Genomic DNA, 57,671 nt, shown 5'->3' with positions numbered 1-57,671 from the left:
TGTTGAGAAAAATGACCCGAACCGGCATTTAGCCTCCCGTATGGCGGCGGAAAAAGCCACACTGATATTAAAAGATCTTGGCTGGAGCGAAGAAGATATTGCTGCGGTCAGCCATGCGATTGAGACGCATAGTTTCTCTGCCGGATTGACGCCGGAGACACTGGAAGCTCAAATTGTACAGGATGCTGATCGCCTCGATTCCATAGGCATGATGGGGGTTGCCCGTTGTTTTTATACAGCAGGGCGTATGCGTTCAGGTTTATATAATGCTAATGATCCTTTGGCAAAGCAGCGTGAATATGATGATCGCGCTTATGCAGTTGATCATTTCTATACCAAGCTATTCAAAATAGAAGCGGGTTTTCAAACGGAAACGGGTAAACAGATGGCCCGGGAAAGAACGCAGCGCATGGAACAATTCCTGAATGAGTTCTTTGATGAAATTCAGGCTGAATAAATCCGTGTTAATGACATAAATGTATAATTAACAGGATATAACCAGCAAGAGAATATGTAGTGACAGAAATATATAGTGATGAATACTGGATGCGTCAGGCCATGGATTTGGCAATGCAGGCACAGGCAAAAGGGGAGATCCCTGTAGGAGCACTGCTGGTCGCAGATAATAAAATTATTGCTGAAGGTTATAACCACCCCATAACAGATCATGATCCAACCGCCCATGCAGAAATTATTGCATTACGGCGAGGAGGCACTCAATTACAAAATTATCGCCTGCTGGAGACAACACTGTATGTCACTCTAGAGCCATGTGTCATGTGCGCGGGAGCGATGATCCACAGCCGTATACAGCGGTTGGTTTACGGTGCAAGTGATATGAAAACGGGGGCAGCCGGATCTTTAATTGATATTCTGCGTCATCCCGGAATGAACCACCGGATCGAAATTACTGGCGGTGTACTGGCGCAGGAGTGCTCCGCTATGTTGAGTGCATTTTTCAAACAACGTAGGGAGCAGCATAAGGAATTAAAACGGCTGAAAAAACAACAGCTAGAAGGGTGATAAACGTTTATTGTATCACCTGAGAGGACGTGGGAACTTCTGCTGGAGTATGAGCACTGCTGGCAGTTGCCGGCTCATTCTGCGTGTCAGGAGTTTCTGTCTTGTCACGGTTGTTTCTGGCTCTCAGATATCCTTCCAGACTTTGGTAATAACGACGAATATTTCCGACGTAGCGATAGGCTTCATAGCCACGTGCATAGCCATATGTGGTATTGGCATAGTATTGTTTCTTACTTAGCAGTGGAATTCGCAATTTAACATCCATCCAGCTGTTCGGATCTCCTTTTTGCGTGGCTGTTAATTTGCGAGCGTCAAGAATATGACCATATCCCATATTATAAGCTGCTAATGCGAACCAAATTCTCTCATCTTCGGGAATGGTATCCGGCAAACGTGCCATCAGGTAATGCAAATATTCCATTCCTCCTTTTACACTTTCTTCCGGGTCAAGGCGGTCTTTGATTCCTGCCCACTCTGCTGTCGGACGGGTCAGCATCATCATGCCGCGAACACCTGTAGGTGAGGTTGCCAGTGGATCCCAGTGTGATTCCTGCCATGCGATAGCTGCAACTAACCGCCAGTCCAGAGAACCTGCGTATTTTTCAAAAATAGGCTGATATGTTGGCAGTAGTTTGTTGATTGCACGAATATATGAAATAGTATCGAAGTAATCGAATGAACCAATATGGCTGAAGTATTTATCTTCCAACCGTGAGGTTATACCGTTTTCGGTCAGCATGTTGAAAAAATCGAGCATGGCTGAATAGAGGCTATAGTCATCATTACGTTTTAAATACCACGTCAACGGCTTGTCTTCACTGACATCGAAAGCGATCGCCAGATTAGGGTGGATCCGCTGTTGCAGGGCAAGGCTGATAGAATCACTGATGGTATAATCAATTCTCCCCTCAGAAACCTGCTCAAGTAGCTCTTGAGTATTACTGTGCGATGATTCTTCCCAGCTTAAGTCGGGATAAGATTTTTCTTTTAATTGTTTCAGCTCACTGACATGGGCTGAGCCTGCGCTCACAACCAGTGAGCCAGCCAGATCTGTAAATGAGCGCGGACGTACCGTACCTTTACGATAAACCAACTGTTGAGATACAGAGTAATAGGCCGGGCCAGTTCGCGTCTGATTAAGTCTTTCTTTATTGTAGATAAGACCTGCGGCTAAAAAATCAGCGTTGTCATTATCTAAGTCGTCAAAAAGCTGGTTAATGTTAGAACGAAACTTGATGCTTAGCTTGACACCCAGATAATCTGCAAATCGTTTGGCTAAATCATAATCAAATCCTACCGGTTCATTTTTATCATTAAGTGAAATCAGAGGGGAACTGATGGTACTTACCCTAAGTTCGCCCCGCGCCAAGATCCTGTTTATCTGCTCCTGCTGTTTATTAGGCCAACTGATGTTGAGACCAATAATTGTGGCAGAGAGGAGTGCGATAATGACGATGACAAAATAATTTATCTTGATATTGCTCAAATAGTTATCTCTCGTCAGTACGGTTAGGCTCAGTATGAAATGTCAGATAATAGCATGGTTAAATTTCCAGTACTTAGGAATTTTGCACAACAAAATTGAAGTCTTCAACTTTATTGGAGCCGTTTTAAAAGTCCAGTATATGTGTTGATAGATGAATTAACGCTCACGCAAACGGTTTCGTCGAGGAAAACATTCCTCTATAATGTCGGAGTTTCCCCTAAGGCATCAGTCAGGCTTTGCTTCTAAGATGAGAGAACCTATTACTATGGAAATTCTGCGTGGCTCGCCCGCTTTATCAGCGTTTCGTATTACTAAGCTCCATTCCCAGTGCCAGGCTCAACAGCTTCCCGTGACAGAAATTTATGCGGAGTATGTCCATTTCGCGGAAATAAATTCGCCTCTTACGGCAGAAGAACAGGAAAAATTAAACAGGCTATTAAAATATGGTCCTTCTTTAGCTGAACATGAACCCAAAGGTCAACTATTTTTAGTCACTCCCCGGCCAGGTACGATATCACCGTGGTCTTCAAAAGCGACAGAGATAGTTCATAACTGTGGGCTGAAACAAATTGCCCGTCTGGAAAGAGGGATTGCCTATTATATTCAATGCGATGAAATGAATGATATGCAGTGGCAGGCGCTGTCGACGTTACTGCACGATCGTATGATGGAACGCGTGTTTACTCAGTTTGAACAGGCGGAAGTGTTGTTTTCTCACCAACAGCCTGCACCATTGAAGCTGGTTGATATTCTGCAATCAGGACGTGCAGCATTGGAGGCTGCCAATACTGAATTGGGTCTGGCATTGGCGGCGGATGAAATTGATTATCTGCTTCGTGCTTTCCAGAAATTAGAGCGTAACCCGACTGATGTTGAGCTCTACATGTTCGCACAGGCAAATTCTGAACATTGCCGCCATAAAATTTTCAATGCGGATTGGGTGATTGATGGTCAGGAACAGGAAAAATCTCTGTTTAAGATGATTAAAAATACGTTTGAACAGACGCCGGACCATGTTTTTTCTGCTTATAAAGACAACGCTGCTGTGATGGAAGGTTCTCAGGCAGGGCGTTTTTTCCCTCATCCTGAAAATGGCGTGTATGATTATCATCAGGAACCCGCCCATATATTGATGAAAGTTGAAACACATAATCATCCAACCGCTATTTCTCCGTGGCCGGGAGCGGCAACAGGTTCAGGCGGCGAAATCCGTGATGAAGGTGCTACAGGCCGGGGAGCCAAACCCAAAGCCGGATTAGTTGGTTTCTCTGTCTCTAACCTGAAAATTCCCGGGTTTGAACAACCGTGGGAAGAAGAATTCGGTAAGCCTGAGCGAATTGTCAGTGCGCTGAATATTATGCTGGAAGGCCCCTTGGGAGGCGCTGCATTCAATAATGAATTCGGTCGTCCGGCGTTATTAGGGTATTTCAGAACGTATGAAGAAGAAGTGACATCTCATAACGGCACTGAATTACGTGGCTATCATAAACCGATCATGCTGGCCGGGGGTATCGGTAATATTCGTGAAGAGCACATCCAGAAAGGGGAGATCACTGTTGGTGCCAAACTGATTGTGCTGGGTGGCCCAAGCATGAATATCGGCCTTGGTGGTGGAGCGGCTTCTTCAATGACATCCGGTCAGTCTGATGCAGAACTGGATTTTGCCTCCGTGCAGCGTGATAACGCAGAAATGGAGCGCCGTTGTCAGGAAGTGATTGATCGCTGCTGGCAGCTTGGCAGTGATAACCCGATTTTGTTCATCCACGATGTTGGTGCCGGCGGGCTGTCAAATGCGATGCCAGAATTAGTCAGTGACGGCGGGCGAGGAGGCCATTTTGAACTGCGTAATATCCTCAATGATGAACCGGGGATGAGTCCATTACAGGTATGGTGCAATGAGTCTCAGGAACGTTATGTATTAGCTGTGGCACCGGAGCAGCTTGCTCTGTTCGAAGATATTTGCCAGCGGGAACGTGCGCCGTATGCTGTGATTGGTGAGGCGACAGAAGAGCGTCATCTGTTGTTGAATGACAGCCATTTCGATAATCATCCAATTGATATGCCATTGGATGTGCTTCTCGGTAAGACACCAAAGATGCTGAAGAATGTGAATTCACTGAAAGCAAAAGGAAAAGGGCTTGAGCGTCAGGGTATTGATTTGGCAGAGGCAGTTAAACGTGTTCTGCATTTACCCGCAGTAGCAGAGAAAACTTTTCTGATCACCATTGGTGACCGCTCAATAACCGGTATGGTAGCGAGAGATCAGATGGTCGGCCCTTGGCAGATCCCGGTTGCGGACTGCGCGGTGACGACAGCGAGTCTGGATAGCTATTATGGTGAAGCCATGTCGATGGGAGAGCGTGCCCCAGTTGCTCTGCTGGATTTTTCCGCTTCGGCCCGTATGGCTGTCGGAGAAGCACTGACAAATATCGCCTCAGCTTATGTACAGGACTTGAAGCGAGTGAAACTGTCCGCTAACTGGATGTCAGCCTCAGGTCACGCAGGGGAAGATGCCGGATTATATGAAGCAGTGAAAGCAGTTGGTGAAGAATTATGCCCGGCATTGGGCCTGACTATCCCTGTCGGCAAAGATTCTATGTCGATGAAAACCCGTTGGACACAAGAGGGTGAAGAGCGTGAGATGACATCTCCACTCTCACTAGTCATTACTGCATTTGCACGGGTAGAAGACGTGCGTTATACCGTTACGCCCGCATTATCAACCGATGATGATAACGCCTTGATTCTGATCGATCTGGGATTGGGACAAAATGCATTGGGGGGAACGGCATTGGCTCAGGTCTATCGTCAACTTGGCGATAAGACTGCGGATATTCGCAGTACTGAACAACTTGCCGGCTTCTTTAACGCTATTCAGCAACTGATTTCGGAACGTAAATTGCTGGCTTATCACGATCGCTCTGACGGTGGTCTGTTGGTAACATTGGCAGAAATGGCATTTGCCGGTCATTGCGGATTATATGCCAATATCAGTGCTTTTGATGAAGATATTCTGGCTGCTTTATTCAGCGAAGAACTGGGGGCGGTGATTCAGGTTCGTGAAACTGACAGGGAACAAGTTGAAAATCTATTGGCTGATTATGGGCTAAGCGATTGCGTACACTATTTAGGTAAAGCCAAAGCGGGAGATGATTTTGTCATCTCCAGTCATAATATGGAAGTTTATCGCCAGAACCGGAGCACTTTGCGTTTATGGTGGGCAGAAACAACCTGGCAGATGCAGCGCCTTCGTGATAACCCCGAATGTGCTGATCAGGAACATCAATCAAAACAGGATTTGAGTGATCCGGGCCTGAATGTGAAATTAACCTTTGATCCGGCAGAAGACATTGCCGCCTGTTACATATCAAAACAGATACGCCCACGTGTAGCTGTGTTGCGTGAACAGGGAGTGAATTCTCACGTCGAAATGGCAGCAGCATTCCATCGCGCTGGTTTTGAAGCTGTGGATGTCCATATGAGCGATTTGCTGAGCGGGCGAGTGACTTTGGAACAGTTCCAGACGTTGGTTGCCTGCGGTGGCTTCTCATATGGTGATGTTCTTGGTGCTGGTGAAGGCTGGGCTAAATCCATTCTGTTTAATTCACGGGTACGTGATGATTTTGCCAACTTCTTTTCCCGCCCGGATACCCTATCTCTTGGGGTATGTAATGGCTGCCAGATGATCTCGAATCTACATGAATTGATCCCAGGTACAGAATATTGGCCTCGTTTTGTCCGCAATTACTCCGAACGTTATGAAGCCCGTTTTAGTCTGGTTGAAGTGACAGAAAGTCCATCCTTGTTCCTACAAGGAATGGCGGGTTCTCGCCTGCCAATTGCTGTGGCTCACGGTGAAGGTCAGGTGGAATTCAGAAATAGCCAAAGTCTGGCTGAATTGGAAAAACACCAGCAAATTGCCCTGCGATTTGTAGATAACTATGGCCAGCCGACAGAAAATTACCCAGCTAACCCTAATGGTTCTGTTGGTGGGATTACCTCTGTCACCAGCCGTGATGGCCGAGTTACAGCAATGATGCCGCACCCTGAGAGGGTATTCCGTACAGTCAGTAACTCCTGGCACCCCGAAGAGTGGGGAGAAGATGGCCCATGGATGCGTATCTTCCGTAATGCCCGCAAGCAGTTAGGCTAATAGTTCAATTATCTAATTTTCACTTTTAATTATAAGGCTCTGAATATGTATCAGAGCCTTTATTTTTCACTCCGTTATCACAGATAATGTTTTTTCTACATGTGGTTTTTATCTTTTTGATTTATCGTTTTATTTGCGATTTCTTACTCTAACTGTCAAGGCATATCTCTATGACTAAAAAAACGATAAATCCTGACACTGTATTTAATTCTGTTCAATATGGTTTCAGTCAGGCAGTCATTAAAACAGGAACCCGACATCTGTTTTTGTCTGGTCAGGTCGGGGTTAATAAAGATGAGGAAACCATTTCGGGAGGATTACCTGCTCAAACTAAACTTGCGTTAGAAAATCTGCATTCAGTGATCCGAGAGGCTGGTGGCGAATTACGCGATATTACAATGCTGCGTATCTACATCAAGCAGGGATCTGAATCGCATGAAAACCAGTTGGTCATATCATCTTTATTACAGCAGTATTTCCCTTCAGAGCCTCCCGCTTCTTCTTGGGTCATTGTGACGGGGTTATCTTTACCTGAATGGCTAATAGAAATTGAAGCTGAAGCCATTTTAGATTAATGCAAAGATTTTCCATAACACACGAAGTGTTGTGTAAATGTTTTTATTTGGTTAACTTACGTTGTTTTATGAGTTAATTAAATTAATCGTTTTAAAATGGTGTCTCTAAAGAGCGACAATGGTCATTTTTATTGTCTCAAAATGGAGACACTTAATATTATGATTTAATTGAATAAATAAATTTAAATCATTAAGTGTCATAAATTAGCGACAAAAATACATGCTCTGCATCAAAAGCACATATAACAAAGTATAAACATTAAAGTATTTTTTATTTTTATTTAATAAAATCAAATGATTAATAAATAACTTTAAAAGTTGGCACACAATGTGCATTCAAGGTAGGCAGTTGCTCATTCAATTTTTTATGTCGGCCCACAGTATAGGGTGGAAACATGCCACATAAGCCCGGAATGACGCCAAAGTTAAGGTGCCTACCGTCCAATTTATGATATTCGCTTTCGGGCCTTATCAAGCAAGGGGCGACACGTGGAGTGAGGCACCACCTATATTCTTATAGGTTCCTCGCTGGCGGGATAGTAGAAAAAATACTATCCCGCCGTCATTATTGCAGATTCATTTTGCCCATCGTGTTGATATCTCCGCCTGCATTATTCTTGTTCTTGCCAGCCCATTTGTTATAACCCATTATTGAGACTATTTTTTTCTAAAACTATTTTTTCTGAAAAACGACGATAAAATTCATCATCTGGCAGGCTTTCTACCACCTTATATCGGTTAGCATCAACGTAATTGCAGGTTTTAAGATGATTTCTCTGAAAAAAAGGCGTTTATTTCCCCGATCATTGCGTCAATTAGTGGTAATGGCTTTCTGGTTGGTGTTATTACCGCTATTAGTTCTGGCATATCAGGCATATCAAAGCCTAGACCAACTTAGTACTCAGGCGGCAGAAATTAACCGCACAACTCTATCTGATGCCCGGCGCAGTGAAGCTATGATTGGTGTCGCTCTCGAGATGGAACGCAGTTATCGCCAGTATTGTGTTTTGGGGGATGCCCGGCTGGAAAAACTCTATCAACGCCAATATCAGCAGTACACAAGTATGCTGAACAATCAGATGGCGATGCTGGCTAATAAAGAGTATAAGGATAAATTTAACCAGATCCTGTCAGGGCTGACTAACATCACTTGTCGCAACAGTGTGCCAGAGGCTGCCGCAGCTAAATTACTTGAACAATTCTCAAACGCCAATAATCAGTTAGTACAGGAAACTCGCAATATTATTTTTATCCGTGGTGAGCAATTACAAGAAGAAATTGCGGATAAGGGGCGATTTTTTGGCTGGCAAAGTTTAATTTTATTTTTATTAAGCGCGTTTTTGATTGCCCTGTTTACACGAATGATTATTGGGCCAGTCAAAGGTATTGAACGCATGATTAATCGGTTAGGTGCAGGGCAGGCACTGGAAAACAAGATTGAATCCTTCAAAGGCCCCAGAGAGTTACGTTCACTGGCACTGCGCATTATTTGGCTAAGCGAACGCCTGTCTTGGCTTGAATCGCAGCGTCATGAGTTTTTGCGCCATATCTCCCATGAACTGAAAACACCTCTCGCCAGTATGCGCGAAGGAACGGAATTATTGGCGGATGAAATTGCCGGGCCATTAACTACAGATCAAAAAGAAGTGGTCACTATTCTGGATAGTAGCAGTAAGCATTTACAGCAACTTATTGAACAATTACTCGAATATAATCGTAAAATTGTCGATGCGCCTACGGAACAACAAGTCGTGTCGTTAAAAGAGATCATTGATAGTGTTGTCCTGTCACATCAATTACCTGCGCGGACAAAAAATATTCATACTGAAATTCAGTTGGATACTGATGATTGTTGGGCTGAACCTAAATTATTAATGAGAGTTATTGATAATCTCTACTCCAATGCAGTGCACTATGGCGCTGAATCCGGTAACATTTGGATTGCCGGTCGGCAAGTGGATAAAAATATCCAGATCGATATTGCTAATACGGGAACACCTATCCCTGAGTTAGAGAAGAGCATGATTTTCGAACCATTTTATCAAGGAAAACTTCAGCGCAAAGGTGCGGTCAAAGGAAGTGGTCTTGGTTTGAGTATTGCGCAGGATTGTATTAAACGGATGGGGGGAGAACTTCATCTGATAGAATCCGGCTTTGCTGATGTATGTTTCCGTATTGAACTGCCGTTAACCGCAGAAAATGACTAAATAATATGCACAACAGGTTTACTCACCACTTTATGATGAAGACGGAGCAGCAGAATATTGTGACTCGGACAGTGAAAAAAAAAGCGGTAATGCAACATTTATCTGAACGGGCGGTGTCCCGGTGTTTCCGTACTATGATGTTACTGTTTGTTCCTTATTTACTGGCAGGGTGTGTTTCAAATTCGGCTTCTGGTGAGTTGACAGAAATTTCTGAAGCCATTATGCCGGAGCAGCGTGTCATCGATTATCACTCCAAAGGCTGTGATGTGATATGGAATATCGCAAAAACAACCGCAATGGAAAATAGTCTTTACTGGCTAAGGTTGATCGACTGCACGGAGAAGCTTTCTCCAACGGAAGCCCGTGATAGGGTCAAACAGTTCATGGCAGATAATTGGCCACAGGTTTTCAAACAGAGTATTCTTATCAACCACTCGACACCTTCAGTTGCTGAACGGCGCAGTATCATAGAAAATCTGAATCGATATAGCATACAATTCCCGCCTTCTTTGCAGCCATTATTACAATTATGGCTTGACCAACAATACTTAAAAATTAGTCTGGTAGAGCAAAAGTCAAAATATCAGCGATTACAATCTGATAGTGAGACCAAAATTGATCGACTGAAAGATGCGCGAACCCGGCTGGAATATGAATTACTTTCAATATCCCGTAAGTTAGAAAATCTGACTGACATTGAGCGTCAGCTTTCATCCCGCAAGCAAAGTCAGAATAGCTCTTCGGCGTCAGTTGAAACAGAACATTCTGTTGATGAAAGTGGTAATAAAATCGATGGTTCCCACTCGGAAAGCCATTCGAAACGACTTCCGGAAAGAAAGTCGGAAACGAAAACAGAAGATAATTTTTCAGAAGAAAAAGGAGCTGAAGTACAATGACCGCACGCAATCCTGCTCATCTCCTTCTGGTTGATGATGATCCAAGCTTACTGAAATTGTTAGGAATGCGTCTGATCAGTGAGGGATTTCGTGTCACGACAGTGGAAAGCGGGCATGAAGCATTACGCACCTTATTAAAAGAAAAAGTAGATTTGGTCATCAGTGACTTACGCATGGATGAGATGGATGGCATGGCCTTATTTGCTGAAATTCAAAAACAGCATCCGGGTATGCCGGTGATTATTCTCACTGCTCATGGCTCTATTCCTGATGCGGTTGCCGCAACACAGCAGGGTGTATTTAGTTTTCTGACTAAGCCTGTTGATCGTGATGCACTTTACAAAGCCATTGATGATGCTCTGGAATTATCAACACCTGCCATAGATGGCAAATGGAGTGAGCAAATCGTCACTCGTAGCCCTCTGATGCTACGTTTGCTGGAACAGGCAAGAATGGTGGCACAGTCTGATGTCAGTGTTTTGATTAACGGGCAAAGTGGAACAGGTAAAGAAGTGCTGGCTCAGGCTATCCATCGCGCGAGTCCTCGGGCGAAGAAACCCTTTATTGCAATTAACTGTGGCGCTTTACCTGAGCAGCTATTGGAATCTGAATTGTTCGGCCATGCGAAAGGTGCATTTACCGGTGCTGTCAGTAGTCGGGAAGGGCTTTTTCTGGCAGCTCAGGGAGGAACGCTGTTTCTTGATGAAATCGGCGATATGCCATTGGCGCTTCAGGTTAAGCTATTGAGGGTATTACAGGAACGTAAGATCCGTCCTCTGGGAAGTAATCGTGATTTAGATATTGATGTCAGAATTCTTTCGGCAACTCACCGGGATTTGCCGAAGGCGATGCAGCGCAACGAATTTCGGGAAGATCTTTATTATCGATTGAATGTAGTCAACCTGAAAATCCCGACCCTGAATGAACGGGCAGAAGATATTCCTTTGTTGGCAAACCATTTGTTGCGGGAATCGGCAAAACGTCATAAGCCTTTTGTCCGTAGTTTCTCCACCAATGCGATGAAATGTCTGATGGCAGCAAGCTGGCCGGGGAATGTTCGTCAGTTGGTTAATGTTATCGAACAATGCGTAGCGCTGACGACGGCTCCTGTGATCAGTGATGCCTTAGTCATGCAGGCATTGGAAGGTGAAAACACGGCATTACCGACATTTGTGGAGGCGCGTAGCCAGTTTGAACTGAATTATTTACGTAAATTGCTGCAAATGACCAAAGGTAATGTGACCCATGCAGCCCGTGTGGCAGGGCGTAACCGGACAGAATTTTATAAATTATTGGCTCGCCATGAACTGGATGCTAATGATTTTAAGGAATAACCTTCCTGTAATTTAAATTCCATAAATAATTGAAACGTTTTTAAAGCCGTATTGAACTGTCTGAATCAGGCAGCGAAGTGAATAATGGCCCAGGAGAGCCGCATTCTATGAGTCGTACTCTTAATATTGCCCTTGCCCAATTAAACTGGCTGGTAGGGGATATCGAAGGCAACAGCGAGCGTATGTTGCATACAGTGCAGGAACAGCAGGAAAAAGGCGCTGATCTCGTCATGTTCTCTGAGTTATCACTGTCGGGTTATTTCCCAGAGGATCTACTGTTCCGTTCTGATTTCCATCAGCGTTGTCGAGAACAGTTAGTACGCTTACAAGAGGCAAGCTCTCAGGTTGGTATCTTAGTTGGTCATCCGTGGCAACAGGACGGAAAAATATATAACGCACTTTCGCTGTTCTGGAAAGGTGAAACTGTTGCCCGTTACTTCAAGCAACAACTGCCTAATTATGGCGTTTTTGATGAAGAACGCTATTTCGAGGCGGGCGATCGAACTTGTGTTATACCCTTTAAAGGTTACAACTTGGGTTTGCTGATTTGTGAAGACCTATGGTTTGATGCTCCGGTTGATGCTTTGAAACAGGCTGGAGCCGATATTATCCTGTCAATGAATGCTTCTCCTTATAATCACGAAAAACCGAATATCCGCAGTACGCTCATCAAATCACACTGCCAGCGTATTCATTTGCCAATCATCTATCTGAATCAGGTTGGTGGACAGGATCAGCTGATTTTTGATGGTTGTTCAAAAGTTTTTGATATGAAGGGTGAAATCACACACCGTATGGCCGCTTTTGAAGAGCAGGTCGAACTGTGTCGTTTGAGTGATATGGCAATCGAACCGATGGCAAACCCGATCCCTCCATTGCCACCATTGGGGCAAATTTATAAAGCCTTAGTGCTTTCTGTGCGGGATTATGTACAAAAAAATGGTTTTAAAGGTGCGTTACTTGGGTTATCCGGAGGGATTGATTCTGGTCTGACACTGGCGATTGCGGTGGATGCTTTGGGTAAAGAGCATGTACAGGCGGTGATGATGCCATTCCGTTATACCTCTGAAATGAGTATTCATGACGCCAGAGAACAGGCTGAATTACTCGGTGTTGAATTTGATATTGTCTCTATCGAACCTATGTTTGACGCATTTATGGCTCAGTTGGAGCCGATGTTTGCGGGTACAGAAAAAGACACAACAGAAGAAAACTTACAGGCTCGCTGCCGGGCTGTCATTTTGATGGCAATGTCAAACAAGCGCCGTCGTCTGGTACTGACGACCAGTAACAAAAGTGAATCAGCGGTAGGCTATTCCACTTTATATGGTGATATGGCTGGTGGCTTCAATGCTTTGAAAGATGTACCAAAAACAATGGTATTTGCATTGTCTACATATCGTAATACATTATCTCCTGCTATTCCTCAGCGTGTTATCGATCGTCCTCCCTCTGCGGAACTGGCTCCCGATCAGCTCGATCAGGACAGCCTGCCTCCGTATGACATGCTGGATGCTATCCTTGAGGGATATGTAGAAAAAGATAAATCTGTGGTTGATCTGGTAGCAGAAGGTTTTGACGAAGCGATTGTCCGTAAGGTGATCCGGTTAGTGGACATCAATGAGTATAAACGTCGTCAGGCTCCGATTGGCCCGCGTATTACACAGCGTGATTTTGGTAAAGACAGGCGCTATCCGATTACGTCTGGTTTCGGGCGTAAGAACTGGTAATAACAGGAATACTTCATGAAAAAGATTGATGCAATTATCAAACCTTTCAAGCTCGATGATGTGCGTGAAGCGCTGGCTGAAGTCGGTATTACAGGTATGACAGTGACAGAGGTGAAGGGATTCGGCCGCCAGAAAGGACACACCGAACTGTATCGTGGCGCAGAATATATGGTGGATTTTCTGCCTAAAGTCAAAATAGAGATTATCGTACCGGATGATATTGTTGATACCTGTGTCGATACGATTATGCAGACTGCCCAAACCGGTAAGATTGGTGATGGCAAGATTTTTGTGTTTGATGTTGCCCGTGTTGTTCGTATTCGTACGGGTGAGCAGGACGAAGAAGCCATTTAATCTCTAAGAGCCTCATTCCCCGCCATGGCGGCGGGGTTATAAATGACGATGCCGAGTTAAATAACTTTATGCGGGCCAAAACATTCATAATGGATATGTTGCTCATCAATGCCCATCTTCAGAAGTTGAGCAGCGATATATTGCATAAAAGCGACCGGCCCACAGAGATAAAACTGCATTCCTTCTACATTTATTTCATCTTTTACTGAAGTCAGTTCCATCAACCCTGTCTGTTGGTAATCTACGCCGTAATCATCTTCATTTCTGGGTTCGCGATACCAGACCTGATAATTCATATTAGGCATGGATTGAGCAATTGCCTTTACTTTGTCTGAGAAGGCATGACAACCGCCATGTTCTGCTGCGTGGAGCCAATTGATGGCACCAGAATGTTGTTGTTTATGCAGATATTGCAGCATGCTCATCATCGGGGTCAGGCCGACACCAGCAGAGATAAGCGTAACAGGGGTATCAGGTTGGATATCAAGGAAAAAATCACCTCGCGGAGCGGACAGTAATACGATATCCCCTTCCTGTACTTTATCGTGCATATAACCGGATACCTTGCCATGAGATTCTCGTTTAATGGCGATTTGATAGTGAGTGCCATTGGGTACAGCAGTTAACGAATACTGGCGAATTTCACGATGTTCAAAGGCCGGATCTTCCAGATAAATACTCAGGTATTGCCCCGGTTTATAATCTGAGACTTTACCGCCATCGACAGGCACAAATTCAAAACTGGTAATAACATCGCTTTGCCGCTGTTTCCGGCTGACACGGAACCGACGCAGGCCACGCCATCCTCCTGCCGAAAGTTCCCCATCCTGATAAATTTCTTCTTCCCGATTGATAAAAACACCGGCTAATACGTTGTAGGCTTTTCCCCAGGCATCGAGCACTTCTTCTGCCGGATGAAACATTTCATCAATTGTTGCTAATAGATGAGTTCCCACAATCTGGTAGTGTTCCGGCTGAATATTCAGGCTTGCATGTTTGTGAGCGATCTTTTCCACCGCCGGTAACAGAACAGATAAGTTATCGATATTAGCTGCATAAGCACAAAGGGCATTGAAAAGAGCCTGACGCTGATCACCGTTACTCTGATGGCTCATGTTAAAGATATTTTGCAATTCAGGGTTATGACTGAACATGCGTTCATAAAAATGAGCAGTCAATTTTGGCCCGGTAGAAACAATCAACGGAATAGTGGATTTTATAGTTGCGATAGTTTGACTGTCTAACATCATGATCTCCTGAATTTTTAAATCATGCTCAATTGATAAGTTGCATTTTAAATGCATCTTATTGTTCTGGGGAAGAGCTTAAAGTAAAAATAGGAAATTATTTTGATTTAAATCAAAATCACAGGATTTGTGAAACAACAATATTTGACAGGAATCACAAAGATCAATGATAAATCCTAGACTAATAAAAAACATGATGGGCTACAGGGCGGTAGGTCTTGAAGCAATCGTTTGCGTAAAATGTCCTGTCAAGACTATCTCATTTGATAAAAAGAGTTTACACTGTGTCACATTCTGGCCCTCAGGGGTATTTTTTAAAGATGTAGCTGAGTCAGGAGAACCAAATGCTAAAGCGTGAAATGAATATTGCGAATTATGATCCCGAACTGTGGCAGGCGATGGAGCAGGAGGTTCATCGTCAGGAAGAACACATTGAACTGATTGCTTCTGAAAACTATACCAGTCCAAGAGTTATGCAGGCTCAAGGCTCTCAGCTGACTAACAAGTATGCGGAAGGTTATCCGGGTAAACGCTACTATGGTGGCTGTGAGTACGTTGATATAGTTGAACAACTGGCAATTGACAGAGCAAAAGAGTTGTTTGGCGCAGATTATGCTAATGTCCAGCCGCATTCAGGTTCTCAGGCGAATATGGCGGTATATATGACGCTGTTGCAACCCGGTGACACTGTTTTAGGGATGAATCTGGCACACGGTGGGCACCTGACTCACGGTTCTCCGGTCAACTTCTCTGGTAAACTTTATAATGTTGTTCCTTATGGCATTGATGAAAATGGCAAAATTGATTACGACGATATCCGTAATCAGGCACTGAAGCATCAGCCTAAAATGATCATTGGTGGCTTCTCGGCATACTCAGGTGTGGTTGACTGGGCAAAAATGCGTGAAATTGCTGATGAAGTCGGTGCATACCTTTTTGTTGATATGGCTCACGTTGCCGGCCTGATCGCCGCAGGCGTTTATCCAAATCCGGTTCCTCATGCTCACGTTGTGACAACGACAACCCACAAAACACTGGCAGGCCCACGCGGTGGTCTGATTCTGGCGAAAGGCGGGGATGAAGAGCTGTACAAAAAACTGAACTCAGCTGTTTTCCCTGGTGGTCAGGGTGGCCCGTTGATGCATGTTATCGCAGGTAAAGCGGTTGCACTGAAAGAAGCCATGGAACCAGAGTTCAAAACGTATCAGCAGCAGGTTGCTAAGAATGCGAAAGTCATGGTAGATGTGTTTTTGCAGCGTGGTTACAAAATCGTTTCCGGCAGCACTGAAAACCATTTGTTCCTGCTGGATCTGGTGGATAAAGATATTACGGGTAAAGAAGCTGATGCAGCATTAGGTCGTGCCAACATTACCGTCAATAAAAACAGCGTGCCTAATGATCCTCGTAGTCCATTTGTCACTTCTGGTATTCGTATTGGCACACCGGCAATTACCCGCCGTGGTTTCAAAGAAGAAGAAACCCGTGAACTGGCGGGTTGGATATGTGATGTGCTGGATAACATCAATGATGAAACGGTAATTGAAAGCGTTAAACAGAAAGTATTGGCAATCTGCGCAAAATATCCGGTCTACGCATAATTTAGAATAATTATTGAGTATAAATACTGAATAAATAGTAATAAGCCCGTCTCATTAGTTTTGAGCGGGTTTTTTTGCATTAAACTTTTGCATTAAACACGGGGGCAAAGGATGGTTGTTCCATCAACATTTTGGCTGGGGTTAGGCTATTTCACCTATTTTTTCTCTTTTGGGATCTTTTTACCATTCTGGTCAGTCTGGTTGCAGGGAGAAGGCATTACTCCTTCCATGATCGGCATAATATTAGGCATTGGTTTGGTTTCCCGCTTTGTTGGCAGTCTCATTATTTCTCCTACCGTTAAAGACCCTGCCAAATTAATTACAGCGCTAAGAATATTATCTTTTCTGGCTTTGATCTTTACGGTCAGCTTTTCTTTTGGCAGCCACTGGGCATGGATTTGCCTTGTGATGATCGGTTTTAACCTGTTTTTTTCGCCGTTAGTCCCTTTATCAGATGCTTTGGCGGGGACATGGCAAAAGCAGTTTACTTTTGATTATGGCAAAGTGCGTGTGTGGGGGTCGATTGCCTTTATTATCAGTTCTTCTTTAACCGGGATATTACTTTCTTCCTCCGGTATTGAGTTTGGATCAAGTGTCAGTATTTCCTTTGATAAACTCAATGACTGGGTTGGTGGCAATTTATTCGGTCATCACCAGATTATCCTTGCTTCTCTGATTATCAGTGTTGCCATTATGCTGTCAGGTATGATGCTGAAACCGTCTATTATGCCTGCGGGTAAAATCAAGGTAGAAAACGCTAATACGGTATCATTCAGGGAGTTATTATCTGAAAAATCAGTGTGGCAATTTTTATTATGTGTCACGTTATTACAGGCAGCTCATGCCGGTTATTACAGCTTTGGTTCCATTTATTGGGAAAAAGCCGGTTATTCTTCATCAACTATTGGTTATCTCTGGTCACTGGGTGTGGTAGCGGAAGTTGTGATTTTCACCTTCAGCAAACAGCTATTCCGTCGCTGGAGCGCTCGCAGTCTCCTGCTGCTTTCTGCTATTTGTGGCGTTATTCGCTGGGGATTAATGGGCGCATTCACAGAACTGCCTGTGCTGATTATTATTCAAATTCTGCATTGCGGGACTTTCACTGTTTGCCATTTAGCGGCGATGCGTTTTATCGGTGCCAGAAAAGAAAATGAAGTGATTCGATTACAGTCAGTCTACTCTGCATTAGCAATGGGAGGCGGCATCGCTGTTATGAGTGCAGTAGGTGGTTTCCTGTATGAACATATGGGGGGCGGTATTTACTGGGTGATGGCACTGGTCGCATTACCTGCGATTTTCTTACGGCCTAAAGCTGAAGGCCAAATTCATTCAGTATGAAATGAAACTATAAATAAGAAACACTAAGTGAATAAACGCTAAGTAAAAAGGGCACCTATCGTTTTTGGTGCCCTGTGACTAACACTGTTCAGATAATTATTTTTAAATTAACGTTTCAGTGCTTCAGTCAATTCTTCACGCATTTCAGACAGCATATCTTTAACAATACGTGGGCTGCCTGCAACGATATTACCGGAACTAATGTAGTTGTGGCCACCAACAAAGTCAGTCACGATACAGCCGGATTCACGAACCAGCAGTTCACCACCCATGAAATCCCATGGTTTCAGGCCAATCTCGAAATAACCATCAACACGGCCGGCAGCAACATAAGCCATATCCAGTGCTGCGGAACCGGTGCGACGGAAATCTGCGCAGCGTTCAAATAATTTACCCAATACGTTCATGTAAGGGACAGCGTGTTGTTTAGCTTTGAATGGGAAACCGGTAGCAATGATAGTGCCATCCAAATCACGGGCGTTAGCACCACGTAGGCGATAGCCATTCAGCTGTGCGCCCTGACCGCGGGTAGCGGTGAACAGTTCGTTACGCATTGGATCGTAAACCACAGCAACTTCAGTGCGGCCTTTGATGCGCACGGCAATGGAAACAGCGAAGTGAGGGAGACGTTTAATAAAGTTGGTAGTGCCATCCAGTGGATCGATTACCCATTGGATATCGCTATCTTCACCTAAATGTTCACCGGTTTCTTCAGTGATAATAGTGTGCTTAGGATAAGACTTGCGGATAATGTCAATGATCATGCTTTCTGCTTCACGATCAACATTAGTGACAAAATCGTTACTGCCTTTTTGGCTTGCTTCAACAGCATCAGGAGTTTCATAGCTTTTGGCAATGTGGTTGCCGGCCTTACGAGCAGCGCGTATAGCGATATTTAGCATCGGATGCATGGGGTATCTTCCACCAGAATTTTAAAGAACGGGAAACAAATCGGCGCGCAGTATAGCAGTAGTTCGTCAAAATGACTAATGCTGTGTTAAGATATTCGGCTCTTATACTGAAATTAAAAGCCGTCATGTTAGAGAACATCCGCATTATCTTGGTAGAAACTTCCCACACAGGCAACATGGGTTCAACTGCCAGAGCTATGAAAACCATGGGGTTAACCAATCTGTATCTGGTCAATCCGCTTGTTTTGCCTGATTCTCATGCAATCGCACTTTCAGCAGGCGCCAGTGATGTCCTTGGTAATGCCACGATTGTGGATTCGCTGGATGAAGCACTGTCCGGGTGTGAATTGGTTATCGGGACCAGTGCCCGTTCCCGTACACTTTCCTGGCCAATGGTTGAACCGCGGGAATGTGGTGAACGCTGTGTCAACGCTGTTCAGAACTCACCGGTAGCTATTGTGTTCGGTCGTGAACGTGTGGGGCTGACTAACGAAGAACTCCAGAAGTGTCACTACCATCTTTATATTCCGACTAACCCGGAATATGGCTCGCTGAATCTGGCTATGGCTGTTCAGTTGGTCAGTTATGAGATTCGAATGGCATATCTTGCTGCTCAGGAAAAACAGGAAAAAGCGGATGCGACAGAGCATGAAGCGGAATACCCGCCTGTTGAAGATATGGAGCGTTTTTACCTGCATCTTGAGCAGGTATTGAGTCACTCCGGCTTTATTCGTAAAGCGCATCCGGGGCAGATAATGAACAGATTGAGGCGTCTTTATACCCGCGCCCGTCCGGAGACTCAGGAATTGAATATCCTGCGTGGCATTCTGACTTCTATGGAAAAATGGGCCAATAAATCATCTGAATCTGGTCAGGAATAGGATCAGAAATAGGCACTTGTGAGCGGTAACAGGATGAAAGACAACTAAATAATAGTTGAGTAAATTACTAGGTTAAATAGTTGACTAAAACGCTCAGGAATGCCACAATTTGACCCATATTTCACCATGGAGTTTTTGTTATGAGACTGACATCAAAAGGACGTTATGCGGTAACTGCCATGTTAGATGTGGCATTGCATTCACAAGAAGGGCCGGTGCCACTAGCTGACATATCTGAACGTCAGGGAATTTCCCTTTCCTATCTTGAGCAGTTGTTTTCTCGCCTACGTAAGAATGGTCTGGTTTCTAGCGTCCGTGGTCCGGGTGGCGGTTATCTGCTGGGCAGAGATGCCGGTAAGATTTTCGTTGCCGAAGTGATTTCTGCTGTTGATGAATCCGTAGATGCAACTCGCTGTCAGGGCAGGGAAGGCTGTCAGGGCGGTGATCGCTGTCTGACTCATACATTATGGCGTGATCTTAGCGAGCGCATTACGAGCTTCCTGAACAGTATCAGTTTAGAAGAATTAGTGAACAACCAAGAAGTTTTAGACGTTGCTGATCGTCAAGACAGCGATAAGCGCCGTACAGCTAATGGCCGGGTTCAAGAATTGATTAACGTTAACCTGCGAGCTTAATTAGTGGTAAATAAGCGGCAAACAAATGTATTAGAAGTGTCTTACGGAGCATGTGAGCAATGAAATTACCCATTTATTTGGACTATTCAGCAACAACGCCGGTTGACCCTCGTGTTGCTGAAAAGATGATGAATTATCTGACTATGGACGGGGTTTTCGGTAACCCTGCTTCCCGGTCACACCGTTTTGGCTGGCAGGCTGAAGAAGCGGTTGATATTGCGCGTAACCAGATTGCTGATCTTATCGGTGCTGACCCGCGTGAAATCGTCTTTACTTCAGGTGCAACAGAGTCAGATAACCTCGGTATTAAAGGTGCAGCGAAATTCTATCAGAAAAAAGGCAAGCACATTATTACCAGTAAAACTGAACATAAAGCTGTTTTGGATACTTGTCGTCAGTTGGAGCGTGAAGGTTTTGAAGTGACTTACCTTTCCCCAATGAGCAACGGCATGATCGACCTGAAAGAGCTGGAAGCCACAATGCGTGACGATACGATTCTGGTTTCTATCATGCACGTTAACAATGAAATTGGTATTGTTCAGGACATCGTGACTATTGGTGATATGTGTCGCAGCCGCGGCATCATTTTCCACGTTGATGCGACTCAGAGTGTCGGGAAGCTGCATATTGATCTCAGTAAACTGAAAGTTGACCTGATGTCTTTCTCGGCTCATAAAATTTATGGCCCGATGGGTATCGGTGGTCTGTATGTGCGCCGCAAACCTCGCATCCGTATTGAAGCACAGCAGCACGGTGGCGGTCATGAGCGTGGTATGCGTTCCGGTACACTGCCTGTTCACCAGATTGTCGGCATGGGCGAAGCCTACCGCATTGCAAAAGAAGAACTGCAAGCCGAGTCTGAACGTCTGCGTGGTTTACGTCTGCGTTTATGGAACGGTATCAAAGATATTGAAGAAGTTTACCTGAATGGTGATTTGGAACTGGGTGCACCACACATCCTGAATGTCAGCTTCAACTATGTTGAAGGTGAATCATTGATGATGTCACTGAAAGACTTAGCGGTTTCCTCCGGTTCAGCATGTACTTCTGCAAGCCTGGAGCCTTCCTATGTTCTGCGCGCACTGGGCATGAATGATGAGCTGGCACACAGTTCTATTCGTTTCTCTTTGGGGCGTTTTACCACAGAAGAAGAAATAGACTATGCAATCAAGTTGATCCATAACGCGATTGGTCATCTGCGTGATCTTTCTCCACTATGGGAAATGTTCAAGCAGGGAGTGGATCTCAGCACCATCGAATGGTCTCATCATTAATCAGACAGTTTCAGGAGTAACGACATGGCTTACAGCGAAAAAGTAATTGATCACTACGAGAATCCACGCAATGTAGGGTCATTTGATAGTGAAGATCCTTCAGTGGGTAGTGGAATGGTCGGTGCGCCGGCTTGTGGTGACGTCATGAGGCTGCAAATTAAAGTCAGCGATGACGGCATTATCGAAGACGCACGTTTTAAAACTTATGGCTGCGGCTCCGCGATTGCATCCAGCTCTCTGGTAACAGAGTGGATGAAAGGAAAATCACTGGATCAGGCAGAAGCAATCAAAAACACTGAGATTGCGGATGAACTGGAGCTGCCACCAGTGAAAATTCACTGTTCTATTCTGGCAGAAGATGCAATTAAAGCTGCAATTGCAGATTATAAGAGCAAGCGTCAGGCCAAATAATTCTTCTAAATATACCCTATGGATTTCGAGTTGTATCGAGGCGGCAAGAGAATGAATCCCTAGGAGCATAGATAACTATGTGACTGGGGTGAATGAGCGTAGCCAACAAAGAGACAACTTGAAATACGACGGGTAAATATAATTCTGGTGGATATTGTTTTAATATCCACCTTTACTGATTTTGAAGATGGTAGCTTTGAAGGTGATAGCTTCAAAGGTAATAGTATTCAAGATTAATAGTTTTAAAAGTGAGGTGTTGTATGTCAATTTCCCTGACAGAAAGTGCAGCCCAGCGTGTTTTGGCTTTCCTTGATAATCGTGGAAAAGGTGTTGGTCTGCGTCTGGGAGTGAGAACTTCCGGCTGTTCTGGTATGGCATATGTACTTGAATTTGCTGATACAGTTAATGATGAAGATCAGGTTTTTGAAGATAAGGGCGTGAAAGTTATCGTTGACGGTAAAAGCATTGTTTACCTTGATGGAACTGAGTTGGATTTTATCAAAGAAGGCCTGAATGAAGGCTTTAAATTCAACAACCCCAATGTTTCCGGCGAATGCGGCTGTGGGGAAAGTTTTAACGTTTAACCCCCGTATTTTGCGAAACCAAGAGTAACTTATGGACTACTTTACTTTATTCGGGTTGCCTGCGCGTTATGCAATCGATCGCCAACAATTGGCGACCCGCTATCAGGAGTTACAGCGTCAGTTTCATCCTGATCGTTTTGCCACCCAGCCAGAGCGTGAAAAAGCGCTGGCGCTTCAACAGGCTGCAACCATTAATGATGGTTATCAGACTCTGAAACACCCCCTGAAACGTGCAGAATATATGCTATCTCAGCAAGGGATTAACTTATCCAGTGAACAGCACACGATGCAGGATACGGCTTTCTTGATGCAACAGTTAGAGTTGCGTGAAGAGCTTGATGCTATTGAGCATAGTGCCGAGCCGGATGCCGCATTGGCTGGTTTTTCATCTCGCCTGAATAAAATGATTAAAACGCGTAGTGAGCAGATGGAACAGCAGCTGGATGCAGAACAGTGGGCAATAGCAGCCGATACTGTCCGTAAGTTACGCTTTCTGGATAAATTGCAACAGCAGGTCGAACAGCTGGAAGAACGGCTGTTGGATGATTTTTAGCTGAATCGCGTTTTAGTGAACAATGCGGGGCTGATTTAGTATACCCGAGAAATTTCAAGTTATATCGAGGCCAATGATAAAGAGGCAGCTTGAAAGACGGGTATAATTGGTTTTTATAGGGGCACACATGGCTTTATTACAAATCAGTGAACCGGGTTTATCTGCCGCACCACACCAGCGTCGTCTGGCAGCGGGGATTGATCTTGGTACAACACACTCCCTGGTTGCGACAGTCCGCAGTGGTCAGGCTGAGACCTTAGCAGATAGTGAAAACCGTCACTTGCTTCCTTCAGTTGTACAATACTGTAAAGATGAAATTCAGATCGGCTGGCAGGCACGTCAACAGGCGGCTTTTGATCCTGTTAATACGATAAGCTCTGTCAAACGGATGATGGGGCGCTCTCTGGCTGATATTCAGCAGCGTTATCCGAATCTTCCTTATCAATTTCAGGCCAGTGAAAATGGGTTGCCGTTAATTAATACTGCGGCAGGTTTGGTTGACCCTATTCAGGTTTCTTCTGACATATTGAAATCGTTGGCTCAACGGGCAGAAGAAACACTGGATGGTAAACTTGATGGTGTTGTTATCACTGTTCCCGCTTATTTTGATGACGCCCAGCGTCAGGGGACGAAAGATGCCGCGCGTTTAGCGGGTCTGCATGTCCTACGTCTCCTGAATGAACCCACAGCGGCTGCGATTGCCTACGGGCTTGATTCTGGTCAGGAAGGGGTGATTGCTGTTTACGATCTGGGTGGCGGCACGTTTGACGTTTCTATCCTTCGCTTGAGTCGTGGTGTTTTTGAAGTATTGGCAACGGGCGGTGATACAGCTCTGGGTGGTGATGATTTTGACCATCTGCTGGCAGACTGGATCCGTGAGCAGGCTGGGATTACTGATACCGACCACGGATTGCAGCGTCAATTACTGGATGTTGCGACACAAACCAAAATTGCGTTGAGTGATGCAGATTCAGTCTCAATTAATTTTGCTGACTGGCAGGGCAATATTACCCGCACCGAATTCAATGAATTAATTACGACACTGGTTAAACGGACTTTATTGGCTTGCCGTCGGGCATTGAAAGATGCTGGCGTGATAGCTGACGAAGTGTTACAGGTCGTGATGGTGGGAGGCTCAACAAGAGTTCCGCTGGTGCGCAGCATGGTAGGCGAATTTTTTGATCGTGAACCGCTGACCTCAATCGATCCGGACAAAGTTGTTGCGGTCGGAGCGGCAATACAGGCGGATATTCTGGCAGGTAACAAGCCAGACAGTGAAATGCTGTTGCTGGATGTTATCCCGTTGTCACTGGGCCTTGAAACGATGGGCGGGCTGGTTGAAAAGGTTATTCCGCGCAATACCACTATTCCTGTCGCAAGGGCGCAGGAATTTACGACCTTCAAAGACGGGCAGAGTGCAATGAGCATCCACGTAGTTCAGGGTGAACGCGAATTGGTGGCTGATTGTCGTTCTCTGGCGCGTTTCACGCTGCGGGGAATTCCTCCGTTGCCGGCAGGTGGTGCGCATATCCGCGTGACTTTTCAGGTTGATGCTGATGGTTTACTGAGTGTCAGCGCATTGGAGAAATCGACGGGTATTGAAGCCTCTATTCAGGTAAAACCTTCTTACGGTCTGTCTGATGAAGAAATCGCCCGAATGATCAAAGACTCAATGAGTAATGCGCAGGAAGATATTCAGGCGCGTAAATTGGCTGAGCAAAAAGTAGAAGCAGCACGAGTGCTGGAAAGTTTAACCGGTGCGCTGGAAAAAGACGCTGACTTACTCAGTCAGGAAGAACATGTTGCCATTGATGCTGCCGTACAAGTATTAATTGAAAGTGCTCAGGGAACATCTCCTGAAGCGATTGAAAGTGCAATTAAACAATTGGACAAGCAAACGCAGGAATTTGCTGCGCGTCGCATGGACACATCGATCCGCCGGGCTTTGGCGGGCCATTCTGTGGATGAAATTTAATTATGCCTAAAATTGTATTTTTACCTCATAACGAACTTTGCCCTGAAGGTGCAGTATTGGACGCTAAAGAAGGCGAATCAATTCTGGATGTTGCACTGCGAAACGGTATTGAAATTGAGCATGCCTGTGAAAAATCCTGCGCATGCACCACGTGTCACTGTATCGTCAGAGAAGGGTTTGACTCATTGGAAGAAAGTGAGGAACTGGAAGATGACATGCTGGACAAAGCGTGGGGTTTGGAGCCGGAAAGCCGCCTGAGTTGTCAGGCCAAAGTTGCTGATGAGGATTTGGTTGTTGAAATTCCTAAATACACGATCAACCACGCGCGTGAGCACTGAGTCTGAGAACTAAGCAGGAGAATAGAGCGAAAATGAAATGGTCTGACAGCCGTGAAATTGGCGAAGCACTTTATGATAAATTCCCGGATTTAGATCCTAAAACAGTGCGTTTCACCGACATGCATCAATGGATTTGCGAACTGGATGGTTTTGATGATAATCCGGAAAAATCCAACGAAAAAGTATTAGAAGCCATTTTATTGGTTTGGTTGGATGAGTTTGAATAACAGAGATCAATCTTACAAGCCATGTTACGCAAACAAATAATGCGAAAAACAGTGCTAACTCACCAATTTCTGTCCAATGACTTGGCATAGTCTGTATTTAATGAAAAACTGGCACTCGCCAGTTTTTTTACATTTATTACTCTAATAATGATCCTAATACAGTAAAAATAAAATCAGAAGAGAGAAAGATAATGACCAAAAACGCTATACCGGCGCAAATCATGCCGATAACTCTGTCTTATGAGCCAGCTAAAGCATGCTGGGGTGAAAAGGCGTTAATTAGCTCAAATGATCAGGGAATGATGATCCATATGTCAGGCGAGAAATCTGACATAAACAGTGAACTGGCGTTGATCCAGCGTGCCGGACGTAAAATTAATGGGCAAGGTATCTATAATGTTGCTTTGGCCGGTGAAGGCTGGGATCTGGAAAAAAGCTGGGCATTTTGGCTGGGTTTCCGGGCGCCAAAAGGGCTGCGTACTATTGAATGGCCGCAATTGAATGTCGAAGAAAAACAGGAACTCGAACATCGAATTAAATTCATCGACTGGGTGCGTGATACCATTAACCTGCCTGCCGAAGAATTAGGGCCAGAGCACCTTGCTCAGCGTGTTATTGATTTAATTAACAATGTAGCGCCAGATGCTATCAGTTATCGCATCATAAAAGGTGATGCTTTGTATGAACAGGGCTATGTTGGTGTCCATACTGTCGGCCGTGGTTCTTCCCGTGTGCCTGTTTTTCTGGAGCTGGATTTCAACCCAACAACAAACAAAAATGAACCCGTCTTTGCCTGCTTAGTCGGAAAAGGTATTACCTTCGATTCAGGCGGATATAGCCTGAAACCATCCAACTCGATGGGAGCCATGAAATCAGATATGGGGGGGTCAGCAACGCTGTCAGGTGCGCTGGCACTGGCGATCAGCCGTGGCCTGAAACAGCGTGTAAAACTGTTCCTGTGTATTGCGGATAATATGGTCAGCGGGAATGCGTTCAAACTGGGTGATATCATTCGCTACCGTAACGGTAAAACCGTTGAAGTCATGAATACGGATGCAGAAGGTCGTCTGGTACTGGCTGATGGTTTAATTGATGCCAGTGCAGAAAATGCCTCTTTGATTATTGATGCAGCGACATTGACGGGTGCAGCAAAAATGGCAGTGGGTAACGATTACCACTCTGTTTTCAGTTTTGATGATCAACTGGCGGCGGATTTATTGGTTGCAGCGGATACAGAGCATGAACAATTCTGGCGTCTGCCATTGGCTGAATTCCACCGTAATCAACTGCCATCCAACTTTGCTGATTTGAATAACATTGCTGCACCTTCTCACACAGCTGGCGCAAGTACTGCCGCGGCTTTCCTGTCTCATTTTGTCGAGAATTACAAAAAAGGCTGGGTACATATCGATTGTTCAGCAACTTATCGCTCATCTGCGGTTGAACAATGGTCGGCAGGTGCAACAGGTTGTGGTGTCCGTACCATCGCCAACTTACTGCTGGCAAAAGCAAAATAAGCACATGAGAAGGAAAATGTAATGAATCAGGACATTGTGCTACCCGACTTTGACATCACGGATTCTGACGAAGATGATCCACAGGCGCGTGAACGGGTCAGTGAATTACTCGATCAATGGAATATCAGGCAGACGGGCGAGCAGGGTAACCAGCCTCTGGATATTTATATCCGGGATAGCGATGGTGAAGTGATTGGCGGTTTAGTCGGACGAACGTCACTTGGCATGCTTTTCGTCAACTATCTTTATCTCCCTGATGAACTCAGAAGTCAGAGACTGGGCAGTGTGTTACTCAGAAAAGCTGAGGAAAAAGCCCGTCAGCGTGGTTGTCATGCTGTGACGTTGTACACGATGTCCATTCAGGCACCTGAGTTTTATCTCAAACACGGATACACGGCTTTTGGTAAAGTCGCCTGTAAACCGGCGGGAAATGCCAGAATATTTATGTATAAGATGTTGTGATATCTGAATACTTCTGCTTTCCTGTTTTCTGGCCTCCTCATGTGGGGAGGCTATGATTTAGCGCTTTTTATTGGGTATAACCCTGCTTTTAACACCTGTATCAACATATATACTGTTCGGAGATTTTCATGAGCTTGTCAAACGAAGCCGTTGCCACTGAAATTGAGGTTCCGAGTGGAAGTCGTATTACTCTCAGCCAACTAGAAGAACAACCAGTCCAGCTTATTGAAGCCCTGATTAATTTATTTAAGCAGCATAAACCCGTACGCCGTGCTTTTCTGGTGATGGCACACGATAAAGGGCAGGACGAAAACCCTAATCTGTTAATTGGTCTGGAGCTGAGTGGGATACAGGCAGACAGTGACATTAATATACTGATCCAGGCTGCTGGAGAGGTAGCTTGTGAACACCTGAATGAAGATGAATCAGTGGATTTTTGCCTGCTTGATGAAAAAGATGGCGGGATAAGCCACTACCTGATTCAACATACTCAGCCTTTCTACCAACGGAAACTGGGCAGTTGGCTGAGGGAGACTATCCCTGTACTCAATCAATAAATATTAATTAACACAGGGATCGTGTAATGAATGAGTGCCAGCCGGTGAACAATAAGGATTATGGTTATGTGTCAACATCAACTGAGGCAATGGGCAACAAGGAAAAAACGCACAATCACGTCAATGGTTGTTACTTTGTTTGCATTCTTTGCGCTAGGTATTTTATCCGGATGCGATCAATCGCAGGATAATGAAAACAGTATAAAATCGGAAACATCAGCAATTCCGACACCTTCAGAAAAAACAGATACCGCCAGTCGCGGTTCTCACTCCCCAGCAACACAATCTCCAGCAACCCCATCCCTGCCACGCCAATCACTGGAAGAGCAATATGCGGGTAAAGCTGTCACCATTTTAGACGCTTCAGAAGTACAGTTGGATGGTGCCAGTGCAATGGTTGTCACATTCTCTGTTCCTCTGAATCCCGACCAAAATTTTGCTCAGCGAGTGCATTTGGTTGATGTTAAATCCGGCAAACTAGATGGCGCATGGGAGTTATCAGATAACCAAATGGAGCTGAGACTCCGCCATTTACCTCCAAAGCGCGAATTAATATTAACTGTTGATGACGGTTTACAGGGCATCAACGGGCGTAGTCTGTTCAATGTCTATGAAAAAAAATTTCAGACTGCCTCAATTGAACCTGCTGTCGGTTTTGCCAGTAAAGGTGTGCTTTTACCCAGTAAACTAGCAGAAGGCTTACCCGTTCTGGCGCTGAATGTTGATCGGGTCGATGTTAATTTTTTCCGTATCAAAGAAGCTTCATTACCCATGCTTATTGCTCGCGGGCGATACCTCAGCGGTATAAATTACTGGAATTCTGAGCGAATACTGGAAAATGCAGATTTAGTCTATACCGGTCGCTTTGACTTGAACCCGACACCAAATACCCGTGAAAAATTGTTATTGCCATTGAACGATATCAAAGAGTTGCAAAAGAGTGGTGCCTATCTGGCCGTTATGCAGCAGGCCGGAAAATATGCTTACACTAACCCGACCATTCTGTTTACGCGGAGTGATATTGGCGTTTCAATGCATAGCTATCTGAATCAGATAGATGTTTTTACCCAATCACTGGAACAGGGTTCCGGCCTGAAAGGTGTTGAGGTTCGTGTACTGGATATCAATGGGCAACTTCTGGCAAAAAACACGACAGACAGTAATGGTCACGCCACACTGGAAAAAAGCCCCAAAGCGGCCTTATTGCTGGCAACGCAGGGTGAGCAAGTCAGTATGATTGATCTGTCATCCCCTGCACTGGATCTGTCTGAATTTGATATCGGTGGTGAACAAGGGTATAGCAGGCAGTTTTTTGTATTCGGCCCCCGGGATCTGTATCGTCCGGGCGAAACATTGATTGTTAATGGCTTACTGCGCGATGCGGATGGTCGTTTGTTGAAACCCCAGCCGGTAAAAGTGGATATATTAAAATCCGATAATCAGGTTGCGCGCAGTTTTGTCTGGCAACCTGAAAATGGGTTGTATCAATATCGTTATTCAATCCCACAGTCTGCTGAAACCGGGATGTGGTCACTGCGTTTGGATTTGGGAGATAACACACCACGTTATTACAAATTCAACGTTGAAGACTTTATGCCTGAACGTATGGCCTTAGAAATTAAAGGAAATACGGATAGCCAACCAATACAGAAAAATGAAAGTGTTAATTTTTCCATTACGGGTCGTTATTTGTATGGTGCTCCGGCAGCCGAAAATCGGCTACAGGGCCAGTTATTCATGCGTCCGGACCGTGATGCAGTAGCGAAGCTATCAGGATATGAATTTGGCTCGTCGAAAGAAGAAGAGTTAAGCAGAACACTGGATGAGTTTGATTTAGCCCTGAATAGCGAAGGAAAAACTGACATTATTGTCAGTGAGGATAACTGGAAATATGTTTCTTCCCCGGTAAGCATCCTCGTACAAGCCAGCCTGCTTGAAGCAGGCGGACGGCCGGTAACACGCCATGCTGAACAGGCGGTCTGGCCTGCTGAAAAACTGGTTGGTATACGCCCGCTGTTCAATAAAACATCGAATTATAACTATTACACTGATCGTTATGAATCCCGTTATAACGTTAATGAAAACTCACTGGCGGAGTTTGATGTTGTTTATGCGGATGCCAATGGTAAAAAATACGCTACGAATGATTTGAGAGCTCGCTTGATATACGAACGCCGTGATTATTATTGGCGCTGGTCTGACGACGGTGGCTGGGATTCGGGATATGATCAGAAAGATCTGATGATGGCAGATGAGCCTGTTCAAATTGTGGAAGAGGGTACAGCAAAAATCAGCTTTCCGGTTAAATGGGGTTCTTATCGTATCGAAGTTGTGAATCAGAAAAATCAACTTATCACCAGTCTGAACTTTTGGGCCGGTTATTCATGGCAGGATAATACTGAGGGAACAGGAGCCGTCCGGCCGGATCAGGTCAAATTATCACTGGATAAACCTGCGTATAAACCGGGGGATAAAGTCAAACTGCATATAGCTGCCCCACAGGCAGGTAAAGGCTATTTATTACTCGAATCCAGTGATGGTCCGTTATGGTGGCAGGAAATTAACGTGCCAACACAAGGTCTGGATATTGATGTACCGATTAATCAATCATGGGCACGTCATGATCTGTATCTGACTGCTGTTGTCGTACGACCGGGAGATAAAAGCCGTCAGGCAACATCAAAGCGGGCAATCGGCGTCTTACACTTACCACTAATGGATGAAGGGCGTAAGCTGGATCTGACACTCAGCGCGCCAGACAAAGTACGCCCAAATCAGGACCTTTCTGTCAAAATTAAGGTAACACCGCAAAAAGGCAGGGAGTTGCCAAAGCAGGTTTATGTACTGCTTTCTGCTGTTGATTCAGGTGTCCTCAGTATTACTGACTTTAAAACACCGGATCCCTATGAGGCATTTTTCGGACGTAAGCGTTATAGCGTTGACCAGTATGATGTTTACGGACATCTGATTGAAAGTGAAGGGCGCAAGGCAAACTTACGCTTTGGTGGTGATGTTGGTGAAGGTGAACCGGAAAGAGGCGGTAAAAAACCACTGACAGTCGTCAATATTCTGGCGGAACAGGCTAAGCCTATTAGCCTGAATGCTGATGGCGAAGGGGAGATTACGTTACCAATCCCTGACTTTAATGGTGAACTCAGGCTAATGGCGCAGGCATGGAGCGATGACGAATTCGGAAACAGTGAACGCAAAGTTACTGTAGCCGCACCAGTGGTTGCGCAGATGTCATTACCGCGTTTTATGGCTGGTGGTGATCAATCTCAACTGGCATTAGATCTCACTAATCTCACTGAGCAGCCACAAAAGCTGACATTGAATTTTGCTACAACCGGGCTGATAAAATTACAGGGATCTGCGAATAACACCATCACGCTGGAAACAGGAAAAAGGGTAACGATTCAAATTCCGGTTAAAGCTGATTATGGATTTGGACAAGGTGAAATTTTCCTGACCGTTGACGGCCTGAAGGTATCCAACGAGATACAGCAATACAAAAACAGTTGGAAAATAGGTGTTCGTCCTGCATACCCTGCTGTCACCAGACAGTTTGCGGATGTTATCCGGCAAGATGAAGAATGGCTGTTACCGCCGGATGCGATCACAGGTCTGGCACCGGAAACATTGGAAGGGCAGCTTTTACTGACCAGCAGGCCACCACTCCAAATCGCCCGTTATATCCGCGAATTATATGCTTACCCATATGGCTGTCTGGAACAGACGATCAGCGGGCTTTATCCGTCTCTCTATTCCAATGAAGCTGAACTGAAAAAGCTGGGCATTAAGACACAAACTGATGAAAGTCGTCGGGCAGCCATTGACGCCGGTATTACGCATCTGCTGAGTATGCAACGTCATGATGGCAGTTTTTCTCTTTGGGATCGTCATGGTGAAGAAGAATTCTGGCTAACCGCATATGCGGCAGATTTCCTGTTCCGTGCTAATCAGCAGGGCTACAGTATTCCGGTTGATGCCCTGAAAAATGCCAATAACCGGCTACTGCGTTACTTGCAGGATAAAAACACCATCAACGATCGCTATAGCGGTTCGCACAGTGCAACACAGTTTTCCGTTCGTGCTTACGCAGGTCTAGTTTTAGCCAGCCAGCAGAAAGCGCCATTAAGTAGCTTGAGACAACTCTACGATCAGCGGGAGCAGGCTGATAGTGGATTATCTCTGGTGCAATTAGGCATAGCATTAAGAATGATGGGAGATGATAACCGAGGCAATGAAGCCATTCACTCCGGTGTGTCTAAATCCCGTCAACCGGGTTATGGATTGCTTGATTACGGCAGCACCATACGTGACGATGCATTGATTGTCGCCCTGTTGACTGAAAACAACATCTTGCAGAAAGAGCGGGATAAAAAGCTACTTGCATTATCCAATGAACTCTCGTCCCGAAAGTACTTTTCAACACAGGAAAGTAATGCGCTTTATCTGGCCGGACGTTATTTTATTGATGCCAGTGAACAGCCTTGGAAAGCTGTCATTAACCGACAAATACCACCGATTAACCGCGATACTGCGTTAAATAACGCCTTGCCTGCCAAACAGCTTCTGCACGGTATTGAGATAAGTAATCGGGGGGATAATTCCCTGTATTCACGGCTGAATGTGGTGGGTTACCCTCTGCAAAAACCAGAACCTTATTCAAACATACTGAATATTAAGCGTACCTATCTTGATTTAGCGGGTAAAACTTACACGCCGGATCGCCTGAACAGCGGCGAGCTGGTGATTGTAAAACTGGAAATCAGTGCGACCCAACCTGTTTCAGATGCGCTGGTTGTGGATCTCCTGCCCGCAGGATTGGAGCTTGAAAACCAAAATCTGGCATACAGCAGCGCCAGCCTGAGAGAAAGCGCGATAGACTTGCAGGAGATGGTTTACAGAATGCAAAGAGCGAATATTCGTCATATGGAATACCGGGATGATCGTTTTGTTGCCGCTGTTTCTGTAGAGCCTTACCAGCCAGTGACCCTGTTATATTTAGCCCGTGCTGTTGCACCGGGGGTTTATCAGATCCCGGCTCCACAGGTTGAATCCATGTACGTACCTTACTGGCGTGCCGTGGGTGAAACAGGCGAAAAACTGGAAGTTGTCCGTTAACTGTGATGCATACATAGGATATTTGGTAATAGCAGTCCATTTTAGTTAGAAAAAAGCTTCATCTATGGTTTGGTAACTACAGACCAAAATCATGGATGAAGCTTTGACGATTATTGCTATAAAAATCTTGTTAACTAAATCCTTCCTGTAATTATTCCTTACAAAACATAGTTTATAAGCACAACATTGATTAAATACCCGCGAAATATTTAACCTTTCACATTGTTCTTTAGCTACCAGCCATAGCGAACAGCAATTTATTACTTTGTGCTCCACATAACAGCTTAGATGGGCTTTATCGAAGATTAATAATGATAATTTGATTTTTTTGACTAGTATTAATAATTGGGAATAAGTGAACGTTATAAAAGAAATGAAAAAACAAATTAATATTATTAGTTAATGTGAAAATTTCTGGGGTATTCATACATGTCTTCATATGCAAGAAAAACTATTAGTTTCTTTGTTTTCTTCTACACATTATTAATGCCCTCTTCAGTATTTAACGCTTCAGCGGAAGATACTATAAAATCTGAGGACGTGTATACCCATTTTAAAAAAGCTAGTGATACTTCAGAGCTTGATACCCCACCTGATATTGATAACACAGCCCGGACAGTAAGCCATATTTTGTCTTCCTCCTCCTCAGAACTGGTGGAGCAAGCAACATCCTATACATTGAATAAATTTAACAGTACCGTATCTTCTGAAGTACAAAAGTGGTTATCGCAGTATGGTACTGTGGGAATTAACTTTGGATTAAACCGTGAATGGACTCTAAAGAATAATTCAATTGACCTTTTACTACCGATTTATGATAACAAAGAAAATTGGCTGTTTTTTTCCCAGTTGGGTTATCGCAATAAAGATAGCCGAAATACGGTTAACTTAGGTTTAGGTAGCCGCTATTTTGATAAGAACTGGATGTATGGTTTAAACACTTTCTATGATTATGATGTAACAGGAAACAACCGGCGATTAGGGTTAGGGGGGGAAATTTGGGCCGATTATATTAAATTTTCCGCTAATACTTATCATCGCTTAAGTAACTGGCAAGAATCCCGGAATTTTGAGGATTATCATGAACGCCCTGCCACCGGTTATGACATTAATGGCGAGTTTTTTTTATCGGCTTATCCTAACTTGGGAATGAAGCTGACCTATGAGCAATATTTTGGTGATAATGTCACTTTATTTAACCGTGATACGAAACAGAAAAACCCCAGCCAAACTAAACTAGATCTGATGTATACCCCGATTCCGCTAATCACAATTGGTGCAAGTTATCGGCAAGGTGAAGAAGGCCACACTGAAACCCAGTTTCTGACAAACTTAAATTATAAATTCGGAATTCCATTAAGTACTCAGTTATCACCTGCTAATGTCGCATCTATGCGGACATTGATAGGCAGCCGCCATGATTTGGTTGAAAGAAATAATTATATTATTTTGGATCATAAAAAAAGAGAAAAAGATGAACTGTACAAGCTAGACCCAATTAGCGGATATGGCCAGCAGGAAATAATTGTTAATGCTCCTATCCGATCTTATGCAAATATCAAAGATATTAGCTGGTCTGTGCCAGATAAAGCATTTAAAGAAAATGACGGGAAACTCACGCCAGAATCAGGCAGGAGTATTATTATTACGCTTCCCAGTTATCAGGAAACGCATAAAAGCGATTACGAGCTTGATGTATTGATCACTGATAATCAGGGAAGGAAACAAACTGTTCAGACCAAGATAAATGTTGTGCCTTTTTTAATCGATGAAAAAGTGAATATTACAAGTAATGAAAAAAATGGATATACATTTAGTGATCCCATTATTACTTATCGCGGAGCACCTTCCGGAGAGTTTGTTAAAAATGCCAGCATAAATAAGGTGACTTGGATAACTGATCCGCCTTTAGGCGATGAATCTGGATTAGAATTTACATGGAAAAATGGTCCTGCCAAAACGAATGATGAGGGTAAACTGGCAGATGAAGAAGGAAATTTGATACTTAATACTTTAACTAGTAAAAAAGCACACAAAAAAGTTTTCGTTTATATACAGTTGGATGGTGCACCACGGCAGAAAATAGGGACTGTGGTGTTTAACCAATATCATGTTAATAACATCACCGTAGAGCCAGCAGGCTCGCTGCTGGCCAATGATAAAGACACCTATACGTATACCGCCCATATCGTCGATCAGGATGGGCATGCGGTGCCGGAAGGCACCGTGATCGCTGGGATTAAGTGGGGCATAGATAACCCCTCGAAGAAACTCACCTTTACGTTCAAAGATGGCGAAGAGAAGGCTGGGCAGGGAGGGACACTTATCGCCACGTTACGCAGTGCCGATATTATTACGGATATCGGAGTTTCGCTGAGCGTGGAAGGGCAGGCCGCGCCGACGCCAGCAGAGCGGAAAGTGTCTTTTCAGGCCGATCCAACAAAATATAGGGTCAAAGCCATCACCGTGGATCCGCCTACACACGTTCAGCTGGCCAATAATAAAGACACCTATACGTATACCGCCCATATCGTCGATCAGGATGGGCATGCCGTTCAGGAAGGCACAGCTATCGCCGGAATTAAGTGGGGAATCGATAATTCTTCGAAGAAACTCACCTTTGTGTTCAAAAATGGCGAAGAGAAGGCCGGACAGGGAGGAACACTTATCGCCACGTTGCGCAGTGCCGATATTATTACGGATATTGGGGTTTCGCTGAGCGTGGAAGAGCAGGCAATGCCGACGGCAGCAGAGCGGAAAGTGTCTTTTCAGGCCGATCCAACAAAATATAGGGTCAAAGCCATCACCGTGGATCCGCCTACACATGTTCAGCTGGCCAATGATAAAGACACCTATACATATACCGCCCATATCGTCGATCAGGATGGGCATGCGGTGCCGGAAGACACCGTGATCGCTGGGATTAAGTGGGGCATAGATAACCCCTCGAAGAAACTCACCTTTACGTTCAAAGATGGCGTAGAGAAGGCCGGGCAGGGAGGAACACTTATCGCCACGTTACGCAGTACCGATATTATTACGGATATCGGAGTTTCGCTGAGGGTGGAAGGGCAGGCCGAGCCGACGCCAGCAGAGCGGAAAGTGTCTTTTCAGGCCGACCCAACAAAATATATAGTCAAAGCCATCACTGTGGATCCGCCTACACACGCTCAGCTGGCCAATGATAAAGATACCTATACGTATACCGCCTATATCATCGATCAAGATGGCAAGGCCGTACAGGGAGGTCAGATTATTTCTAACATTCAATGGAACATAAATAATCATACTCCAGGACTAGAGTTCACGTTCAAGGATGGAGAGGATAAAGCGGGATCAGGGGGAACGCTTACAGCTACACTTAGAAGTACTGAAGTGGTCGATAATGTAGTAGTTTCTCTGGAAGTAGAGGAGCAGTCATCTCCCACCTTAGCTAAGCCGGTCCAATTCATATTGGATAAAACTGAATTAGAGATAAATATTGATATATCTCCATCTGGCCCATTAAAAGCTAATGATTCTGATACATATATGTATGTGGCTACCATTTTTAATAAAAAAACAGAAAATATATTACCAAATTATTCTTTTGATAAAGTAAAATGGGATATATTACCTCATGGTACTAATGGTATAAGTGTAGATATAGTATCTAATACCACTAACTCAAAAGGAGAATTAATTGCTAAAGTAAAAAGCAATGTTGGAATTGATGATTTTAAATTAGAGTTAACTATAGATTCAGAAATAAGAAAAATTAGTGATAATAGAAAGTTCGATGCTGTTCCGAAAGCAGCTGGTATGTTTATGTATAATATTAATAAACCATCAATTCATAGGTTTGAAGGAAGATTGAATCATCCTACTAATGCATTTTCTAGTTTGGTTGGGAAAATGAAAACTGCAACTGGTGAAGATATTTATAATCCAGTGATAGATGAATCAATTATTTTTAGTTCAAGTAACTCCAAATCTGTTTCTATTGATGATAATAGTGGAAATATATCATTCTTAGCTCCAGGGGATTCCAGAATAGAAGCGTTAGTAATAAAGAAAAATAAAACAAAACAAATATATTTTTATACTACCTCAGTTAAAAGATTTTTCTTCATAAATCCATATAGAACAGGCTATTATTTTAATTATTCTAAAAATTGTGAAACAGATAAACTTGTCACACCTAATCTTAGTGGGGATATTACTACATCTAATAATACTGGATTGGCAGTAGAATTTCCGAATAGCTACGAATGGGGTATTTTGGATGAGGTCACCACAGAAGTTCCTTCTGAAATAGGATACTTTTTTGTTTATAATGGAATATCCTATTTATCATATAATTCATCTAATGGTAGAGAGACAAGAGATGGAGAGGGCGTAGTACTTTGTGTAATGAAATAAATTTGAAAAAACTCTATCACATTGTTCTACTAATGCGATAGAGCTGTATGAAAGGGAGTTTATTGATTGTTGGCAGAATCAGTATCACTCATTGTAAGATCAGAAAAAAGCTCTGTAATATGCCAATTGTTTTTACTTTGATCTTGCCTCAAAAAATACTGGTGTCCATCAATAGAGAATGGGATCTGGTATTGATAAAATGTGTCCCATTGCTCTAGGTATTCATTTTTTTGTTCAGCATTTCCACCTGGATATATATTGGATATAAAACAATAGTTATCTGCACTCCTTTGTCCGGCATAATAATAATCTTTTCCTATAGAATATGGGAAGGATGGATAATAATAATATAACCAAGTATTGTTATAATCCATTTTTCCTATCGTTCCATCTTCATTGAAATAATAAGTATGTTCATGTAGACCATTTTCGGTATGGACATATATATATTCTTTCCCTCCCATTGCAAAAAAGAATGTTGAGCCATAGAAATATTCCCAGCTGCTTTCTTTTATCGGCTCTTTCAACATCTTACCATAGGGAAGTATTTTATGTATAATATAAGGGTATTTATTTTCGCTGTTTTTATTTTTACTATGAAGGTAAATAAATTTCTCTTCGCCAATATTGTATGAAAAACCAACATCGTAACAACTATCCCAATAACCATGATCTGTTATTTCTATGTATCCTTTTTTATCTATTTTTGAAATCATCCAATAGGATTTGTAAGTGCTCTCAGACTTATTAATGAAATTTTTTGCAAAACAAAATATATATTGAGTTTCATCAATGACAAAAGGAAAGATTAAATCATAAAAGTTTATCCATATTTGTCCAGTAGATGTTTTTTCACCCTGCTTTCCCCCTTCATTTAGTTCATTCACAGTTACTAGATGATCACATTGATTCTGGCGAAAAAGATATTGTTGATTATTAATAGAGTAAGTAAATATTGTTCTAACATATATTTCATTTTCGGGTGAACAATCACTATAAACTGGTACTATTTTTGCTGCCATTACTATATTGGATATTTCGGAACATGATGTGTTACCAGATAATTTAGTTACGGTATAATATCCTTGATAAACATCACTTATGGTGAATTTTTGTATCTGAAATTGAATTTCATATACATTTGTATCTGTATCATTGACTACACGAGGATGTGAGGAGATTATTTCTCCATGGCTGTTGATTAGGTAACCGACTATTCTATCTCCGATTTTTTGGTTACCATAATCAGGAAGCTCCATTGTTATGTAGGGAGCTCCCATTGCTTTTTGAGCTGTTACATCTATTATTCCCGCCTCAGATTGAGGGTAGCTAGGCGATTTAAGTTTAAAGTTTGGCATATTTTTTATGTATTCATCTTATGTGTAAGGTTTCTGTATTAACAGTAAAAGATGTATGAAAATGCCATTTCAGATATTATTAATATAATTATTTTATTAACCCAATGGGAAATAAAATAAAGATAATTAAATCCCTTTGTTTTTTTTCGTCGCTTGCGACGGGGTAATTTATTATTGTTTTGTATATATTGAATTTTATTTTTATAGACAATAAAGTGTAAATAACCTGAAATTTAATGTTCAATTTTCTTATTCTGTTAATGTATTAATGTATTCAATAATAATTAAATAACTCAGATTTAGTTGAGTTGTAATTAATTATTATCTATTGATTGCGTTAAAAATTCAATTTTATTTTTTATCATATTAATATGTTATGGTGATGATATAATTCTATTAAATTTTGAATTTTATATAATTATTAATCATTAAATTGACCGGGTAGAACAGTATCTATATAGCCACCCCAATATTGACTGTATATTTTTTTCTCTCCATCCACTTTATAATATTCAAAGTAAATAGTACCATATTTACCTGTTGTATATGAATCATTATTTCCTATCAGGGAAATAGGAAGTGGTAGAATTCCTTGAGATGAGTTTCCTTGTTCTGCTTTAGGTATAGTTAGTCGGTAAGGTACATTTATAGGTGTTTTATTCGAGGAGTTAATATAAATATTTATATGTATATCATCACCAGGGTTCACTTTGTTAATATCGGTTGAGTCAGCTTCAATCACTAAATATATAGTGGCTCCATCATTGTTTTTTATATAATTAGAAATTTCGTCATAATTAATTAAATGACCATTTTTTATAATGTTATAAGGGTCTATGCCTGCACTAGAATATATATCAGGAAGAACAAATTTTCTATTGATATCGGTGTTTGGCTTGTTCTCTGAACCGCCATGGTATTTAACTAAAAGTTTATTGGAAAATTGACTGTTTGCTGATAGTTTTGCAATAGCATAGCTAAATTTACTCTTTGTTAATAAAGGAAATATCGAATATGGCAAAGTATATACATAGCTATTTAAATTTGTTAATTTCGAGAGTTTAGTATAAAGACCAGACTGAACTCCATTTACAAAAAATAGGATGTAATCAGATATTTCAGCATGATGATAAGATGGGATCTTTATATGAAATAATTTTTCATCTTTTTGAGGGGATAAATTTCCACCTTCTGATTCTAATATCATAGGAGAACGTAAATTATTACCATTGTTATCAACTTCTTCATTTAAAACAAATAAGGGATAAGATTGGAGGGTTGAATCTAATCCTTCTGCTTTACTAAAAAATGTCAATGTAACAGATCTAAGTAATTGAGGAAATGCATAAAAAACTAAACCACCATTCTCATCTGTAGTCAATTTAAACTGTTCATAATCATCAGAGTCATTGGTAATTTCTAATGTTTTCCATGTATTATCCATTAGTGCTAGCTGTGATAAACTTCCTTTATCATCTGATGATATTGTAACACTTAAATTAGGGATTCCATTTCCTTTTCCATCTTTTACTACTGTAGATACCATCGTTCTATTTTTATTATCTTGGCCTGGGTTATTTTGAGTAATAGGTGTTTTCATATAGAATTTATCTATAATTAACGTTAAACTTTCATCCTCTATGTCTTTAATTTTATATTTAAACGGTCTAGATGAATAGTCAGAATTGGTTGTTTCTATGGTAATTGACTGCTCTGTATATGCACCTGATTTTATATTCACTTGAATATTGTTAACCGAAGCCTTCTTTCTGTCACTGGGATCTATAATAACGGGTAAATCTTTTCCGTTAGGAATCGTTATCCAATCCCCCTCGTAAATTATAGATACCTTGTCATTTTTTGTGAACTCTTTTTCTCCTCCTGAAAAAGTGATATTTAAATGTAATGTCTGGTCCACAATCAAAGTTGAATTATTAGATAATACTGTACCATCTCGTGTTGTTATTGTTATTTCTCCAGCAGACATATGTATTCCTCTCTTTTATTTTACTACGTAAAGTAAAGTGTCTTTTATAGTCGCTAATGTAACAAATTTTTATTGAGCTTGTGATACATAATTAAATTTAATATTTCAAATAATTTGTAAATGTAGTTTGTTTGATTTTTATAGAGATAAAAGGTATTTCTTTTTTCTAATTAATTTAATGTTGCAACAATAAATTAATACATTCTACCTATGGGGAAGTTTTTATTATTAATCTCCAAAAAACTAGAAAGATAAGCAATTAATTTTTATATTACTAAGCTTCATCTTAAATAAATGATTAAATTATTATGATTTTATTGAATTCAAGTTATTTAAAAGTATCCTAGATATATAAAATAAATGCAATACTAATAATAAAGAAAACACTAAAAAACTTAATTTAATAATTATTAATATGGTAACTCGCATTTTTATCGGATTTATAGCTTTAATGTGATAGGGTTTTTATAAATAGGCTTCATGTTCAATATGTTAGTCTTATCAAATATAGTATTCATATTCAATAAAAGTGTCGATAACTCCATAGTATCTTTTGGAAACTTCGGAATAAACCAATATGTTGCAACTGTGTCGCTTAATCTGATTGAGTCATGTAAACTTTTCAAGTTCAACATATTGTATGAGTCGGATAGCATAATAGCTTTTTGTTATACGTGTTGAGAGAAAACTATATCAATTTTGATATGGTAACTTTGTTTAATCAGATTTTTCTGTTGAAAATAAAGGTTTTTTTTGGATACAGTGTTAATGAAAAGATATTTCTACCGCATCTGTCTGATCACTCCGGCTATCTTACTCATATTGTTCACCTCTTTATGGTTAGCCGACAAAATCTGGCCTTTGCCACTGAAAAACGCCCCCGCCGCATGCGTTGTGGTAGGCGCTGACGGTTCACCTTTATGGCGCTTTGCTGATAGCGAAGGGATCTGGCGTTATCCCGTGACTTTAGAGCAAGTTTCCCCTGAATATATTCAGGCTTTGTTAACCTATGAAGATCGCTGGTTTTACCAGCATCCGGGAGTGAATCCAGCTTCATTGTTACGGGCAGCTTGGCAGGATATCCGTGCCGGAAAAATCGTATCGGGGGGAAGCACGATCTCTATGCAGGTTGCCCGTTTGATTGATCCTCATTCGCGTACTTTTGGCGGAAAACTCAAACAGCTTTGGCGTACTCTGCAATTAGAGTGGCACTATTCGAAAGATGAGATTCTGGAGATGTATCTGAACCGGGCGCCATTTGGCGGTACTTTGCAGGGCATTGGTGCGGCAAGTTGGGCTTATCTGGGAAAATCGCCGTCAGATTTGTCATCCGGTGAAGCTGCGTTACTGGCAGTGTTACCGCAGGCTCCTAGTCGTTTAAGGCCGGATCGCTATCCTGAGCGGGCTCAGGCTGCCCGTGACAAGGTATTGCAGCGATTGAAGCAATATGGTGTCTGGTCAGCAGAAAAAGTAGCGGATATCGAGGAAGAAAATCTGTGGCTGGCTCCCCGTCAGGTTCCTCAGCTTGCCCCTCTTTTAGCAAGACGAATGGCTCTCAATCATCGGCAGGAAATCATCCGAACTACTATTGATACCGGTTTGCAGCGCCAACTGGAAGATATGGTGCTTAACTGGAAATATCAGTTAGCGGAAAAAACATCAATTGGTGTGCTGGTGGTCGATCATACGGATATGACAGTGAAGGCTTATATTGGCTCGGCGGACTTTCAGGATAACAGTCGTTTTGGTCATGTTGATATGGTCAGCGCATGGCGCTCTCCGGGTTCGACGTTAAAACCGTTTCTGTATGCAATGGCTTTGGATGATGGCCTGATCCATGCGGAATCTCTTTTACAGGATGTTCCCCGCCGTTTCGATAATTATCGGCCGGGAAATTTTGATAGTGGGTTTAATGGCCCGGTCAGCGCCAGTGAGGCACTGACTCGTTCACTAAATTTGCCGGTAGTACAGCTTCTCGAGGCCTATGGCGCGAAACGGTTTACTGCCAATTTGCGTAATGCAGGCATGACGCTGCGTTTCCCTCTGGGAAGTGAGCCGAATCTGGCGCTGATTCTGGGAGGAACTTCGGTTCGTATGGATCAGCTGGTTTCTGTTTATAGCGCGTTTGCCCGTCAGGGAAAAGTTTCTCCGTTACGCTTTACTTCACAGCAGGAACTGCGGGACAGACAGCTTTTTACTCCGGGAGCAGCCTGGATTGTCAGGCGGATTATGGCAGGAGAAAGCCGCCCGCTACCGGATAATGTCTTACCTGCCGAAGTGCCACTGGCATGGAAAACAGGCACGAGTTATGGCTATCGTGACGCATGGGCAATCGGTTTAAATGCCCGATATACCATCGGTGTCTGGGTCGGCAGACCAGACGGAACACCGGTAGCCGGGCAGTCTGGTTATGCGACTGCAATTCCTATCATGAATCAGATTCATGGGTTATTGATGGCTGGCTTGCACTATGGCTCGCAACCTATTCCTGTTGATCCGCGGCCGGAGAATGTCAGTCAGGCCGTTATTTGCTGGCCGAGTGGTACGGCATTCCGGTCGGAAAACAGCAATTGCCGTCAGCGCCGTTTAAGTTGGATTCTGGATAACACCATCCCGCCGACGCTGCCATCTACAGGGCAGGAATCTATTTCGGGTATCCATGAACAGATATGGATCGATAAAAACGGTTTGCGTGTTGCTGCGGATTGCCCTGATGCCCGACCCGAAACAATCGCTTTATGGCCTATTGCACTGGAAGCATGGCTGCCAGAAAAAGAGCGCCGTGTGAATCGGCTACCTCCAATTAATCCTCAATGCCCGCCAATGAAAGCAGATGACGCACCGTTATTGATTACCGGTATCCGAGAAGGGGATATTTTGACTCGCTTGCCCGGTAAACGGACGCTGGATCTGCGGGTAGCAACACAAGGCGGTCATGGTCAGCAATGGTGGTTTTTGAATGGTGAGCAGGTTACCGTGACTGAAAATAACCAGTCGTGGACGAAAACATTGTCACAGTCAGGAAAATATCAGCTTAGTGTTTTAGATCTGAGTGGGCAAATCAGCATAATCAATTTTGTATTAAAATGATTCGGTTACGATTTGTGGAGTAGGTCAAATATTTCGCTATAGACAAAAAATTAATCGTATTTTTTGTTTTAAAGTAAACTTATTGCTGTTCTGTTCGGAATATATTGAGATTTAAAGGTGTTGAGTCAGTCAGTGTCAATTTATCTAATAGGTGTAAATTAATTCAACCAGTGAGGAAATAAAGATGAAAGTTGTTTCATATGCTTTGTTGCTGGGGTTATTTTATGTACCCGTTTCTTTAGCAGATACATCAACAAAAGATATTGATAATAAAATAGTCATTAAAGAAGTGGTTAATCAGGGCGCATTGAAAAAATGCACACATTTATTACCTGAAGGGCATAAATATACCATTAGCATTATCGGCACTTCTGATAAGACAACAAAAGACAGTAATGAGCAGTTTAAAGGGCAATTTGAAGTTTCTGATGAAACTAAAAAACCATTAGATGAGAAAAGACAAGAGCAGGTTAAGCCTTTTATTCAGTGTGTGAAAGACACGGTTTTGTAACTGATACTGTTTAAATAATGATATAAAGCATTAAGTCAATGATCTTGGTCAGAATGCCTATGCGGGAAATTATCGTCTGCATAGGCATTTTTTTATAAAATGAATCAATAAGACAGTGCATATTGATAGAAAAGTAAGATATCTGAAATAGGGGTTAGTGCTGAAAATGTGTTTAACTCGTATTGTCTTTAATTGGTTTGTACTGCAAAAATGTGATTTGTGCTAAAAAATTATCATTTTCGCTAAGAATGTTTTAATAAAATGTTGTGTTTTTTGTAGGCAAGCCGAAAGTCTCCTCCTATAATCAACGCCTATTTTTATTCCTGTCAGGAAAACAGGATAAATTCTGTCCTTCTGTGTCATCAGGAGGAGCAAAAAATTAAAATGAATCATCGCTGAAAGTGCCAAAGGGGTTATCCAATGACGATTGAACGTACTTTTTCCATTATTAAACCTAATGCTGTGAAGAAAGATGCTATCGGTTCCATCTATGCTCGTTTTGAAAGTGCCGGTTTTAAAATCATCGCCGCTAAAATGCTGCATTTAACTCGTGAACAGGCTGAAGGTTTTTATGCCGAGCACAAAGGCCGCCCTTTCTTTGATGGTCTGGTAGAGTTCATGACATCCGGCCCAATCATGGTACAGGTTCTGGAAGGTGAAAATGCAGTTCAGCGTCACCGTGATCTGATGGGTGCAACTAACCCGGACAACGCGCTGGCCGGTACTCTGCGTGCTGATTATGCAGATAGCTTTACTGAAAATGCGGTACACGGCTCAGATTCCATTGAATCTGCAAACCGTGAAATTGCTTACTTCTTCAGTGATGATGAAGTTTTCTCTCGCAGCTGATATTCAATAAGTTTCGAGCCGCTTCAAAAAGGCGACCTGAAAGATGGTCGGGATGTTTAGTTCTCGTAGCATCTGAACAGTAAAGTTTGTACAATGTCGCGCCCCGCTGATTTGACTTAGCGGGGCGTTTATTATTTCATTTCAATAAACGATTAACGCTGGATATGTTTTCGCAAAAGAGAATATATATTGAGTTATGTTTATTGAATATGAAGTCTGTTTACTGAATCAGTAGCCACCGCATGAAAACTTAGTGCTGAAATACCATCAGCACAGAGCCGAAAGTGTAACAACGAGGCGATGTAACAATATGTCCCAGACAATGTCCCAACCTAATACAGCCGAACAATCTTCAACTTCTGCCACTTCTTTCACACCTGATAAGACTTTTACGCGGGATAAGACAAGCGGCAAAATTAATTTGCTTGATCTCAACCGCAAACAAATGCGTCAGTTTTTCATTGAAATGGGGGAAAAACCTTTTCGTGCCGATCAGGTCATGAAATGGATGTACCACTATTGCTATGACGACTTTGAGCAAATGACTGACATCAATAAAGTGCTCAGAGCAAAACTACAGCAGGTTGCTGAAATCAGAGCACCTGAAGTTGCAGAAGAACAGCGTTCTTCGGATGGTACTATCAAGTGGGCAATTACTGTTGGCGATCAACAGGTCGAAACAGTTTATATTCCGGAAGATGACCGGGCGACACTGTGTGTCTCATCTCAGGTAGGGTGTGCTTTAGAATGTAAGTTCTGCTCTACTGCCCAGCAGGGTTTTAACCGCAACCTGCGTGTTTCTGAAATTATTGGTCAGGTCTGGCGTGCCGCTAAAATTATTGGTTCGCTGAAATCCAGTGGTCGCCGTCCAATCACCAATGTGGTGATGATGGGCATGGGTGAGCCGTTGCTGAACCTGAACAATGTGGTACCGGCCATGGAAATCATGATGGATGATTTTGGATTTGGCCTGTCAAAACGTCGCGTAACCCTGTCTACATCCGGCGTAGTGCCTGCACTGGATAAACTGGGTGATATGATCGACGTCGCACTGGCAATTTCTCTCCATGCACCCACTGATGATGTCCGTGATGAAATTGTACCGATTAACCGTAAGTACAATATCGAAGAGTTTCTGGCGGGCGTCCGCCGCTATCTGACGAAGTCTAATGCTAATCAGGGGCGGGTGACGGTCGAGTATGTGATGCTCGATCACGTCAATGACAGCGTGGAACAGGCTCACCAATTAGCCGAGTGCCTGAAAGATACACCAAGTAAAATTAACCTGATCCCCTGGAACCCGTTCCCCGGAGCACCTTACGGGCGCAGCTCCAACAGCCGGATTGACCGTTTCTCCAAGGTACTGATGGGGTATGGCTTTACTACCATCGTGCGTAAAACGAGAGGCGATGATATCGATGCAGCCTGTGGGCAGCTGGCTGGCGATGTTATCGACAGAACCAAGCGGACAATGAGAAAACGTCTGGCAGGTGAACCTATTCAGGTAAAAACAGTCTAATTTTTTGTTCAATTCTTGTAATTGGCTAAAAATCTGGCGAAGTTTGACATATCCTTATAAATGAAAATGATATGATACGGAAATCAATAATTTGGTCTATAGTTTGTTTGAGTCTGGTAGCAGGTTGTGCGGAACACCCTCAAAGCCAGTCTCATCGTGCTGTTGCAGTAGATACCCGATTACAGTTAGGGAAGGCATATCTGGCAGAACGTAATTTATCGGCTGCCAGGTTTCATTTTCAGAAAGTTTTACTGGCTGAACCCCGTCATCCGCAAGCTCATTTGGGGATGGCGTTGCATGAACAATATGCGGGCCAGCCTGAATCCGCCGACCGTCACTACAGAATGGCAATGCAGTACGGGCCAGGAGATGATACTGTAATAGGTCATTATTACGTTTTTCTCTGTGAACAAAGACGGTATAAAGAAGCTAAAAATTTGGTCTCGGACAATTTGGTCACAGATAAGTTGGTTAGAAAGAGTAACACCGGCTTCTATACCCATTGCGGTGAATAATTGCAATAAGTAGGAGTTGTGACAAATGATTGCCTACGTTTTATGCAGTATGAAATGATTTCGCTACACAAGTTAAATTGTGTCTGATAGTCAATTAACTTGTGTGAATATTTTAACCTGAACAGTACCAGTGTCCTTAGATAATGAAGACTGAAACTCATCCAGAAGAAGCTAATCTGACAGCGGGTCAGATCTTGCGTCAGGCTCGTGAAAAACATGAGCTTTCTCAGCAGACTGTGGCAGATCGCTTGTGTCTTAAAGTGTCCACTGTTCGTGATATTGAAGAAGATAATATTCCTGACAATATCGTACCCACATTTTTTCGTGGTTATATTCGTGCTTATGCGAAACTTGTTCAGGTGCCTGAGTCTGAGATCTTAGCCAAGCTAGATGTACAGATGCAGCATAAGGCCGTAAAAACATCTCAGATGCAGAGCTTTTCTGCCCAAAAAATACGTAAGAAACGTGATGGCTGGCTAATGAAATTCACATGGCTTGTCATTATTGTGTTATTGGGTATGACGGGTGTGTGGTGGTGGCAGAATTACAATATTCAGCAAAAAGACTTGGTTTCAATGACAGAACAGTCTGATATACGAGCACAAAAGTCTGCCAGCGAACTGACGGATACTCAACCTGTGACAGCCAGTTCCACCTTAAATGCAACAGAAGAGCAATCTGGTACAGCTCAAACAGAGAAAAATGCACTAGTTCCATTAAATAGTGCCGCTACAGACAGTAAGGAGCCATTATCTTCCGGGGCTTCTTCATCAACTCAGACTAATTCAGTGCCACAGTCGGTTAGTCAGACGTTGACAACTTCTGGTAATACGGCTTCCACTGGTGTTGCTCCGGTAAATCAGGGAGCAGAGAATTCGGTTGCAACGAATATAACACCAGGCGCTGTGCCATCAACGAATCCTGTACCAACAAATCCCTTATCAACAACCGAAAATCAGTCCAGTGTCACGAACAGTAATGAATTGGCATTTAATTTCAAAGGCAGATGCTGGCTGGAAATTAAAGATGCCAACGGTAAGAAGTTGTTTAGTGGTACTAAAAGTAAGGGCGATAGCCTGAAATTATCAGGTGCTTTACCTTATTCACTTAATATCGGGGCACCTGCGCAGGTCGAGATAGAGTTTCAGGGAAAACGTGTGAATATGGATGCGTTTATTAAGAAAGGCACCAATGCCAGGCTGACACTGCCATAAGCGGATTTATGGCTTTGACTTTTTACTGGGCACATACTTTGAGACGAATGTTGAACTGGGGTTCAGGTTCGTCTATGTGTATTATTCACCACAGCATAGTTGTAATTTTTATAAATAAAATACAGGGATGTAGGGGAGTAATGTAAAAATGCATAATGAATCACCGATAACAAGACGTAAATCCACACGTATCTATGTCGGTAATGTACCTATTGGAGATAATGCACCTATTGCGGTGCAGTCAATGACGAACACACGGACAACAGATGTTGAAGCGACCGTTAATCAGATTAAATCGCTGGAGCGTGTAGGTGTTGATATTGTCCGTGTTTCGGTGCCAACCATGGATGCGGCGGAGGCCTTTAAACTCATCAAGCAGCAAGTCAATGTCCCGTTAGTTGCCGATATCCATTTTGATTACCGTATTGCATTAAAAGTTGCTGAATACGGTGTTGACTGTTTGCGTATTAATCCCGGAAATATTGGTAATGAAGAGCGAATCCGTCAGGTTGTAGATTGCGCCCGCCATCATAATATACCAATCCGTATTGGGGTTAATGGCGGTTCTTTGGAAAAAGATTTACAGGAAAAATATGGAGAGCCTACACCAGAAGCATTGGTGGAATCGGCTATGCGTCATGTGGATATTCTTGACCGCCTTAACTTTGATCAGTTCAAAGTCAGTGTTAAAGCATCTGACGTCTTTCTTGCTGTAGGTGCCTACCGTCTGCTGGCTCAGAAAATTGATCAGCCGCTGCATTTAGGCATTACCGAAGCAGGCGGTGCCCGTGCTGGTGCGGTGAAATCTTCAATCGGTTTGGGTATGCTGTTGTCCGAAGGTATTGGGGATACTTTGCGTATCTCTCTGGCGGCGGATCCGGTAGAAGAGGTTAAAGTTGGCTTTGATATTCTGAAAGCACTGCGCATTCGTTCAAGAGGCATCAATTTCATTGCCTGCCCGACCTGCTCTCGTCAGGAATTTGACGTTATCGGTACAGTAAATGCGCTTGAACAACGCCTTGAAGATTTGATCACACCGATGGATGTTTCCATCATCGGCTGTGTTGTTAATGGTCCCGGAGAAGCGGAAGTTTCTACATTGGGCGTGACCGGCGCAAAAACAAAAAGTGGTTTTTATGAAGATGGCGTCCGTCAGAAAGAACGTCTCAATAATAATGATTTGATTGACCAGCTTGAAGCGAAAATCCGGGCTAAGGCTGCGATCCTTGATGCCAGTAAACGGATCAGCATCAATCAGCTCGAAAAGTAAAATTCAATACCGGCTCATGTTATTTGAGTCGGTATTATTTTGTTTGCTGATTGAACCTTGAGAATATTCGCTTTTATAATCGACTCTATCGTAAAAATATTAATAAGAGATAAAACATGGCAAAAAACATTTCGGCTATTCGTGGCATGAACGACTGCCTTCCTGCTGAAACAGCGATTTGGCAACGTGTTGAATCTACAATAAAGCGTGTGCTGGCTGGTTATGGCTTCAGTGAAATCAGAACACCGATTGTAGAGCAGACCCCGTTATTCAAGCGGGCTATCGGGGAAGTGACTGATGTGGTCGAAAAAGAAATGTACACATTTAATGACCGCAACGGAGAAAGCCTGACACTGCGCCCGGAAAACACTGCTGGTTGTGTTCGTGCCGGTATCGAACATGGTCTGCTGTACAATCAGGAACAGCGTTTATGGTACATCGGCCAGATGTTCCGTTATGAGCGCCCGCAAAAAGGCCGTTATCGTCAGTTTCATCAATTGGGTGCTGAAGTGTTTGGTCTTCAGGGGCCGGATATTGATGCTGAAATGATCTTAATGACTGCGCGCTGGTGGCGTGAGTTGGGGATTGCTGAGCATGTGACACTCGAGTTGAATTCTATCGGCTCTCTGGAAGCCCGGGCAAATTATCGTGATGCTCTGGTTGCTTTCCTTGAGCAGCATAAAGATAAATTGGACGAAGATTGTCTTCGTCGCATGTATACTAACCCATTGCGTGTGCTGGATTCTAAAAATCCGGATGTTCAGGCACTTCTTAACGATGCTCCGGCTCTGTTTGATTATCTTGATGCAGAGTCAAAAGAACACTTTGACGGCCTGTGCCGGAATCTGGATGCTGCAGGTATTCAGTATCGTATCAACCAGCGTCTGGTACGCGGTCTTGATTATTATAACCGCACAGTTTTTGAATGGGTCACTTCTGCTTTAGGTGCGCAGGGTACTGTTTGTGCCGGTGGGCGTTATGATGGCCTGGTTGAGCAACTGGGTGGGAAATCAACACCTGCGGTCGGCTTTGCCATGGGCATGGAACGTATGATCCTATTGGTTCAGGAAGTAAATCCTGAATTTGTCGCTGACCTCACTGTTGCAGATGTTTACCTTTCTTCCTTCGGGGAAGGCAGCCAACAGGCAGCACTGATTCTGGCAGAGAAAATCCGTGATGAATTACCGGAATTACGCCTGATGACCAATCACGGCGGCGGTAACTTTAAGAAACAACTGGGGCGTGCCGGTAAGCACGGTGCCAAAATTGCCCTGCTCTTAGGGGAAGATGAAATTAGTACAGGTAATGTCACCGTGAAAGATTTACGCAATGGTGAGCAACAAACATTACCACAACAAACGATCGCAGCACGTTTGAGCGAACTGTTAGGCTAAGGAGAGACTCTGTGGAAGTCTATACCACTGAAACTGAACAAGTTGATGCAATAAAGCGTTTTCTCGTTAACAACGGTAAATATATTGCTGTTGGTTTAGTACTGGGGATTGGGGCAATTGTTGGTTGGCGTTACTGGCAATCTCATCAAACAAATCAGTTACAAGATACTGCAACGGCATTTGAGCAAATGAACCAGTCATTGGCATCAGGTTCGAAAGAAGGTATCGCGGCCGCAGAGAAATTCGCTAACGAAACGAATAATATCTACGGTGTGATGGCCGATATGGAACTGGCAAAACATGCGGCTGATAAGAATGATCTGGCGCAGGCAGAGAAATACTTGCTGACTGCTTCAGGTAAAGCTAAGGATCAGGATATGCAGGCTTTGTCTGATATTCGTCTGGCCCGCATGCAGTTAGCAGAAGATAAAACTGATGCTGCATTAAAAACGCTGGAGCAGGTAAAAAGCAAAGGATGGCAAATCATCGTTGAGAATATCCGGGGTGATATTCTGGCGAAGAAAGGCGATACAGCAGGTGCGCGTGAAGCATACTCCAGAGGGTTGGAATCTCAGGGAGCTCAGGCTTTGAAAGAGAGAATGCAAGTTAAACTAGATAATTTATCCAACTAAGGGAGCCAACTCTAATGCAACTGCGTAAAACACTTCTGGTTGGGCTGGTTGCTTCTGTTCTGCTGGCGGGTTGCTCAAGTGAACAGGATACAGTCATCATGTCCCCGCTGCCAAAGGTTGAAAACCAATTCAATCCTCACGTGGTGTGGGATAAGTCAGTTGGAAGTGGAGTTGGTCATTATTACTCTCACTTATCACCTGCATGGCAAGGTTCTGCTGTTTATGTTGCTGATCGCAATGGTATTATCAAATCATTTGATATAGATAGCGGCAAAGAGTTGTGGTCTACCGATCTGTCAGAGAAAGCAGGCTTTCTGTCGTCACGTTTGCCTGCGTTATTGTCCGGTGGTTTGACGGTATCAGGTGATCGTCTGTATGTTGGCACAGAGAAAGCCAAAGTTATCGCATTAGATGCTACAACCGGCAAAGTTGAGTGGGAAACTCAGGTTGCTGGTGAAGCGTTATCCCGTCCGGTGTTAAGTGATAATCTTATCCTTATTCATACCGGCAATGGGATGTTACAGGCATTGAATGAAAATGATGGCTCCATCGCGTGGTCCATCAATATGGATACGCCTCCGTTGTCCGTCCGTGGTGAGTCAGCTCCCGCTGTGGCATATGGTGCAGCGGTTGTTGGTGGTGATAATGGCCGCGTCAGTGCTGTTCTGCTTTCACAGGGGCAACTTATTTGGCAACAGCGTATCTCTCAGGTCACTGGTGCAACGGAAATTGATCGCCTGAATGATGTTGATATGACACCGGTCATTTCTGATAATGTCATTTATGCCATTGCTTATAATGGTAATCTGGTTGCAATGGATATGCGTTCTGGTCAGATTATCTGGAAACGTGATCTTGGTTCCGTCAACGATATGGTTGTAACTGACAACAATATTTTTGTTGTAGATCAGGATGATCGTATCTTATCCCTGCGTAAAAGTGATGGGGTAACAATCTGGTCCCAGAATGATTTGTTGCACCGTAATCTGACTGCACCGGAAATGTATAATGGCTATCTGGTTGTGGGTGATGGGGAAGGTTATCTGCACTGGTTGAATATGGAAGATGGTCAGTTTATGGCTCAGCATAAGGTTGATAGCTCAGGCTTGCTGAGTCGTCCGGTTATCGCCAGTGATAAGCTGATGGTGCAGGCAAGGAATGGTAAAGTTTACCTATATACGCGCTGATATACAGTAAATGTTTTAATGCGTTTTATCCGAACACGGCTCCTGTAATGACAGGAGCCGTGTCGTCTTTTTAGTATCTTGCAGTTATGAGAAGAAGATTTTGTTGTGAACGAACTTCAAGCGCCTCTTTTTTTGCGGGATATCGATTTACATTTAGTCATGAGGCATCAAAAATGATACCTGTCGTTGCGCTGGTTGGGCGCCCCAATGTCGGAAAGTCTACTTTATTTAACCGCTTAACCCGTACCAGAGATGCATTGGTTGCGGATTTTCCCGGTTTAACCCGCGACCGTAAATATGGACGTGCGGAAGTTGAAGGGAAAGAATTTATTATCGTTGATACCGGTGGTATTGACGGAACAGAAGAGGGCGTAGAAACACATATGGCTACGCAATCTTTGATGGCAATCGAAGAAGCAGACATTGTCCTGTTTATGGTTGATGCCAGATCCGGGATGATGCCTGCTGATCATGCGATTGCAAAGCATTTGCGCAGCCGTGAAAAATCGACATTTTTAGTCGCAAATAAAACTGATGGTATCGATATTGATACATCTGTTGCTGAGTTTTATTCTCTGGGGTTGGGGGATATACACTCTATCGCTGCTTCTCATGGGCGTGGCGTGACACAATTGATTGAGCACGCACTGTTGCCTTTCTATGCAGACGAGGAAGGTGCAGAGGAAATTGAATTAACGGAAGAAGAAGCTAACGCTGCTTATTGGGCTGAGTTAGAGCAGGCTGAACTAGACGCTGCTGAAGAAGCAGAGCAGGAAGATGATTTCGATCCGACAACACTGCCATTGAAGTTAGCAATCGTCGGGCGCCCAAATGTGGGTAAATCCACACTGACTAACCGTATTTTGGGTGAAGAGCGTGTTGTTGTCTTCGATATGCCGGGAACAACCCGTGACAGCATTTATATTCCGATGGAGCGTGATGGCCGTGAATATGTGCTGATTGATACAGCGGGGGTTCGTAAACGTGGCAAGGTGACAGAAACGGTAGAAAAATTTTCTGTTATCAAAACACTTCAGGCAATTGAAGATGCGAACGTCGTTATGCTGGTGGTTGATGCCCGTGAGGGTATTTCGGATCAGGATCTTTCCCTGTTGGGCTTTATTCTTAACAGCGGCCGCTCCTTAGTCATTGCAGTGAATAAATGGGATGGCATGACTCAGGAAGACCGTGATCATGTTAAGGATATGCTGGACTTACGTCTGGGGTTCGTTGATTTTGCCCGTGTCCACTTTATTTCTGCTTTACATGGTAGTGGAGTAGGGAATCTGTTTGATTCGATTCTGGAAGCTTATGAAAGTGCGACCCGTCGAGTCAATACGTCTATGCTTACCCGTATTATGCGTATGGCTGAAGATGATCATCAGCCACCAATCATACGCGGGCGCAGGGTTAAAATGAAATATGCTCATGCCGGAGGATATAATCCGCCAATCGTTGTTATTCACGGCAATCAGGTAACAGGCTTACCTGATTCGTATAAACGCTACTTAATGAATTATTTCCGCCGCTCTTTAAAAGTAATGGGTACACCAATTCGTATTCAGTTTAAAGAAGGTGCTAACCCGTATGCGGGTAAGAAAAATACATTAACAGCAACGCAGTTACGTAAACGTAAGCGTTTGATGGAACATTTGAAAAAGCGTTAATTAAGTAAAGAACTAAAAAAATAAAGAGCTATAAATAGCTCTTTATTTTTGTTTAAGATAATTAATCATACTGATGAATAATTAAATTGGTTATTTTCTGGGTCATGCTTTTTAACATCAAATGATTAATTGCTTTTTTCTTTATCAATTTTAGTTATATCTTTTTTTTGTAACGAAGAATTTTCAGCTGATTTTTTCATTAAACTATTAACATGATCTAATGTTTTTAGCACATATTCCTTATCTTTTTCATCGCAGTGCTTTGCAATATATTCCAGCAAATGGGGTGGAACGAAACAGCGTTGATTTGTTAGATTGCACATAATATACCCAATTTGTTAGTGTGTGAGCTTGGTATCTATCTAATATCCCGGGTTTTTCAAGTAGCTCTTTGCTGGCTATACTCAATCCCCAGTCACCATTTTTATAAATGTACGATGCATTATGATCCTAGGGATTAATGAGCGGCTTTTGTGTTCCATCGGAAGTCAGCCTTTGTTATTCCTTTACTGTAGTGATGCACATTGAAACCCGTTGGGTATCACTTACCTTGCTAGTCTAAATATTAGTCAAAATGATTAAATCAGTCACTACTAAAAATGTAAATTTTTTTATTCATTTTTTCTGTTAAAAATATATGTGATAAGCAGATAAGTTTTAAGAACCAACGCTGATTATATATTATTGGGAATTCATGTGGTTGAAGACTTTAATTAAGATAAAACGGATGTGATTAGGAAAATCATAATCTGATAAAAAAGAATATAGAAATATATATGACGATAAAAACAGGGGTTAGGAAACCCCTGTGCCAAAAATATTATTTTATAGTCAGCGCAGGACACCCACTTGATGCCATGCATCAGTGACATGATTTGAAACACTTTTACCAAAGAGTTTGCTGGCATTACTTACCGTTAATTTCGCAAAATCATCAAAATTTGCTTTGTTAGACAGGTTATTATCTGTCAAAGTGTTGTACCAGATTTTACCTGCCTGTTCCCATGAATATCCACCTAAAGCCGTTGCTAATAGGTAGAATGCTCTATTTGGAATACCTGAATATTTATGAACTCCACCGTTGTCATTTGAAAAAGGAAGATCTTCATACTGATCCATATGGCCGATTTGGTCATCATCTGAATACGCAGTTCCCGGATCCTTGAACGAACGCAGTGCAAGATTGGGATCATTATTAGGGTTCATTTTTGGCCCGAAGATCCCTTGACCTACGAGCCATTCAGACTCGCCGGATTTTTGATTATTAGAAAATTGTTTCACCATAATACCGAATACGTCTGAAATAGACTCATTGAGAGCACCCGCTTGATAGGCATAGTCCAGATTTGCTTCATATTGAGTGACACCATGTGTCAGTTCATGGGCTGTAACATCAATACAGGACGTGAAACGATTAAAATACGACTTCATTCCATCACCAAAAACCATCTGATTGTCTGTCCAAAATGCATTTGCATAATTTTCAAGGTAATGCACTGTGGCAACTAACTTAAGTCCTTTATTATCAATTGAGTCACGACCAAAAATTTCTTTATAGAATTGATAAGTTACACCAAGATGTTCATAGGCTTCATTAACACAAATATCTTTACTTTCAGAAGAACCTTCAGTCCGAACTGTTTTTGTCCCTGGATACTTATCTGTATTTTCGGCATCATATATTATTCTATCCAAATTCTTATCATCCCCCGGGTTATATATTAGTGATGAACTTCCCATGCCAGCATAATAATTCATTAAATTATAAGTATGATTTAATGCTTTTAATATTGGAGCCTTATCATTTTCATCGCAATTTTTAATAATATATTCAAATAAGTTTGGAGGAATAATGTTGTGTATCGTATTTTTGTACATAATGATACCCCGGTTTATTTTTAGATGCTGTGTATTTTTTGGGATCCCAATTAAATTATTAGCCTAAGTCACAAGGTTTTCTACTAATTAAATGCTTTTTTTCTTCCTTTTGATTTATTAATCTATAAATATAATAAACAGATTTAATAGACTATCCATTATTAATTATATGATTAAAATGGAAATTAATTTAATATTAAGGAATAATACTATATTAATATTTTGGTTGCTGTTTTTTGGGTGAAAGTACACCAACCTCTTTCCAGCACTCTTTAGTAATTTTGGCGATATTTTTACCAAATAATCTTTCTGCACTCTTAATAGTTAATGTAGCGAACTCATCAAATGTGGCATATGAAGATAAACGATTATCTAACAAAGTTTCATACCAAATTTTTCCAGCCTGCTCCCATGAGTAACCTCCCAGCGCGATTGCGAGTAGGTAAAATGCCTTGTTAGGGATCCCTGAATATATATGGACTCCTCCATTATCCAGCGTAATTGGTAGTTCTTCATATTGGTCCATATGAGAAACCTGCCTGTCGTTGGAAAATGCGGTGCCCGGCTTTATAAATGAGCGTAAGGCAATATCAGGCTTATTCTCTGGGTTAAACCGGGGACCTAATATTCCTTTTCCCAATAACCAGTCGGATTCATCTGCTCTTTGATTATTGGCATACTGTTTTACCATAATACCAAATGCATCTGAAATAGACTCATTCAGGGCACCAGACTGGTAGGCATAGTAAAGATTAACTTCATTTTGAATAACTCCATGAGTCAGTTCGTGTGCTACCACATCAATA

44 protein-coding genes (2 of these 44 cut by a window edge) are annotated in these 57,671 nt (G+C 42.9%); 36 read left to right on the top strand and 8 right to left on the bottom strand.

The genetic code is table 11. The annotated features are described in order from the left end of the window. Positions 1-457, top strand: partial view of an HD domain-containing protein gene (locus AAC855_RS01650; protein WP_340607899.1) — the 3' portion only. It extends 188 nt beyond the left edge of the window; the window shows 457 of its 645 coding nt (coding positions 189-645); its start codon lies beyond the left edge, outside the window; its stop codon occupies positions 455-457. A 59-nt stretch (positions 458-516) separates the two neighbouring features. Further along, positions 517-1,023 carry a tRNA adenosine(34) deaminase TadA gene (gene tadA, locus AAC855_RS01645; RefSeq protein WP_340607898.1) on the top strand — a complete coding sequence of 169 codons (507 nt, stop codon included), beginning with the start codon at positions 517-519 and terminating at the stop codon, positions 1,021-1,023. 7 nt (positions 1,024-1,030) lie between these two features. On the opposite strand, the gene mltF is transcribed toward tadA, so the two are convergent. Next, positions 1,031-2,509, bottom strand: a complete 1,479-nt coding sequence (mltF, locus tag AAC855_RS01640; RefSeq protein WP_340607897.1) for a membrane-bound lytic murein transglycosylase MltF — start codon at positions 2,507-2,509, stop codon at positions 1,031-1,033. A 265-nt stretch (positions 2,510-2,774) separates the two neighbouring features. Here mltF and purL point away from each other — a divergent pair, with 265 nt between their 5' ends. From purL to glnB, 7 genes are all read left to right on the top strand, one after another. Then, positions 2,775-6,662 (top strand): phosphoribosylformylglycinamidine synthase, encoded by a 3,888-nt coding sequence (gene purL / locus AAC855_RS01635; RefSeq protein WP_340607916.1) that lies wholly within the window; start codon positions 2,775-2,777, stop codon positions 6,660-6,662. Positions 6,663-6,832: 170 nt separating this feature from the next. Further along, positions 6,833-7,237, top strand: coding sequence for a RidA family protein (locus AAC855_RS01630; RefSeq protein WP_340607896.1), 405 nt, complete (start codon positions 6,833-6,835; stop codon positions 7,235-7,237). A 767-nt stretch (positions 7,238-8,004) separates the two neighbouring features. After that, positions 8,005-9,444, top strand: a complete 1,440-nt coding sequence (locus AAC855_RS01625; RefSeq protein WP_340607895.1) for a sensor histidine kinase — start codon at positions 8,005-8,007, stop codon at positions 9,442-9,444. A 32-nt stretch (positions 9,445-9,476) separates the two neighbouring features. After that, positions 9,477-10,340: a two-component system QseEF-associated lipoprotein QseG gene (gene qseG / locus AAC855_RS01620; protein ID WP_340607894.1), complete on the top strand. Its 864-nt coding sequence runs from the start codon at positions 9,477-9,479 to the stop codon at positions 10,338-10,340. Continuing rightward, a complete protein-coding gene (gene glrR, locus AAC855_RS01615) occupies positions 10,337-11,674 on the top strand; it encodes a two-component system response regulator GlrR (protein WP_340607893.1) in 1,338 nt (445 codons plus the stop codon). Before qseG ends, glrR begins: the two co-directional genes overlap by 4 nt. A 107-nt stretch (positions 11,675-11,781) precedes the next feature. Beyond that, entirely contained in the window at positions 11,782-13,404 is a 1,623-nt protein-coding gene (locus AAC855_RS01610; RefSeq protein WP_340607892.1) for an NAD+ synthase, read from the top strand. Between the two features lie 15 nt (positions 13,405-13,419). Beyond that, on the top strand, positions 13,420-13,758 hold the full coding sequence (glnB, locus tag AAC855_RS01605; protein ID WP_086956068.1) for a nitrogen regulatory protein P-II: 339 nt from the start codon (positions 13,420-13,422) through the stop codon (positions 13,756-13,758). Positions 13,759-13,814: 56 nt separating this feature from the next. On the opposite strand, the gene hmpA is transcribed toward glnB, so the two are convergent. After that, positions 13,815-15,062: an NO-inducible flavohemoprotein gene (gene hmpA / locus AAC855_RS01600; protein WP_422824334.1), complete on the bottom strand. Its 1,248-nt coding sequence runs from the start codon at positions 15,060-15,062 to the stop codon at positions 13,815-13,817. A gap of 287 nt (positions 15,063-15,349) precedes the next feature. On the opposite strand from hmpA, the gene glyA reads away from it, so the two are divergent. Together glyA and AAC855_RS01590 are read left to right on the top strand one after the other, a co-directional pair. Next, positions 15,350-16,603: a serine hydroxymethyltransferase gene (gene glyA / locus AAC855_RS01595; protein ID WP_340607891.1), complete on the top strand. Its 1,254-nt coding sequence runs from the start codon at positions 15,350-15,352 to the stop codon at positions 16,601-16,603. A gap of 111 nt (positions 16,604-16,714) precedes the next feature. Then, entirely contained in the window at positions 16,715-17,941 is a 1,227-nt protein-coding gene (locus tag AAC855_RS01590) for a 3-phenylpropionate MFS transporter (RefSeq protein ID WP_340607890.1), read from the top strand. Positions 17,942-18,048: 107 nt separating this feature from the next. Here the strand turns inward: AAC855_RS01590 and suhB are convergent, their stop codons facing one another. Then, on the bottom strand, positions 18,049-18,852 hold the full coding sequence (suhB, locus tag AAC855_RS01585) for an inositol-1-monophosphatase (protein ID WP_340607889.1): 804 nt from the start codon (positions 18,850-18,852) through the stop codon (positions 18,049-18,051). Positions 18,853-18,977: 125 nt separating this feature from the next. Between suhB and trmJ the strand changes: the two genes are divergently transcribed. From trmJ to AAC855_RS01515, 14 genes are all read left to right on the top strand, one after another. Next, the gene (gene trmJ / locus AAC855_RS01580; RefSeq protein WP_340607888.1) at positions 18,978-19,733 is read left to right on the top strand and encodes a tRNA (cytosine(32)/uridine(32)-2'-O)-methyltransferase TrmJ; all 756 of its coding nucleotides are present in this window, start codon (positions 18,978-18,980) and stop codon (positions 19,731-19,733) included. 140 nt (positions 19,734-19,873) lie between these two features. Further along, positions 19,874-20,368 carry a Fe-S cluster assembly transcriptional regulator IscR gene (iscR, locus tag AAC855_RS01575; RefSeq protein WP_340607887.1) on the top strand — a complete coding sequence of 165 codons (495 nt, stop codon included), beginning with the start codon at positions 19,874-19,876 and terminating at the stop codon, positions 20,366-20,368. Positions 20,369-20,427: 59 nt separating this feature from the next. Further along, positions 20,428-21,642: an IscS subfamily cysteine desulfurase gene (locus tag AAC855_RS01570; protein WP_340607886.1), complete on the top strand. Its 1,215-nt coding sequence runs from the start codon at positions 20,428-20,430 to the stop codon at positions 21,640-21,642. 24 nt (positions 21,643-21,666) lie between these two features. Then, complete coding sequence (gene iscU / locus AAC855_RS01565; protein WP_099110598.1) at positions 21,667-22,053, top strand: Fe-S cluster assembly scaffold IscU; 387 nt, start codon at positions 21,667-21,669, stop codon at positions 22,051-22,053. Between the two features lie 260 nt (positions 22,054-22,313). After that, the gene (gene iscA, locus AAC855_RS01560) at positions 22,314-22,637 is read left to right on the top strand and encodes an iron-sulfur cluster assembly protein IscA (RefSeq protein ID WP_086956076.1); all 324 of its coding nucleotides are present in this window, start codon (positions 22,314-22,316) and stop codon (positions 22,635-22,637) included. A 31-nt stretch (positions 22,638-22,668) separates the two neighbouring features. Continuing rightward, entirely contained in the window at positions 22,669-23,190 is a 522-nt protein-coding gene (gene hscB / locus AAC855_RS01555) for a co-chaperone HscB (protein WP_340607885.1), read from the top strand. A 127-nt stretch (positions 23,191-23,317) separates the two neighbouring features. After that, positions 23,318-25,165: a Fe-S protein assembly chaperone HscA gene (hscA, locus tag AAC855_RS01550; RefSeq protein WP_340607884.1), complete on the top strand. Its 1,848-nt coding sequence runs from the start codon at positions 23,318-23,320 to the stop codon at positions 25,163-25,165. 2 nt (positions 25,166-25,167) lie between these two features. Further along, positions 25,168-25,503, top strand: a complete 336-nt coding sequence (fdx, locus tag AAC855_RS01545) for an ISC system 2Fe-2S type ferredoxin (RefSeq protein ID WP_099110592.1) — start codon at positions 25,168-25,170, stop codon at positions 25,501-25,503. A gap of 32 nt (positions 25,504-25,535) precedes the next feature. After that, the gene (iscX, locus tag AAC855_RS01540; RefSeq protein ID WP_099125477.1) at positions 25,536-25,730 is read left to right on the top strand and encodes a Fe-S cluster assembly protein IscX; all 195 of its coding nucleotides are present in this window, start codon (positions 25,536-25,538) and stop codon (positions 25,728-25,730) included. Positions 25,731-25,921: 191 nt separating this feature from the next. Next, positions 25,922-27,247 (top strand): aminopeptidase PepB, encoded by a 1,326-nt coding sequence (gene pepB, locus AAC855_RS01535; protein WP_340607883.1) that lies wholly within the window; start codon positions 25,922-25,924, stop codon positions 27,245-27,247. A 21-nt stretch (positions 27,248-27,268) separates the two neighbouring features. Continuing rightward, entirely contained in the window at positions 27,269-27,709 is a 441-nt protein-coding gene (locus tag AAC855_RS01530) for a GNAT family N-acetyltransferase (RefSeq protein ID WP_340607882.1), read from the top strand. A gap of 128 nt (positions 27,710-27,837) precedes the next feature. Next, the gene (locus AAC855_RS01525; protein ID WP_340607881.1) at positions 27,838-28,266 is read left to right on the top strand and encodes an enhanced serine sensitivity protein SseB C-terminal domain-containing protein; all 429 of its coding nucleotides are present in this window, start codon (positions 27,838-27,840) and stop codon (positions 28,264-28,266) included. 66 nt (positions 28,267-28,332) lie between these two features. Then, on the top strand, positions 28,333-33,393 hold the full coding sequence (locus AAC855_RS01520) for an alpha-2-macroglobulin family protein (RefSeq protein ID WP_340607880.1): 5,061 nt from the start codon (positions 28,333-28,335) through the stop codon (positions 33,391-33,393). 429 nt (positions 33,394-33,822) lie between these two features. After that, positions 33,823-37,794, top strand: a complete 3,972-nt coding sequence (locus AAC855_RS01515; RefSeq protein WP_340607879.1) for an inverse autotransporter beta domain-containing protein — start codon at positions 33,823-33,825, stop codon at positions 37,792-37,794. A gap of 59 nt (positions 37,795-37,853) precedes the next feature. Here AAC855_RS01515 and AAC855_RS01510 read toward each other — a convergent pair whose 3' ends face one another. Together AAC855_RS01510 and AAC855_RS01505 are read right to left on the bottom strand one after the other, a co-directional pair. Further along, positions 37,854-39,152 carry a hypothetical protein gene (locus AAC855_RS01510; RefSeq protein ID WP_340607878.1) on the bottom strand — a complete coding sequence of 433 codons (1,299 nt, stop codon included), beginning with the start codon at positions 39,150-39,152 and terminating at the stop codon, positions 37,854-37,856. A 421-nt stretch (positions 39,153-39,573) separates the two neighbouring features. Next, complete coding sequence (locus AAC855_RS01505) at positions 39,574-41,139, bottom strand: hypothetical protein (RefSeq protein WP_340607877.1); 1,566 nt, start codon at positions 41,137-41,139, stop codon at positions 39,574-39,576. Between the two features lie 768 nt (positions 41,140-41,907). Between AAC855_RS01505 and pbpC the strand changes: the two genes are divergently transcribed. From pbpC to der, 11 genes are all read left to right on the top strand, one after another. Next, positions 41,908-44,229, top strand: a complete 2,322-nt coding sequence (pbpC, locus tag AAC855_RS01500; RefSeq protein ID WP_340607876.1) for a peptidoglycan glycosyltransferase PbpC — start codon at positions 41,908-41,910, stop codon at positions 44,227-44,229. Positions 44,230-44,413: 184 nt separating this feature from the next. Further along, positions 44,414-44,740 (top strand): hypothetical protein, encoded by a 327-nt coding sequence (locus AAC855_RS01495; RefSeq protein ID WP_340607875.1) that lies wholly within the window; start codon positions 44,414-44,416, stop codon positions 44,738-44,740. A gap of 420 nt (positions 44,741-45,160) precedes the next feature. Then, on the top strand, positions 45,161-45,589 hold the full coding sequence (gene ndk, locus AAC855_RS01490; RefSeq protein WP_340607874.1) for a nucleoside-diphosphate kinase: 429 nt from the start codon (positions 45,161-45,163) through the stop codon (positions 45,587-45,589). A 322-nt stretch (positions 45,590-45,911) separates the two neighbouring features. After that, positions 45,912-47,108, top strand: coding sequence for a dual-specificity RNA methyltransferase RlmN (gene rlmN / locus AAC855_RS01485; protein ID WP_340607915.1), 1,197 nt, complete (start codon positions 45,912-45,914; stop codon positions 47,106-47,108). Positions 47,109-47,179: 71 nt separating this feature from the next. Next, entirely contained in the window at positions 47,180-47,623 is a 444-nt protein-coding gene (locus AAC855_RS01480; protein ID WP_340607873.1) for a fimbrial assembly protein, read from the top strand. 143 nt (positions 47,624-47,766) lie between these two features. After that, positions 47,767-48,837: a cytoskeleton protein RodZ gene (rodZ, locus tag AAC855_RS01475; RefSeq protein WP_340607872.1), complete on the top strand. Its 1,071-nt coding sequence runs from the start codon at positions 47,767-47,769 to the stop codon at positions 48,835-48,837. Between the two features lie 148 nt (positions 48,838-48,985). Continuing rightward, the gene (ispG, locus tag AAC855_RS01470; RefSeq protein WP_099121859.1) at positions 48,986-50,107 is read left to right on the top strand and encodes a flavodoxin-dependent (E)-4-hydroxy-3-methylbut-2-enyl-diphosphate synthase; all 1,122 of its coding nucleotides are present in this window, start codon (positions 48,986-48,988) and stop codon (positions 50,105-50,107) included. Between the two features lie 116 nt (positions 50,108-50,223). After that, positions 50,224-51,501, top strand: a complete 1,278-nt coding sequence (gene hisS / locus AAC855_RS01465; protein WP_340607871.1) for a histidine--tRNA ligase — start codon at positions 50,224-50,226, stop codon at positions 51,499-51,501. A gap of 11 nt (positions 51,502-51,512) precedes the next feature. After that, the gene (locus AAC855_RS01460) at positions 51,513-52,133 is read left to right on the top strand and encodes a YfgM family protein (RefSeq protein WP_340607870.1); all 621 of its coding nucleotides are present in this window, start codon (positions 51,513-51,515) and stop codon (positions 52,131-52,133) included. A gap of 14 nt (positions 52,134-52,147) precedes the next feature. After that, positions 52,148-53,320: an outer membrane protein assembly factor BamB gene (gene bamB / locus AAC855_RS01455; RefSeq protein WP_340607869.1), complete on the top strand. Its 1,173-nt coding sequence runs from the start codon at positions 52,148-52,150 to the stop codon at positions 53,318-53,320. Positions 53,321-53,493: 173 nt separating this feature from the next. Then, positions 53,494-54,987, top strand: coding sequence for a ribosome biogenesis GTPase Der (gene der / locus AAC855_RS01450; RefSeq protein ID WP_340607868.1), 1,494 nt, complete (start codon positions 53,494-53,496; stop codon positions 54,985-54,987). Between the two features lie 125 nt (positions 54,988-55,112). Here the strand turns inward: der and AAC855_RS01445 are convergent, their stop codons facing one another. The 3 genes from AAC855_RS01445 to AAC855_RS01435 form a co-directional block, all read right to left on the bottom strand. Beyond that, entirely contained in the window at positions 55,113-55,310 is a 198-nt protein-coding gene (locus AAC855_RS01445) for a protealysin propeptide domain-containing protein (RefSeq protein ID WP_340607867.1), read from the bottom strand. Between the two features lie 508 nt (positions 55,311-55,818). Further along, the gene (locus AAC855_RS01440; RefSeq protein WP_340607866.1) at positions 55,819-56,865 is read right to left on the bottom strand and encodes a M4 family metallopeptidase; all 1,047 of its coding nucleotides are present in this window, start codon (positions 56,863-56,865) and stop codon (positions 55,819-55,821) included. Between the two features lie 214 nt (positions 56,866-57,079). Further along, positions 57,080-57,671, bottom strand: the 3' portion of a protein-coding gene (locus AAC855_RS01435) for a M4 family metallopeptidase (protein WP_340607865.1). 491 nt of this gene lie beyond the right edge of the window; 592 of the gene's 1,083 nt are visible here — the last part of the coding sequence; its start codon lies off the right edge, out of view — the gene reads right to left on this strand; its stop codon occupies positions 57,080-57,082.

The sequence above is a fragment of the Xenorhabdus bharatensis genome (assembly GCF_037996705.1).
Classification (GTDB): Bacteria; Pseudomonadota; Gammaproteobacteria; order Enterobacterales; family Enterobacteriaceae; genus Xenorhabdus; species Xenorhabdus bharatensis.
Note: the sequence above shows the minus strand (reverse complement) of the source record. Positions and strands in the feature narration are given on the sequence as shown.

What these genes read in the sequence shown, in the direction of transcription:
- AAC855_RS01515 (WP_340607879.1), top strand. Translation starts at nt 33,823, where the DNA reads ATGTCTTCATATGCAAGAAAAACTATTAGTTTCTTTGTTTTCTTCTAC.
- pbpC (WP_340607876.1), top strand. Translation starts at nt 41,908, where the DNA reads ATGAAAAGATATTTCTACCGCATCTGTCTGATCACTCCGGCTATCTTA.
- glyA (WP_340607891.1), top strand. Translation starts at nt 15,350, where the DNA reads ATGCTAAAGCGTGAAATGAATATTGCGAATTATGATCCCGAACTGTGG.
- AAC855_RS01590 (WP_340607890.1), top strand. Translation starts at nt 16,715, where the DNA reads ATGGTTGTTCCATCAACATTTTGGCTGGGGTTAGGCTATTTCACCTAT.
- iscU (WP_099110598.1), top strand. Translation starts at nt 21,667, where the DNA reads ATGGCTTACAGCGAAAAAGTAATTGATCACTACGAGAATCCACGCAAT.
- AAC855_RS01630 (WP_340607896.1), top strand. Translation starts at nt 6,833, where the DNA reads ATGACTAAAAAAACGATAAATCCTGACACTGTATTTAATTCTGTTCAA.
- AAC855_RS01495 (WP_340607875.1), top strand. Translation starts at nt 44,414, where the DNA reads ATGAAAGTTGTTTCATATGCTTTGTTGCTGGGGTTATTTTATGTACCC.
- suhB (WP_340607889.1), bottom strand. Translation starts at nt 18,852, where the DNA reads ATGCATCCGATGCTAAATATCGCTATACGCGCTGCTCGTAAGGCCGGC.
- trmJ (WP_340607888.1), top strand. Translation starts at nt 18,978, where the DNA reads ATGTTAGAGAACATCCGCATTATCTTGGTAGAAACTTCCCACACAGGC.
- AAC855_RS01625 (WP_340607895.1), top strand. Translation starts at nt 8,005, where the DNA reads ATGATTTCTCTGAAAAAAAGGCGTTTATTTCCCCGATCATTGCGTCAA.
- iscX (WP_099125477.1), top strand. Translation starts at nt 25,536, where the DNA reads ATGAAATGGTCTGACAGCCGTGAAATTGGCGAAGCACTTTATGATAAA.
- iscA (WP_086956076.1), top strand. Translation starts at nt 22,314, where the DNA reads ATGTCAATTTCCCTGACAGAAAGTGCAGCCCAGCGTGTTTTGGCTTTC.
- hmpA (WP_422824334.1), bottom strand. Translation starts at nt 15,062, where the DNA reads ATGCATTTAAAATGCAACTTATCAATTGAGCATGATTTAAAAATTCAG.
- AAC855_RS01505 (WP_340607877.1), bottom strand. Translation starts at nt 41,139, where the DNA reads ATGTCTGCTGGAGAAATAACAATAACAACACGAGATGGTACAGTATTA.
- rlmN (WP_340607915.1), top strand. Translation starts at nt 45,912, where the DNA reads ATGTCCCAACCTAATACAGCCGAACAATCTTCAACTTCTGCCACTTCT.
- purL (WP_340607916.1), top strand. Translation starts at nt 2,775, where the DNA reads ATGGAAATTCTGCGTGGCTCGCCCGCTTTATCAGCGTTTCGTATTACT.
- hscA (WP_340607884.1), top strand. Translation starts at nt 23,318, where the DNA reads ATGGCTTTATTACAAATCAGTGAACCGGGTTTATCTGCCGCACCACAC.
- AAC855_RS01610 (WP_340607892.1), top strand. Translation starts at nt 11,782, where the DNA reads ATGAGTCGTACTCTTAATATTGCCCTTGCCCAATTAAACTGGCTGGTA.
- bamB (WP_340607869.1), top strand. Translation starts at nt 52,148, where the DNA reads ATGCAACTGCGTAAAACACTTCTGGTTGGGCTGGTTGCTTCTGTTCTG.
- AAC855_RS01530 (WP_340607882.1), top strand. Translation starts at nt 27,269, where the DNA reads ATGAATCAGGACATTGTGCTACCCGACTTTGACATCACGGATTCTGAC.
- ndk (WP_340607874.1), top strand. Translation starts at nt 45,161, where the DNA reads ATGACGATTGAACGTACTTTTTCCATTATTAAACCTAATGCTGTGAAG.
- qseG (WP_340607894.1), top strand. Translation starts at nt 9,477, where the DNA reads ATGATGAAGACGGAGCAGCAGAATATTGTGACTCGGACAGTGAAAAAA.
- AAC855_RS01440 (WP_340607866.1), bottom strand. Translation starts at nt 56,865, where the DNA reads ATGTACAAAAATACGATACACAACATTATTCCTCCAAACTTATTTGAA.
- der (WP_340607868.1), top strand. Translation starts at nt 53,494, where the DNA reads ATGATACCTGTCGTTGCGCTGGTTGGGCGCCCCAATGTCGGAAAGTCT.
- fdx (WP_099110592.1), top strand. Translation starts at nt 25,168, where the DNA reads ATGCCTAAAATTGTATTTTTACCTCATAACGAACTTTGCCCTGAAGGT.
- AAC855_RS01570 (WP_340607886.1), top strand. Translation starts at nt 20,428, where the DNA reads ATGAAATTACCCATTTATTTGGACTATTCAGCAACAACGCCGGTTGAC.
- ispG (WP_099121859.1), top strand. Translation starts at nt 48,986, where the DNA reads ATGCATAATGAATCACCGATAACAAGACGTAAATCCACACGTATCTAT.
- glrR (WP_340607893.1), top strand. Translation starts at nt 10,337, where the DNA reads ATGACCGCACGCAATCCTGCTCATCTCCTTCTGGTTGATGATGATCCA.
- hscB (WP_340607885.1), top strand. Translation starts at nt 22,669, where the DNA reads ATGGACTACTTTACTTTATTCGGGTTGCCTGCGCGTTATGCAATCGAT.
- hisS (WP_340607871.1), top strand. Translation starts at nt 50,224, where the DNA reads ATGGCAAAAAACATTTCGGCTATTCGTGGCATGAACGACTGCCTTCCT.
- iscR (WP_340607887.1), top strand. Translation starts at nt 19,874, where the DNA reads ATGAGACTGACATCAAAAGGACGTTATGCGGTAACTGCCATGTTAGAT.
- pepB (WP_340607883.1), top strand. Translation starts at nt 25,922, where the DNA reads ATGACCAAAAACGCTATACCGGCGCAAATCATGCCGATAACTCTGTCT.
- AAC855_RS01520 (WP_340607880.1), top strand. Translation starts at nt 28,333, where the DNA reads ATGTGTCAACATCAACTGAGGCAATGGGCAACAAGGAAAAAACGCACA.
- AAC855_RS01510 (WP_340607878.1), bottom strand. Translation starts at nt 39,152, where the DNA reads ATGCCAAACTTTAAACTTAAATCGCCTAGCTACCCTCAATCTGAGGCG.
- glnB (WP_086956068.1), top strand. Translation starts at nt 13,420, where the DNA reads ATGAAAAAGATTGATGCAATTATCAAACCTTTCAAGCTCGATGATGTG.
- rodZ (WP_340607872.1), top strand. Translation starts at nt 47,767, where the DNA reads ATGAAGACTGAAACTCATCCAGAAGAAGCTAATCTGACAGCGGGTCAG.
- AAC855_RS01445 (WP_340607867.1), bottom strand. Translation starts at nt 55,310, where the DNA reads ATGTGCAATCTAACAAATCAACGCTGTTTCGTTCCACCCCATTTGCTG.
- AAC855_RS01480 (WP_340607873.1), top strand. Translation starts at nt 47,180, where the DNA reads ATGATACGGAAATCAATAATTTGGTCTATAGTTTGTTTGAGTCTGGTA.
- AAC855_RS01525 (WP_340607881.1), top strand. Translation starts at nt 27,838, where the DNA reads ATGAGCTTGTCAAACGAAGCCGTTGCCACTGAAATTGAGGTTCCGAGT.